Below are 57671 nucleotides of genomic sequence, written 5' to 3'. Positions count from 1 at the left end.
GCATCGCGCCCACGACCGTCGCGCCAAGGACGCTGCCGAGACTGCGCGCAAAGATGTTCGAGGCGGTGGCGCTGCCGCGCATGGACCATTCCACGCTCTCCTGAATCAACACGATGCAGGTGAAACTCGTGGTGCCCATGCCGATGCCGACCACGAACGAGCCAATTCCCGCAAGGATGGGGTGGCTGGTCGGAGAAAGAAACAGCAGGATCGCGCACCCCGCGGGAAGCATCAAGCTCACCCCGCGCAGCGCCCGGCGCAGCCCGAACACACGGTAGAGACGCATGGATTGGCTCACCGCCAGCGGCCAGCCGAGGATCAGCATGGTGAGCGCCAGCCCCGCCACCACCGGCGAATAGCCAAGCACGCCTTGGACATAGAGCGGCAGGATGGTGGTCAGTCCAATCAGCAGGATACCAACCAGCAGCGCGGTGATGTTGCAGGTTGCAATCAACCGCCGCCGCCACAGGTCGAAGGATATGATCGGCTCGGCCGCGCGCCGCTCCTGCCACAGGAACAGCAGGCCGAAGACGACGAACAGCGCGCCGAAGCCGGCGATGACGGAGAATGTGCTGTCGGTCTCGCTCAGCACGATCAACAGGGAAGCGATCGACACGCTGAACAGGCCGGCGCCGAGATAATCGATCTGCGTGGTCCGAGGCTCGACCTTTTCGTGCAGGAAAAACACGAAGCCCGCCACCGAGAGAACCCCGATGGGGATGTTCATCCAGAAGATCCAGGCCCAGGAGACATAATCCACCAGTAAACCGCCGACCAAGGGGCCCACCACCGCCGAGCCCGCCCACACGCTGGCGAGCATGCCTTGCACCCGGCCCCGCTCCTCCAGGCGATAGAGATCGCCGACCAACGTAATCGTCAGCGGCTGGATCGCTCCCGCCCCGATGCCTTGCAGCAGGCGGAACGCCACCAGCGAAAACATGGACCATGCAAAGCCGCACAGGAGCGAGCCGCCGAGAAACAACAGCGTGCCGCAGATCAGCACCGGCTTGCGGCCGAATATGTCGGCAAGCTTGCCGTAGATCACCGTGGTGACAGTCTGGGCGAGGAGGAAGGCGGAAAACACCCAGCTATAATGCCCGAAGCCGCCGAACTGGCCGACGATGCTCGGCATCGCGGTCGCGACGATGGTCGATTCCACTGCAACCATGAAGGTGCTGAGCAGAATAGAGGCCACCAGATAGACGCGATGACTTTGTGGAACTGCGACGGACATGGACGACCTGGGCTCGCGAAATCGGGGCCCTCCGAACCCGGTTCGAGAATCGGGGATGTCGCCGGCACATAAAGGCGCGGACGCGACCATCAAACGAAGGAGCTGGTGTTGCAATTCAAAGGCTTATGAATACGGCGCGCCGGCGCGACGCCAGCAGCAGGCGCAAGAAAGCCTCGGGCCCCGTTCTGTACAAGACACAATTTTGCATGGCTTGCGGGCGGGGTTCCCGCCTCGGGTTCTGCCGGGAGAGCCAGGCCGTGGCAGCCCTTGCGCCGGCACGCGGCGGGGGCGAGGGGGCGGCATTGAACGGAAGACGGGCCCGTTATCCGATCACACAGAGGTGAACGGATAACGGCTCACGGCACTATTGGGCGGTCCACCCGCCGTCGACGGCGAGCAAGGTGCCGGTGCAGAAACTGGACTCGTCGCTGGCGAGGAACAGCATCGCATTCGCGATCTCGTCCGGCCTGCCCAGGCGCTTCATGGCCTGCCGCCCTTCGAGGCCAGCGCGCAGCGCGGCCGCGTCCGGGCTGGTGCGGAACATCTCGTCGAAGAAGGGGGATTCGATGGTGCCGGGCGCCACCGCATTGATGCGCAGCCCCTGGTCCACATGGTCGAGCGCCATGGCGCGGGTCATCGCCGCCACCGCGCCCTTGGAGGTGACATAGGCCGCCCGATCGCGGATGCCCACCGTCGAAACCGCGGAGGCGGTGTTCACGATCACGCCGCCGCCTTGCCGCACCATGTGGGGAATGGCGTATTTGCAGCCGAGGAAGACGCCGCGCACATTCACGGCCATGAGCGCGTCGAAATCCTCCACCTCGGTCTCGACCACGCTGCCGGGAATGCCGTAGCCGGCATTGTTCACCAGAATATCGATGCGGCCCCGCGCGCTCACGATGCCGTCGATGGCGGCGCGCATGTCGGCCGCGTTCGAGACATCGGCCCGCACCGCATGGGCCGTGCCGCCGTCCTGTGCGATCCGGGTCGCGGTGGCGAAGGCCGCCTCTTCGTCGCGGTCCACCACCGTCACATGGGCCCCTTCTTGCGCGAACAGAAGGCAGGCCCGCGCGCCGATGCCGGAGCCGCCGCCGGTGATGACGGCAATCTTATTGTTCAACCGACCCATGGTTTCCTCGCCCTTTAAATCCTGCCGGCCGGGACACGGGGGAGCGCCCCGGCCGGCAAGGTCGCATGCGCTCACGCAGCTCTGTCAAGGGCACCTTCGCGGGTGACACCCGCCTCGGTGAGCGCCCGGCGCAGGCGATCGAGTTCGGCTTGCGGCAGCTTCATCAGCGGCGCGCGCACCACCGCGCGCTCCTGGCGGCCGAGCATGACGAGGCATTCCTTCATGCGGTTGTGCATGTCCAGGAACGGCGGCGCGTAGAAAGCCTGCGCCAGGGGATAGATGCGGTCGTTGATCTCCTGCGCGAGCGCGAGATCGTCGGCTTGCACCGCCCGCCACAGGGCCACCTGAAGGTCCGGGATCACGCTGCCGGCGCCCGAGAGCAGCCCGTTGCAGCCCATGGTCAGCGAGGCCATCAGCCAGGAGGAGTGCGTGGTCAGCACATTCACCGGCTTCGCCAGCGCCTGGAAGGTGCGGATATGGCGCTCATGGAGCATGGGATTGTTGGACCAATCCTTGATGGCCCGGATGCTCGGCACCTTTTCGAACAGCTTCAGCAAAGTGTCGAACGGGTAGTGAACCCCGGAGGCTTCCGGATAGGCAAAGCAGATGATCGGTAGGTCGGGCGCGGCATCGGCGATGGCGCTGTAATGCGCGATGGCCATTTCCGGGCGCAGGTGCCCGCCCATGGACAGGGTGTTCGGCGGGAACACCAGCAGCGCGGACGCGCCTTCCTGCGCGCCCATGCGGGCCAGGCGCGCCGCTTCCGCCGTGCCGTCCGCATAGACGCCGGAAATCAGCGGCAGGCGCGCGCCGATCTCGTCCAGCGAGACGGCGAGGATACGCTTCTGGTCCTCGAACGAGCAGGCGTGCACTTCGGAGGCATGGCCATTGACCGTGATGGCGGAAAGCCCGTCCACGGCGGCGACATCGCGCAGGTGGCGGCGCGTCTCGCCCTCATTGATGGAGAAATCCTCGTTCAACGCGAGCAGGGTGGCGGGAATGACGCCGTGGGGCACGTAATCCTTGAAACGGGGCATGTTCGGCACTCCTATGGAAATTCGAGCGGGGTTCAGTGGCGCCAGAGGCCGCCGGCGACGGTGAGGGCTTGCCCGGTCATGTAGGCGGCCGCGTCGGAGGCCAGGAACGCGGCGACGCCCGCCACATCCTCGGGCACGCCGAGCCGGCCGAGCGGGATCGCCGCGACGCGCTTGTCCGAGCCTTCGAGGCCGAGCCGGAGCGCGTCTTCCTCGCCGCGCGCCCGCATGGCGGTGTCGGTGATGATGCCGGGGCAGATGGCATTGACCGTGATGCGGCGCGGCGCCAGTTCCAGCGCCAGGCTTTCGGTGAGGCCGAGGATCGCGAACTTGGTGGCGCAATAGCCGCCGTAGAACGCCTTGCCGGACTTTCCGAGCCAGGACGACATATTGATGATGCGCCCGGTGCCCTCCTGCGCGAGCAGCGGCACCGCCGCCTGGCAGGCATGGAAGATGCCGTCCACATTGATGCGGAACATGGCCTCCCAATGGGCCTTGGGCAGATCGGCGATGGCGCCGAGGCGCATGATGCCGGCATTGTTCACCAGCACGTCGAGCCCCCCGAGGCTATCGCGCAGCGCATGGATGGCATCGCCGATGTCCTGCGCTTCGGCGACATCGGCGCGCGCGGATGCTGCCTCGCCGCCCGCGGCGACGATCAGATCCCGGGTCTGCGCCGCCGCCTGCGGATCAAGATCGATCACGCCGATGCGCGCCCCATCAGCTGCCAGACGCAGCGCGATGGCGCGCCCGATGCCCGCGCCGCCGCCGGCGATGATGGCTGCGCGCCCCGCCAGCGGCAGCGCCTGCTCGCCCTCGGCCATCACGCGGCCCGCTCTGCGCTCTGCGCGTTCTGCGTCCACTTCATGTGGTGCTTGCCGACCGCGACGGTCTCGCCGCGCTGGTTCGTGACGTCCACCTGCGCAAGCGTGCGGCGGCGCTCGGCGTCCACTTCGCTGATGGTATAGGCGACGTGGATCGTGTCGCCGAAGAACACCGGCTTGATGAAGCGGATGCCGTCATAACCGAGCGAAACCGGGGTCGAATCGATGCCCTGCTCCAGGCTCTTCTCGATCATGCGCGTGGAGGCGGTGGACATGTAGCCCACCAGCAGCGCGCCGTGGGCGATGCGCTGGCCGAACATGGAGTTCTTCATGAACTCGTCGTCCACATGGTTTCCGGAGAGATCCCCCGTGATCCCGGCGAACAGATAGACGTCGCTTTCGCCGACGGTCTTGGAGAACTTCACCTTGTCGCCGACCTTGGCGTGCATCACAGTCATGTCTTGGTCCCCAATCAGAAAAAATGCGGCGGGAGTGGTCCTCGAGGGAGCGCCCGTCAGTTGATGGCTTCCTCGCTCTCGCGATCGAAGAAATGCAGGCCACGCGGGTCGAGCCAGAGCGGGACATGGTCGTGCACGGCGATGGGGGCCTCGGGTGCGATGCGTGAGGCCATCATCAGCGTGTCGCCGGCGCGCACGCCGATCACCATTTCCGCGCCGAGCTGCTCGGTGACTTCCACGGGAGCGGAGAAGGCGGTCTCATGCCCGGCCGGGCACTGGCCGAAGCACACCTGCTCCGGCCGCACTCCGAGCGTCACCGGGCGGCAGTTGGTGCGGGCGAACATCGCGGCGCGCTGCGGCGGCAGGCGGATCGAGAAGTCCTGCGCCTCGGCGTGAAAGAAATCGCCCTTCTGGACGATATCCACCGGCAGGAAGTTCATGGCCGGCGCACCGATGAAGCTCGCGACGAAGCGGTTCTTCGGCCGGTTGTAGATGTCGAGCGGCGTGCCCACCTGCTGGATGCAGCCGTCCTTCATCACCACAACCCGGTCGCCGAGCGTCATGGCTTCCACCTGGTCGTGGGTGACATAGATGGAGGTGGTCTCCACCCGCTCGCGCAAGCGCTTCAGCTCCACACGCATCTGCGCCCGCAGCTTGGCGTCGAGGTTGGAGAGCGGCTCGTCAAACAGGAACACTTGGGGGTGGCGCACAATGCAGCGACCCAACGCCACGCGCTGCTGCTGGCCGCCGGACAATTGCTGCGGCTTGCGCGCCAGCAGCGGGCCGAGGCCGAGGATCTCGGTGGCCCGCATCACCTCCTGCTTGATCTTGTCTTCGGAAACCTTGCGGTTGCGCAGGCCGAAAGCGAGATTGTCGTAGACCGTCATGTGCTGGTAGAGCGCGTAATTCTGGAACACCATGGCGATGTCCCGGTCTTTGGGCGGCAGGTCGTTGACCACCGTGCTGCCGATCTGGATCGTACCCGTGCTGATGCCCTCCAGACCCGCCACCATGCGCAGGGTGGTGGACTTGCCACAGCCCGAGGGCCCCACCAGCACCAAAAATTCGCGATCCTGGATATGCAGGCTCACGTCCTGCACCACATGCAGCGAGCCGTAGGTCTTGCAGACATCTTTCAGAATGACTTCGGCCATTGGAAAAATCCTCCGTGATGCGCCCGTTCGGCCTACATGCGCAGGCCGCGGACGACGTATTTCTGTCCGAAGATCGTGATGAGCAGCGCCGGCAGCATGGCGAGCACGGCGGTCGCGCTCATGAGATGCCATTCGGTGCCGGTCTCGGTGACGAACTGCGCCATGGTGACGGTGATCACCGGCGTGCGCTGCGCCGTGAGGATGAGGCCGAACAGGAACTCGTTCCAGGTCCACAGCCAGGACAGGATAGCGAGCGCCGCGATGCCCGGCATGGCGGACGGCAGCGCCACCCGGCAGAACGCGCCCCAGCGGGTGCAGCCGTCGATCAGCGCCGCATGCTCCATGGAGGGGCTGATGCTGTCGAAGAAGCCCTTCATGATCCAGGAGAAGAAGCACACGTGCACCGCCACGTGAGGCAGCAGCAGTCCGAGATAAGTATCGTAGATACCGAGATTGGTCGTCACCAAATAGAGCGGCAGCACCCAGGAGATGTAGGGCACGGTGCGGAAAACATAGATGATGCCGAACCAGCTGCGTTGAATGGGCCCGGTGAAGCGCGACAGCATGTAGCCGCTGCCCACCGTGACGCCGAGCGAAGCCACCGTCGCGATGGAGGAAAGGACGAAGCTGTTCCACATGGAATGCAGCACGACTGGCTGGGCCAGCACCTCGGCGAAATTGTCGAGCGTGAATTCCCATCCTCGCCAGATGTAATACACGCCTGAAGGCGGGCGCACGGAGGTGAGCAGCAGGATCGCCACTGGCCCGATGAAAATCATCAGGATCGCGATCACCAGCAGCGCGAAGAACACCCGCCGGCCGGCGACGCCGAGAAAGCCGAAAAAGCCGCCCGCCTGGGCGCGGGGGCCGGTGGAGGAGACGGCGAGCGACAGGCTCATCGGGAAACCTCCATGGCGCGGTTGACGATGGCATAGAGGCCGAGGCCCACCGCCAGCATGATGATGGCGCCTGCGCCCGCCGCCGCCGCGCCGCGGCCGAGATCGAGATTCACGAACGCCTCCACATAGGCATAGACGGAGAACACCTCGGTGCTGCGCGCCGGCCCGCCGCCGGTGAGCACCCAGACCTGATCGAAGGTGCGAAACGCATCGATGGCGCGGATGAGCACGCACACGGCGATCACTGGCCGCAGCAGCGGCAAGGTGACGTGGGTGAAGATGCCCCATTTGCTAGCGGCATCGATCTGCGCCGCCTCATAGGGCTCCTTGGGCAGGCCCTGGAGCGCCGCCAGCAGGATGATGGTGAACCACGGGGTCCAGATCCACACGTCCGTGAGGATGATGATGATGAAGCTCGGCCAGCGCTCGGAGAGCCAGCCGACCTGAGGCACGCCAATATAGGCAAGCAGCGTGGTCAGTATGCCGAACTGATCATTGAACGACCAGCGCATCATCGTCGCGGTGATCACCGGCGCGATGGTCAGCGGCAGCAGCACCACGGTCTGGATCAGCAGCCGGCCGAAGAACTGGCGCTTCAGCAGATGCGCCAGCGCCAGCCCGAACACCAGCGAGAGGGTGACCGAAGACACCATCAGGATGAAGGTGTTCGGCAGCACAATCTTCAGGAATACAGGGTCGGTGAAGACCTCCACATAGTGGCGCAGGCCCACCCAGGTCTTCTGCGGATTAACCAGCGACCAGTCGCGGAACGAAGCATTCATGCCGATGAGGATCGGCACCACTTCGAACGAGAGCAGCACCAAAGCGGCAGGCGCGATGAGAAGGAGCATGAAGCGCTCCTTCTCCCCGAGCAGGCGCGGCCTGTGAGCCGCGCTGGCCGGCGCCATGCTCATCGCATGGCCCCTTGCTGGATCGCTGGCGCGCCTTCCGTGAGCACCTTGGGAATGTCTTCCCGCGCGCCGGTGACGGCCTTGATCAGAATATCCGAATAGGTTTTATGCACCACCGCCCAATTTCGGAAGTAATAAGCGTCATGCACATGGGCGGAGTCGAACAGGATGCCCTTGACCTGCCGCCACACCGGGTCGGCCTTGTCGAGCATGGCCCACACCTTGCTGTTGGGCGGGGGGCCGCCGGTCTGCTCCCACTGGGCGATCTGGCCCTCGTAATCGGTCATCATGGCGCCGAGCAGCGCTTTCGCGGCCTTCTGCTTCTCCGGCGTCACGCTTTTGGGGATCGACCAGCCCCAGATGTCGATCCAGGAGCGGTGCTCCTTCGACATGGGCCCCTGCGGGAAGCGCGCCATGCCCACATGGCCGGCGGCCTTCGATTTCTTCGGGTCGTTATAGGTGCCGAGCAAGGTGGAATCCGCCACCGTGAAGGCGGCATCGCCGGCCTGGAAGATGGCATTCGCCTCATCGCGCGAATAGGTCGACATGCCGGGCGGGCTGATATTGTTCTTATGCAGGGCATCCCACCAGAATTCGGCGGTCTGCACCTGGCAGGCGTCGGCGGTCATGGGCTTCCAGCCGTTCTTCGAGAGCACGGCATTGTCGCGCTCATAGGCGGGCGCATAGACGTCGCAATTGTTGTTCCAGAGCGACCACCAGAAGCTGAAGAAGGTGTTCGTGAAGGTCATGCCCCCCACGTAGCCCCATTTCACCTTGCCATCCTTCTGGAGCTTCTGGGAAACCTTCACCAGATCATCCCACGTCTTCGGCACTTCCGCCTCGGAGACGAGATCCGTTCGGTAAAAGAAGATGCCGGCGGTGGTCGCCATCGGAACGGTGGTCGGCTGTCCCTTTTCGTTGAAGAAGGGTTCCAGCTGGCCTTCGGCCACGTTCTTGATTTCGGGAATGTCGTCCGTGGAGACGAGGTATTGCGCCCAGTCCTGGCCCCAGTCGTCATTGTGCCAGATGATGTCGCACTGCCCGGTCGAATTATTCGCCAGCATTTGCGTGATCTTGGGCAGATAGATGGAATAAGACATGGGCGTCTTGGTCAGGTTGATATCCTGCTTCTTGGCCCACTTTTCCAGGATCGCCAGGTTTGCCGTCTGAACCGGATGGTTCATGTAGCAGATGGTCAGATCCGTCGCGGCCGAGGCCGCTCCGGGCGCGAGGGCTGAGAGGCCCGCCACCAGCCCGAGCCCGGCCAATAGTCGCGACGATTTGAATTTACTCATGTTTGCTCCTCCCCGAAGCCAAGTGTCTCGCCGGATTCCCGGTCGTGTGACGCCGTTGTTCTGAAAATATGCGTAAGCGCTTCAGGCGCAGACCGGCTCCGCCGCTTCGGCTTTCGCGGGCGCGCCGACGATGCCCTGGGCGAGCAAGTCCTCGATCGCGGCGGCGGCGTAGCCGATCTCTTTCAGGATATCGGCGGTCTGCGCGCCGAGAGGCTGCGGCGGAAGCTTGATCTGCGGCGCCTGCCCGTCATAGCGGACCGGATGGGTGACCAGAGTAATGGGGTCGCCCGTCGCGCCAATTATGGTCTGGAAGCTCTGGTTGTGGCGCACCTGCGGGTCGTCCACCACGGCCGGATAATCGTTCACCGGCGAATGCCAGATGCCGGCGGCATCGAAAGTGGCCACCAAATCCGCGGTGGTGCGGGCGGCAAGCGCCGCCGCGATCGCTGGCGTCGCCTGGTCGCGATGCGTATAGCATTGGGCATCAGCCACCCGCTGGTCTGCGGGAATATCCAGCGCCGCGCTGAGGGCGTCGAGCGAACCGAGCGAAATGGCGATGTGGCCATCTTGCGTGGGATAGATGCCGTAGGGTGCGCCGTAATACCAGCCGGAGATATTGCCCGGCTGGCGCACATCATCCGGGCGGACGCCATTGAGATAGCAGGTGAAGGATTCCAGCTGCAGGTCGATGGCGGCGGACAGCAGGCTGACGTCCACCTTGCACCCCTTGCCGGTCCGCATGCGGCCGAGCAAAGCCGCCATGATGCCGCTGGCGAACAGGGCTGCGCCGTGATGGTCCACCGCCGAGACGCCCACCGCCCGCGGGCCGTGCTCCCGGGTGCCGGTAATGGTGGCAAGGCCCGACATGGCCTGGATGATGAGATCCTGCCCCGGCTTGTTCACATAGGGCCCATCCGCGCCATAGCCAGAGGCCGAGGCATAGATGATATCGGACTTGATCTGCTTGGCAGCCTCGTAGCCGAGGCCCAGCTTGTCCATCACACCCGGGCGGAAATTCTCCGCCACCACGTCTGCGGTGGCGATCAGTTCGCGGGCGATGGCGAGGCCCTTCTTGTCTTTCAGGTTCAGCGCAAGACTGCGCTTGTTCCGGTTGCCGGCGAGCAGAAGCATGGTCTGGCCGCCCACGTCCTTGTTCGCGCCACCCCATTTGCGCTGGAACGCGCCCTCGGTGGATTCCACAGCGATCACGTCCGCGCCGAGGTCGGCGAGCTGCTGGATGCCCACCGGTCCCATCAGGAAATGATTGAAGCTGAGGATTCGAATGCCTTTGAGGTGGTCCAACGCCTCGCTCCCCTGTGATTTTTCAAGCCCTTGCGTCCGGGCTGTTTCTGAAAACGATTTCAGGATAGAAATGGGTTGAGGGCCTGTCAACCCTTATGGACCTCGGGGCGAAGATCCCGGCATAATCGAATGCCGAAGGGCTTTGAAAATTCGGCCGAAACTGCAGTTTTAAGGGGCGGATTCTTGATTAAACACAAAACGAAACTGGAAGACGTCGCAAAGCTCGCCGGGGTTTCGCTCGCCACGGTTTCGCGCGTGCTCAACCACCCGGGCATCGTCCGCCCCGAACTGCGCGATAAGGTTTCCCAAGCGGTGGCAAGCCTTTCCTATACGCGCGATGCCGCCGCGCGGGCCCTCAAGTCCGGCCGCACGCACACCATTGGGGCGGTTGTGCCCACGCTCGGCATCAGCATTTTCGCCGAGGGTGTCGAGGCCCTTCAAAACCGCCTGAGCGAGCACGGATATACTTTGCTTCTTGCGAATTCGCAGTATGATCTGAAGAAAGAATTGCAGGAAGTCCGCGCCCTCATAGAGCGCGGCGTGGATGCCATCGTCCTGGTCGGTGATTCATCTTCAAACGAGGTCCATGCGCTGATCAAAAAGCATGGCATTCCGGTGGTCATTACATATGTCGCGCACTCCAAGCGCGGCACCCCGGCCATCGGCATCGACAATGAGGCGGCGACGCGGGATATGACGCGCTATCTCATGGGGCTCGGGCATCGCGAGGTGGGGGTCATCGCCAACGTTCCCGCCGCCAACGACCGCTCCCGCGCCCGCCTCGCCGGCATCCTGAAAACCCTTGAGGAAGCGGGAATCGCCTTGCCGAAGAGCCGCCTCATCAAGGCCGAGCACTCCCTCGTCCAGGGGCGCATGGGCTTGCAGCAATTGATGAAATCCCATCCACAGATCACCGCCATCATCTGCACCACCGACACCCTCGCGGTGGGTGCGATGACCGAGGCGCGGGCCATGGGCATTCATGTGCCGGGAGCCCTTTCCATCACCGGCTTCGACGATATCGAACTTTCATCCCAGCTTGAGCCCCCGCTGACCACGGTGAGCATTCCTGCCGCCGAAATTGGGCGCGGCGCCGCCGATCATCTCATCAATGCCATCTCCGGCCTGCCCATTCCCTTAGTCACCGACCTGCCATTCCGGATCGTGATCCGTGGCACCACGGCCAAGGCCCGCACCACCAATCCGAGGCGCCTCGCACGGGCGTGATGAGGCTGTACCCCAGCGCTGCTCCTCTGCTATATCGATTTCAGAAAACGTTTTCATAAAATCGATTTCGGAGGTCGCCCATGACTGAGACGCTCGCCCGCCCGTCAACCCAGACCGCTCCGCTGGTGCTCGCCGAAGCGCCGCGCGACGGCGTGCTGGTCGTCACACTCAACCGTCCGCAAAAGCGCAATGCGCTAAGCCGCGCGCTGCTCATCGAACTCGCCGGCATCTGCACCGATGCGATCGACGATCCGCAGGTCCGCTGCGTGGTGCTCACAGGGGGCCCAGATTTCTTTTGCGCAGGGGCCGACATCACCGAGATGCAGACCTGGGGCTTTGCCGCGCTGGAGCATTCCGGTCGCCAGGCGGCATGGGATGCGATCGCCGGTTTCCCGAAACCCCTGATCGCGGCCGTGGAAGGCATTTGCTTCGGCGGCGGCCACGAACTGTCGATGCTGGCGGATATGATCGTCGCGTCGCAAACCGCCCGCTTCGGCCAGCCTGAAATCAATATCGGCATCCTGCCTGGAGATGGCGCGACGCAACGTGTGACGCGCGTGGTCGGCAAGTCGCTTGCCATGAAGATGATGCTGACGGGCGAGCCCATCGACGCGGCGAGGGCGCTCGCGGCCGGGCTTGTGGCTGAGGTCGTTCCCCCTGGCAAAACTCTCGAGCGCGCGTGCGAACTTGCCCGCATCATCGCCACCAAGCCGCCGATTGCGGCGCGACTGGTGAAGGAAGCCGTTCTCGCCGCCTACGATACGCCGCTCGGCGCCGGGCTGCACATCGAGCGCCGGGCGATCCGCCACGCTTTTACCACGCAGGACCAGAAGGAGGGCATGGCCGCCTTCGCGGAAAAGCGGCAGCCGCGTTTTCAGGGCAGCTGAGGGAAAGGAGGCGTGACGTGCAGGGGAACGTCACCCATAGCCGGATATGAACCGGCCTGCCGGTGACTACGCGCGCCGTTCAGCTTTTCCGAATGGTCCTTCTCATTTTTCAGCATTGTCGAATGCACCCTGGCGTACCAGCATCCGCAAAACTCAAGAATGAGATGTCGGGAGGATGCGTATGGACCACGATCAGGTCTTTATCGACGGCAAGTGGACCGCCCCTGTTTCGGGTGAAGTCGTGCCGGTCCTGGACCCGAGCACCGGGGCGACCATCGGGCATATCGCGCGCGGGGGAGAAGCCGATATCGACCTGGCTGTAAAAGCCGCCCGCAATGCCTTCCAGACAGTGTGGGGTGCTACGCCGGCGCTGGAACGCGGGCGTCTCCTCAGCCGGCTCGGCCTGCTGATCCTTGATAATCTTGAGGAATTGGCGGAGGTCGAAGCCGCCGACACCGGCAAGCCCATGAAGCTGGCGCGTAACGATATCCGCGTGACCGCCCGCTATTTCGAATATTACGGCGGCGCCGCCGACAAGATCCACGGCGAGGCCATTCCGTTCCTGGCCGGTTACCAAGTGATGGTGCTGCGCGAGCCGCGCGGTGTCACGGGCCACATCATTCCCTGGAACTATCCCGCCTCCATGTTCGGCCGCACACTGGCCGCCTCGCTTGCGGCGGGCAATACCACCATTCTCAAGCCCGCCGAGGAAGCTTCGCTCTCCTGCCTGCGCCTGACCGAATTGGCCCGCCAGATCGGCTTTCCGGCCGGCGTCATCAATGTGGTGACAGGCCTCGGTGAGGAAGCCGGCGCGGCGCTCGCATGCCATCCGGGCATCGATTTCCTGTCGTTCACCGGTTCCCCGGAGGTGGGCACGCTGGTGCAGCGGGCCGCCGCGGAAAACCATGTGCCCTGCGTGCTCGAACTCGGCGGAAAATCCCCCCAGATCGTCTTCGCCGACGCCGACCAGGACAAGGCGGTGGAAATCATCATCGGCGCCATCGTGCAGAACACCGGGCAGACCTGTTCCGCCGGGTCGCGGGTGCTGATCGAGCGCTCCATCTACGAACCCTTCATGGGCCGCCTGGCCCGTCGCATGGCAGCGGTCGAGGTGGGACATCCCAGCCAGGATCTGGATTGCGGACCGGTCATCAATGCGGTCCAGCGCGACCGCGTCACCGGCTTTCTCGAACGCGCCGCCGAGGACAATGTGGAGATCGCCGCCCAGGGCAAGATCCATCCGCAGGCGTCCAAGGACGGGTATTTCGTGCCTCCGACGCTGTTCGGCCTGGTGCCGCGCACCCACGAGCTGGCCCGCGAGGAAGTGTTTGGCCCGGTGCTCGCGGCCCTGCCGTTCGACGACGAGGACGATGCCCTGCGCCTCGCCAACGGCACCGATTACGGCCTCATCGCCGGCGTGTGGACCCGCGACGGCGGCCGCCAGATGCGCATGGCGAAGGGCATTCGCGCGGGCCAGATCTACATCAACGGCTACGGCGCCGGCGGCGGCATCGAGCTGCCGTTCGGCGGCTTCGGCAAGAGCGGACACGGACGCGAGAAGGGCTTCGAGGCGCTGCACGAATACACGGTGGCCAAGACCGTGGTGATCGACCACACCCGGTAAGGACCGACGCAAAGCGCGCCGTGACGCGGGGCGAGCATCCGCGAGCCCCTACCCTTTCCAATCCTGTGAGTTCTTGCCCATGACCGGCACTGCCCCCAACCTGGCCGAGCTGCCTGAATTCTCCCGCGCGGCGGTGGTGCGCCGCTTCGGAGAACCGGTGAAAATCGAATGCGTGCCGGTCCCTCGGGCTCCGGAGCCGGGCGCCCTGATCGTGCGCACGACCGCCTGCTCCATCTGCGGCACGGACGTGCACCTTTCGCGCGGCAATCTCTCGCTCACCGTGGACCTGCCGATTATCCTCGGCCACGAGATGGTCGGGCGCGTCGTGGCCATCGGCGCAGGGGCGGAGCGCGACAGCGTCGGCCAGAAGCTCGCCATCGGCGACCGCATCCTTTGGACCCACACCGCCTGCGGCCAGTGCTTCTTCTGCACCGTCGCCCGACAGCCCACCCTGTGCGAGAACCGCCGCGCGTACATGTATGAGAATATCGAGAAGCCGCCGTATCTGCTCGGCGGCTTCTCCGAATATGGCTATGTGCTGCCCCAGTCCGGCCGCGTCCGGGTGCCGGACAATCTGGACGATGCAGTCGCCAGCCTGTGCTCCTGCGCTTTCCGCTCGGTGATGAACGCCTTCGACAATCTCGGGCCGATCGATCCGTCCGAGCACGTGGCGATCCAGGGCGCCGGGCCGCTCGGCATATTGGCGGCGGCGGTGGCGCGCGTTGCGGGCGCCCGCACCGTGAGCGTCATCGGAGCGCCGGCCCCGCGCCTCGCCCTGGCGCAGGAGTTCGGCGCCACCCACGTCTTCACCATCGAGGGCACGACCCATGCGGACCGTGCCGCGGAATTGCGGGCGCTCACCGATGGGCGCGGGCCGGACATCGTCATGGAATTCACCGGCCACCCGGATGCGTTCGGAGAAGGGCTGGACCTGGTACGCAAGGGCGGGCGCTATCTCACCGTCGGCCAATTGGGCGGCGGCACCACGACCTTCAGCCCCTCGACCATCGTCAAGAAGAACATCCGCGTCATCGGCTCCTTCTCGGGCGATGTGAAGTCCTATTGGAAGGCGCTGCAATTCGCGTCAGCCCATATCGACACGATCCCCTTCGGCAAGATGATCACCGGCCGTTTTGCTCTGGCCGATGTCAACACCGCGCTGGAACGCATGCATCGGCTTGAGGAAATCAAGCCGCTCATCGTGATGACGTGAGGACGGCCATGACAGACACGGTGCAGTTCACGCCCGACCGGTCCGGCCCCCTCGACGGGGTGCGCGTGCTCGACATGTCCCGCCTGGTGGCCGGCAACATGGCCACCCATGTGCTCGCGGATTACGGGGCCGATGTCATCAAGATCGAGCGTCCCGGCAAGGGGGACGATCTGCGCGGCTGGAAGGTCGACGGCATTGAGGTCTTCTGGAAGGTCTATTCGCGCAACAAGCGCAGCGTCGCGCTCGACATCCATTCCGAGGACGGACGCGACCTGCTGCTGCGCCTGATCGACACCGCCCAGGTGTTGGTGGAGAACTTCGTGCCCGGCACGCTGGAGCGCTGGGGCCTCGGTCCCGACGTCCTGCACACGCGCAACCCGCGCTTGATCGTCCTGCGCGTCTCCGGCTGGGGGCAGACGGGGCCCTGGAGCCTGCGTCCCGGCTTCGGCACGCTGGTCGAGGCCATGTCCGGCTGGGCCTTCATGAACGGCCATGCGGACAAGCCACCCACCTTGCCGCCCCTGGCCTTGGCCGACATGATCTCCGGCCTCTACGGCGCTTCGGCGATCCTCGCCGCCTTGCGCGCGACGGAACTCAACGGCGCACCGGGACAGGTGATCGATCTGTCCCTATTCGAGCCCATCCACGCCATGATCGGGGCGGAAGCGGCGCAATTGCGCATCACCGGCCGGCCCACGGAGCGCGCCGGAAACCAATCCTCCCACACCGCGCCGCGCAACGTCTATCGCTGCGCCGACGGGGCCTATGTGGCGATGTCCGGCTCCATGCAATCCATGGCGGAACGGATCCTCGACACCATCGGCCGGCCGGAGCTCAAGAGCGATCCCCGCTTCGTAGATAACGACGCCCGCGTCGCCAATCGCGACGAGCTGGACGCCATCATCGCTGCCTTCGTTGCCACGCGCGACCAGGCGGAGAACCTCGCACTGTTCGACGCGGCGGGTGTCACCGTCGGCCCGGTCTGCTCCGTGGCCGACCTCGTCGCGCATCCCTATGTCTTGGGCCGTGGAGCCATCGTCGAGGTGGAGGACCGCGACCTCGGCTCGATACCGATGCCCAACATCATCCCTCGTTTCTCGGCCACGCCCGGCATCTTCCGCCGCCCTGCACCCAATGTGGGCGAGCACAATGAAGAAATTCTGCGCGAGCTCGGCATACCGGCGCGCGGATCCGCCGTGGAGATTTCGCAATGAGCACGCCCGCGCCCGCTTGGCGCTCCCTTTTGTTCATTCCCGTTCTGAATGAGCGCTTCCTTGCCCGCGCAGCGGAGCGGGATGCCGATGCGATCCAACTCGACCTGGAAGACGCAACGCCCCCGAGCCAGAAGCCAGACGCGCGTCGCGCCCTCCCGGCGGCCGCCGCGCGGCTCGCGCAGCAGCAGCTCGACGTGATTGTCCGCATCAACCGCCCCTGGCGGGACGCGATGGCGGATATGGAGGCGGCGGTGGGGCCCCACGTGTGCTGCCTCACCTTGCCGAAGGTGCCCGATGCGTCCCACGTGCGCACCATCTCGGAAATCCTCGACGAACTGGAGGCGGAGCGCGGGTTGGAGCGCGGCCACACGCGTCTCATCGTCATGATCGAGACCGCCGAGGGCCTGCTCAACATGCCGGCGATCGCGGCAAGCCATCCCCGCATCGCCGGCATGACGGTGGGCGCGGAGGATCTGGCGGTCTCGCTGGGCGCCTCGCCGACATACGACACCCTTTACGTCCACAATGCCCACGCCGTAGTCGCCGCGCGGAGCGCCGGAATCCAGCCGATCGGCTTCGTCGGCAGCGTCGCCGATTATGCCGACACCGCCGCCTTCCGGCGGACCATCACCCAGGCACGCGAGATGGGCTTTACCGGCGGCTTCTGCATCCATCCGAGCCAGGTGCCGATCATGAACGAGGTGTTCGCCCCCTCGGCGGACGAAATAGAGTGGGCCCGCGGTGCGCGCGCCGCCTTCGAAGAGGCGCTGGCGCAGGGGATTGGCGCGGTGACCTTCCGCGGCGCCATGCTGGACCTTCCGGTCGCCGACCGTGCCCGGGCCATTCTTGCGCGCCACGAGGCTTTGGAAAAAATGCGGAAGCCCCGGCCGTAACGGCCCGCCGAGCCCGAGGACACCATGGACCTTCGCGACCTCCGCATATTCGTAGCGATAGCCGAGACCGGCTCGCTGGTCGCGTCTGCCAAGATTCTGCACAGCAGCCCACCCTCCCTCAGCGCACGGCTTAAAGATCTCGAAGGCGAATTCGGCACCCAATTGTTCGACCGCCAAGCGCGCGGCCTCGCGCTGACCGAACAGGGGCGTGAATTGCTCTCGCATGCCTATGCGATCTTGAAGCTCTCGGAGGACGCCAAGGCCAGCATGCTGAGCCGCGGCAAGGAGCCGGTCGGCAACGTGCGCTTCGGCGTTCCCGGTTCGCTGGTGGGGCTGCTCACGGTGCGGCTGATCGAGACCTGCCAGGAAAAGCTGCCACAGGTCCGCCTACGGGTGGTGGAAAGCATGTCGGGCTACATCGCAAGCTGGCTGCGCGAGGGAACGCTGGATGCCGCGCTGGTCTTCGGCGGCGGTGCGGCGACGGACAAGAGCGCATCGCTCCAGCCGATCGCCGAGGAGGACCTCTACGTCAGCACCTACGATCCGCGCACGGTCGCCCCCCACCTGACCACAGCGGGGGAAATCCGCCTGCGGGATATCCAGCATCTCCGCCTCGTCATGCCCGGTCCCGAGCACGGCCTGCGGAGCCTCCTCGAGGTCACGGCGCGGCGCCATGCCATTCCGCTCAATGTGGCGATAGAGCTCGATGCCTCGCCGCAGATCTTCGAGATGGTGCGACGCGGCCATGGCGTCACCATCGGCTCGCTGGCGGCCCGCGATGCCAGCGCCAATGCCAACGCCGCGGAAGGTCTGAAGCTGCATTCCTTCCGCGTCGTCGATCCCGGCGTCACGCGCACCGTATATCTCGCCACGCCCCTCAACCGCCCTTCCTCCCGTGCCACCATGGCGGTGGCACAGACCGCCGTCGACACGCTGCTATCGCTGGCGGATTCGGAGGAATGGAAAGCTCGGCGGCTGTGTTGACGATGCCCCACGGATCAGAGCTCCAGCATCTCCCGGACATCCTGCGGCGAGGCGATCTCCCGGCCCGCGGCACGCGCGATCTGGGCCGCGTGGTGGATGACCTCCTCGTTGCGCGGACACCCCAGTTCCACATAGGGAAAGTCGCCGATGCCAGGGGCGATGTTGCCGCCGCGGCGCGCCACCGTATCGCACAAGTCCAGCAGGTTGCCGCCGACGATGTTTGCGGTCCAGTAATGGCGGGCGCGCGACGGCAGGAAGCGCAGATGCGCTTCAAGGCCGTCCACTGTGCCCGGATGTCCGGTGATGAAGGGCGCATCGGTCATATTCAGCAGGAAATAGGCGGGCTCGGCTGCGAGCCCCATGTCGATCAGCGCCTCCGCGCGGCGCATGAAGCCCACCGACCAGCAGACGAGCTTCGGCTTGATGTGCGCGGCCTTCAGACGCTCGACGTAGGAGATCACCACGTCGGTGCGGTTCTTATAGACCCGGTCCGTATGCGAAAAGGTCCGGGTCGCGGCGTCGTAGGATTCGAGATTGGCGGTGCCGGTATCGACCGGAACGATATCCGGCCGGGTTGCGGGGTCCTTCGCCAGTTCCATCATGCAGTCCATCCGACCGTGCGGGTCGTCGTCGCTGGCGATGAACCCAAGCGTGGGCAGGATGAGGATGTCGCACTTCGCCCGCACTTTGCGGATGACGTCGGCATTCTCCTCCACGGTATGGAGCGGAGCCCCGTCCGGCGCGCGCGCGTGGAAATGGAGGATCGAGGCTCCAGCCTCCCGGCAACGCGCTGCGGTTTCGGCGATTTCGTCGGCGGTCCATGGGACGTGGGGATTGCGGTCCCGCATGGCATATTCGTTGACGCGCGCCTCGATGATCATTTTTTTCATTTGGGGATCTTTCGAACGTCCGCTGATGCGGGTCGCCTCCCAGCGACCTGCCCCAAGGACGCTAAAGGGCCCTTGCGTTCATCGCAAATGACCTTTTTGGGCTTCGTTGTGAGGAAAGCTCACAACACTTATGGTCGCCCCTCCGATATGTCGGGTGAGGAGCGGCCATGAGCATTCCAAAAGCATCCCTCAATGCATTGCGTGCCTTCGAAGCCACCGCGCGGCTGCGCAGCATGACGGCGGCCGCCGCCGAGTTGTGCGTGACGCACGGTGCGATCAGCCGGCATGTGCGGGCGCTGGAAGAGACCTTCGGCCTCCCGCTGCTGCGGCGGGAGCACCAGTCCATGGAGACGACGCCGGAGGGCGCGAGGCTCGCTGAGGGCCTGACGACGGCGTTCAACCTGATCGACGCAAGCGTCGAGCAGCTCAACCCGGGGCCGCTCACCGTCTCCTGCTCGGCGACCATCATGATGCACTGGCTGATCCCGCGCATTGCCGGCTTCCATGCCGCGCACCCGCACATCGAAGTCCAGTTCAACATGAATTACGACCAGGTCGATTTCGTCCGCGACAAGGTCAGCATCGCCATTCGCAACAGTGTCATTCCGCCGCCGCGTGACGTGCTCATCCACGAATTGATGACGGAATGGGTCGGCCCCGTCTGGGCGCCCACCTATGGGGATGCGCGCAAGCTGCGGGGCCTCGACGATCTGCGCACGGCCCGGCTGCTTTCTACCAAGACCCGCCCGCACGGGTGGGAGGACTGGTCCGCGCTCGTCGGGCTCTCCCCCGCCATCAAGCCCAATTCGCAGGAATCCTATGAACATTTCTATCTGTTGATCCAAGCCGCCTTGTGCGGCCTCGGCGTGGCGGTGGTGCCAGCCATGATGGTGCTGGACGAGATCCGCTCGGGCCGGCTCGTCGCCCCCTTCGGCTTCGTCCCGGGACCGCGCAAGCTGGTGCTGTGGATCGCTCCGCACCTCGGCGCACGACCCGATACCAAGGCCATGGCCAACTGGCTGTCCACCGAGCTGAAGAAGACGGCGGATCTCTGTGCCGCCATGAACCCGCCGCGGCTTCCCAACCCCGCAGGGCGCCGAAGTCCGGTGCGCCGCGTCATACCCTCTTTGTGAGTTTTTCTCACATTACGCTTCGTAAAACTCGTTTGCCAGGCCCCATGCCCGGCCATAACGATGAAGGGACAGCAAAGAAGAAGATCATCAAGGAAACCCCAGGAGTTTGGCATGGTCTTTGGCACTCCCGCATGCGCTGGAGCCGGCCGTGGGCAGTAAAACCCCACGCGCCGAATTTTCGGCCCGCTATCTGATCGAGAGTTCCGAGCCCTTGGAACGGGCAGCGGAGGTCATTGCCGGCGAGCAGTCGAGCGGCACTTTCCTTTCACTCGCCGGAGAGACGGCGGAGCTGAAGGAGCGCTCGCGCGCCCGGGTTGCCTCCATCACGCCCCTGCCGCCCTCGCCCGCCCCAACCCTGCGGAGTGCGCACGCGGAGCGCCGGCTTCGCGAGGGACGCCCCGAAGGCGGCTATCACCGGGGTGAAATCGAGATCGCCTTCCCGGTGGCCAACGTGGGTGCCAACATCCCCACCTTGCTGGCAACGATCGCCGGAAACCTGTTCGAACTCGGGGAAATCACCGGCATACGCCTGCTGGATATTGACCTGCCGGAGGCCTACGCGCAGCAATTCCCCGGCCCGCGGTTCAGCGTTGCCGGCACGCGCGAGAAGGCGGGCGTCTACGGCCGGCCGATGATCGGCACAATCATCAAGCCCAGCATCGGGCTGACCGCGGCCGAGACGGCGGATCTGGTGGACGTGCTCTGCGCCGCCGACATCGACTTTCTGAAGGACGACGAGCTTCTGGCCGACCCGCCCTATGCCCGATTCGAGGATCGCCTCAAGGCGGTCATGCCGGTCATCGAACGCCACGCCGACCGGATGGGCCGCAAGCCCATGTATGCCATCAATATCTCCGGCTCCATCGACGATATGCTGCGCCGGCACGATGCTGTGCTCGCCGCCGGCGGCACCTGCATCATGGTCAGCGCGAACTGGACCGGCTTTGCCGCCGTCGAGCATTTGCGCCGGCACACCGAGCTTCCCATTCATGGCCACCGCAACGGGTGGGGCATCCTCACCCGTCACCCCTGGCTCGGCTTTGAATTCGCGGCCTTCCAGAAGCTCTGGCGCCTGACCGGGCTGGACCATCTGCATGTCAACGGGCTGCGCAACAAATTCTGGGAGCCGGACGACACCGTGATCGCCTCGGCCCAGTCGTGCCTCGCGCCATTCGGTGGGTTGGCGCCCATCATGCCTATCTTCTCCTCGGGCCAGTGGGCTGGCCAGGCGGCCGATACTTATGCCCGGCTCGGCAGCACCGACCTCATGCATCTGGCCGGGGGCGGCATCATCGGCCATCCGCAAGGCATCGCCGCCGGTGTCGCCAGCCTGCGCGAAGCTTGGGAAGCGGCGACCTCCGGGGTCAGCCTCGCCGAATATGCCAAGTCCCATCCCGCCCTGAGCGGCGCGCTCGCCCAATTCGGAGCTTCCGGATGACGGCGCCCACACGCTACAGGATGGCCTTCTACGGCGATGACTTCACGGGCTCCACCGATGCCCTGGAGGTGCTCGCCTTCGCCGGCTATCGCTGCGCCCTCTTCCTGACGCCGCCGACTCGGGAGACGCTGGAGCGGTTTCCGGAGCTTGATGTCGTTGGCGTCGCCGGCGACAGCCGGGCCATGTCGCCGGAAGAAATGGCCCGTCATCTCCCGCAGGTTTTCCGCGCGCTCGCCCAGCTCGGCGCGCCGCTGGTTCATTACAAGGTGTGTTCCACTTTCGACAGTTCGCCCACGATCGGCAGTATCGGCAAGGTGATCGAACTGTCGCGCGACGCCTTTCCCGGCGTGCCGGTGCCGATCGTGGCGGGGACACCCGCGCTCGGCCGCTTCTGCCTGTTCGGCAATCTTTTCGCCCGCTTCGGCACTGATGGCGACGTCTTCCGCATCGACCGCCATCCGATCATGAGCGTCCATCCCGTCACCCCCATGGCGGAAGCGGACCTCGCCGTTCACATTGCCCGGCAGGCGCCCCTGCGCATCGAGAAGATCATCTTTCCATCCTACGAAGCCTCCCGCACCGCTGCGGACGCCGCATTGAAGGGTGTGCTGGAGGCTCGGCCGGACGCCGTTCTGTTCGATGCCGGCACGCCGGAGCATCTCACCGAAGTCGGGCGCCACCTCGAACGCCAGGCGCTGGGCGCGAGACCGCTGTTCGTGGTCGGTTCGTCGGGCGTCGAATATGCCCTGACCCAATGGTGGCGCGCGCGCGACGGGACGGCGCAAAGCGTTGAGGGATATGACCGTTTCGCGCCCGTCGACCGGGTGCTCGCGGTCTCCGGCAGCGCCTCGAAGCTCACCGCGCTCCAGATCCACGCGGCCATCCAAGCCGGCTTCATCGACATGCCCGTCCACGCCAGCGCCCTCGTGGACGATGCGCAATGGCCGGCCGCGCACACCGATATCGCCGAGCGCACGATCGCGCTGCTGAACGAAGGGCGAAGCGTCATCTTGCACACCGCACGCGGCGCGGATGATCCGCGCATCGGCGCCATGATCGATGCGCTGACGGCGCGCGGCTTCTCGCATCACGCGGCGAAGCACACCGGCGGCAGAATTCTCGGCGAGCGCCTCGGCCAGATCGTCCGCAGCATCCTGGAACGCGCACCCATCAAGAGGCTGCTGCTCTCGGGCGGCGACACCTCCAGCCAGGTCACCAAGGTGCTCGGGCCGGACGCATTGGAGATCGCCGCGCGGCTGGCGCCGGGGGCGCCGCTGTGCCGGGCGCTATCGCGATCGAACGCCATCAACGGATTGGAGATCGCCCTGAAGGGCGGCCAAATGGGAGGAGAGCATTTCTTCGAAAGGGGAAAGCTCGGCAACGTATAAACACAAAGAAGGAGGAGACGCCCATGATCTCAGGAGGACAACGCCAATATTTCGCTTCGTCCCGTGCAACGAACATCGTGTTGCACGGCGCTTCGCATCTCGCGGCTTCGTGCTGCGGGCACTTGGTATGACGGCCATGCACACCGAACAGGTCGTGGCAGCGGCGCCTCCCGCACCGCAGTCCTCCGTGGCTCTGATTGCCCGTCAGACGGAGATCGTCATCGCCCGGATCCTGGAGGTTCCGGTCGCCATTCTGGTCGGCGCCGAGATCCTGATCCTGTTCTCGGGCGTGCTGGCCCGCTACGTTTTTCATCAGCCGCTGGTGTGGTCCGACGAGTTGGCATCCATGCTCTTCCTGTGGCTGGCGATGCTCGGTTCCGCGGTCGCCTTCCAGCGCGGCGAGCATATGCGCATGACCGCCTTCGTGGCTGCGCTGAAGCCCGGCGGGCGCGCTTTCATCGAGGTCGTCGCGGTTTCCACCGCCCTCGCTTTCCTGCTGCTTATCCTGCCGGCCGCGCTCGAATATGCGCATGAGGAAGCCATCGTCCGCACCCCGGCGCTGGACCTGCAGAATTCCTGGCGCGCCTCGGCAATGCCGGTGGGGCTCGGCCTGATGGCCGTTTTTGCGGTGTTGCGGCTTCTGCAATTCGCCAACCTGCGCCTCGTGTTCGCCGCGCTGGTGGCGACCGCGCTCGTGGTCGGCATCTTCTGGCTACTGGGGCCGGTTCTGAAGCCGTTCGGCAATCTGAACCTGCTGATCTTCTTCGTCGGCGTGGTCGCGGCCTGCGTCTTCGGTGGCGTGCCCATCGCCTTCGCCTTCGGGCTCGCGACATTCGGCTATCTCATGCTGACGACGCGCACCCCGCCGCTGGTCATCGTCGGCCGCATCGATGAAGGCGTCAGCCATCTGATCCTCCTGGCGGTTCCGCTGTTCGTCTTCCTCGGCCAGTTGATCGAGATGACGGGCATGGCCAAGGCCATGGTGCAGTTCCTCGCCAGCATGCTCGGCCACGTGAAGGGCGGCCTACATTACGTTCTGGTGGGCGCCATGTACCTGGTCTCGGGGATCTCCGGCTCCAAGGCCGCCGACATGGCGGCAGTGGCGCCGGTGCTGTTTCCCGAGATGAAGAAGCGCGGGGCGAAGGAAGGCGATCTCGTCGCCCTGCTCGCCGCGACGGGCGCACAGACCGAGACCATCCCGCCGAGCATTGTCCTCATCACCATCGGCTCGGTGACGGGGGTATCGATCGCCGCATTGTTTACCGGCGGCCTGCTGCCCGGCGTCATCCTGGCGATCACCCTGTGCGGACTGATCTGGTGGCGCTATCGCGGGGAAGACCTGAGCCACGTCAAGAAGTCCACGGCCCGCGAGATTGGCCGTGCCTTCATCATCGCCCTGCCCGCGCTGGCGCTGCCCTTCGTGATCCGCACCGCGGTCATCGAGGGCGTGGCCACCGCGACGGAGGTGTCCACCATCGGCATTGCCTATTCCATCGTTGCTGGGCTGTTGCTCTACCGCCAGTTCAATTGGCGGCGGCTGAAGCCCATGCTGGTGGAGACCGCCAGCCTGTCCGGGGCGATCCTGCTAATCATCGGCACCGCTACCGCCATGGCCTGGAGCCTCACCCAGTCCGGCTTCTCGCATTCCCTGGCAAAGTCCATGACCGGCCTGCCGGGGGGCGCGGGCACCTTCATGGCCGTCTCCATCGTCGCCTTCATCATTCTCGGCAGCGTGCTGGAAGGCATTCCGGCCATCGTCCTGTTCGGGCCCCTCCTGTTTCCGATCGCGCAGGCGCTGGGAATCCACCAGGTGCAGTACGCTATGGTGGTGGTGCTCGCCATGGGCATCGGCCTTTTCGCCCCGCCGTTCGGGGTCGGATATTACGCGGCCTGCGCCATCAGCCGCATCCATCCCAACGACGGCATGAGACCGATCGTGGGCTACATCGTGGCGATGCTGATCGGCCTCGTCATCGTCGCGCTTGTTCCATGGATTTCCATCGGCTTCCTCTGAAGCCGAAGATTAACCACCGTACGACCAACAACAAACAAAACATTCAGGGAGTAAAACCATGACGATACGTCTTTCACGCCGCACGTTCACGGCAGGGCTTGCCGCCGGCACCGCGGCGGCCACATTCGGGCTGCCCGTGCGCCGGGCTAAGGCCGCCGCAGACTTCACGCTGAAGTTCGCCTTCAATGTCGCGGAATCCCACCCAATTACGACCCGCGCCAGGGAGGCTGCGGCCCGCATCCTCGCTGAGACCAATGGCAAGGTGGACATGCAAGTCTATCCGAACAACCAGCTCGGCGGCGACACGGATATGCTGTCGCAGGTACGTGCCGGCGGCATCGACCTGTTCCTCAACTCGGGCATCAACGTGCTCTCGACCATCGTGCCGTCAGCTTCGATCTATGGCCTCGGCTTCCTGTTCCCCGACTATGCCGCGGTCTGGAAGACGATGGACGGAGAACTGGGCGAAGCCCTGCGCGTGCGCATCTCCAAGGCCAATCTCGTGCCCATGGACAAGATGTGGGACAACGGCTTCCGCCAGATCACCTCCAGCACCAAGCCGATCGCAACGCCCGCGGATTTGAAGAACTTCAAGATCCGCGTTCCGGTCGGTGCGCTGTGGACCTCCATGTTCCAGGCCTTCGGCGCGGCGCCGACCTCCATCAATTTCAGTGAAATCTATTCCGCCCTTCAGACCAAGGTCGTCGACGGCCAGGAAAATTCGCTCGCGAACATCTATACGGCGAACATCTTCGAGGTGCAGAAATACTGCGCGATCACCAACCATATGTGGGACGCTTTCTTCTGCGTCGCCAACAAGCGCAACTGGGAAGCCTTGCCGAAGGACGCCCAGCAAATCGTCGCCAAGAATCTCAACATGGCCGCCATGGCGGAGCGCGAGGATATGGCGAAACTCGCCGTCTCGCTCAAGGGCACGCTCACCGAGAAGGGCCTCATTTTCAACGAGCCGGACACCGCTCCGTTCCGGGCCGCGCTGAGCGACGCCGGCTTCTACAAGGAATGGCGCGCGAAGTACGGGGACGAGCTGTGGGGCATCCTCGAAAAGAGCGTCGGAAAGCTCTCCTGATCCTGTCGAATTCAGCGAACGGGGATGGGATGCCATCCCCGTGTCGCGCGGAGATTTGAGATATGCGTTTGGATGGGAAGATTGCGCTCGTGACGGGCGGCGCGCGCGGCATCGGCTTTGCGGTGGCCAAAGCCCTTGCGCGCGAAGGGGCGACGGTGATCATCGCCGATCTGAATTTGGATGGCGCGAAATCCGCCGCGCAAGCCATCGAGGCGGCCGGCGGGCGCTCGGGCGCGATGACGGTCGATGTCGCCGATCCGCCGTCGGTGACAACCATGGTGCAAGACCTGATTCAGGCGCACGGGCGGATCGACATCCTCATCAACAATGCCGGAATCGGCGGAAACACGCCGTTCCTGGAGACGTCTCTGGAGGAATGGCGCCGCATCGTCGGCATCAATCTCACCGGCGCCTTCTTCGTCGCGCAATCGGTGGCCAAGGAGATGGTGAAGAGCGGTGGCGGGAAGATCGTCAACATCGCCTCGCTCTCCGGCCAGCGCGGCGGAAACGGCCGGGCGGCCTATGGCGCCGCCAAGGCGGGGCTGGAGCTGCTGACCAAGGTGATGGCCGTGGAACTCGCCCAGCACCGCATCAACGTGAACAACATCGCGCCGGGCGCCATCGAGACGGAGATGGCGAAATATGCCCACGACGCCGCGACCCGGGCCGCCTACACTTATCTAATCCCGATGAACCGATACGGAACGCCGGAGGAAATCGCCGACGCGGCAGTGTTCCTCTCCTCCGACGAAAGCCGTTATGTGCACGGACATACGCTAAACGTGGATGGCGGTTTCCGCGAGGCCGGGCTGATGTTCGGGCCCGACAAGACGGCGCCTTCGCCGCGCAACTGAGGCACTTCAGGAAGACCAGCACAGGCGCACGCGCCTCGCTGGCCGCCACGCCGACCCGTGCCCGCACGGCATGCCCTGCAGGGCAGGTTTGCCGGTTCCGGTCTCGCCGGAACCGTCAGGCGATCTCCACCTCGGCGGGCTTGCGCGAAAGCAGGCTCGTGGCGGGCACGTCGAAGAACATCCGGCAATCGGAATGGGTCTGGAGGATGGATGCCGGGCAGAGCGGCGTGACGGGTCCCTCCAGCGTATCGCGCACCGCCGCGGCCTTGCGGGCATCGGCCGCCGCGATCACGATGACGCCGCTCTTGAGAATCTGCGGCACGCTCATGCTGATGGCCTGCTTCGGCACCGCCTCAAAGCTCTCGAACCAGCCCTCGCCGAACTGCTGGTGGCGGCAGGCGTCGTCAAGATTCACCACCTTGAACGCCTCCCTCGCCTCGAAATCGGCGGGGGGATCGTTGAAGGCGAGATGCGCATTCTCGCCTATGCCCGCGAACATGACATCGATGGGGTGGCGGGCGATCAGAGCATTGAGCCGCGCCAGTTCTGGGTCGATATCGGCAGCATCCCCGGCGATGAAGGTGAACGACCCAAGCGTCGGCAGGCGGCTCGTGAAGCGCGCCTTCAGATAGCCCCGAAAGCTCGCGGGGTGAGTCTCGGGCAGGCCGATATATTCGTCGAGATGGAAGGCATGGACCTTCGACCAATCGATCGGCTTTTCGACCAGGGCGGCGAGCATTTCGAACTGGCTCGCGCCGGTCGCCACCACGATATTGGCTATGCCGTTCCGGGCGATGGCGGCCGCGATGGCTTGTGCGCCTGCGTCCGCCGCGGCCTCACCCAGCCGGACCTTGGAATCGAAGATGCGCACGTTCATGGGCGGGTCTCCCAGGATTTGTCAGGAACGAGGATTGAGAATGTCGTTGAGGCTGTCGCCGAGCAGGTTGAAGCCGACGACCACCAGGATGATGGCGAGACCAGGAAACAGCGCCATCCAGGGCGCCTCTTCCATGAACTGGCGCGCGACATCCAGCATGCTGCCCCAGGAGGGCGCGGGGGGAAGCTGGCCGAGCCCCAGAAATGCGAGGCTCGCCTCGGCCAGCACGGCGATGGCCATGGTCAGGCTCGCCTGGACCACGATCGGCGGCAGGACGTTCGGCAGGATCTGCTGGGTGAGGATGGCGAAATCCCCGATGCCCTGGGAACGCGCCGCGGCGATGTATTCCTCCGCCGAGACCACCAGCGTCTGCGCCCGGGCCAGACGGATGAAGACCGGCATGGCGGAGATGCCGATGGCGATCATCGCGTTCTCCAGGCTGGGCCCGAGGAACGTGGCCAATGCGATGGCGAAGATGAGGAAGGGACAGGCCAGCAGCGCATCGGTGAAGCGCGAGATAAGCATGTCCGGCCAGCGGCCGAAATAGCCCGCGACGATGCCAAGCGGCAGGCCAATGGCGATCGCGACCACCACCGAGATGATGCCGGCCGAAAGCGAGGCGCGGGCGCCGAAAATGACGCGAGAAAGGATGTCCCTGCCGAGATCGTCCGTTCCGAACAGGTGCGCCGCGCTGGGCGCTTCGCGGATGGCCATCCAGTCCGCCGCATTGGGATCGAATGGCGCGATAAAGGGTGCGAAGACGGCGATCAGGATGAAGGCGAGGATGATGCTCGCGCCGATCACCGCTGACGGGTGCCAGGCCATGCGCTTCAGCAACGCGAAACGGGCGGTGGGAGATGAGCCGGCGGCGCGGGCAATCACGTGCGCATCCTCGGGTTGAGGAGGACATAGGCGACGTCTGCAAGCAGGCTCATGAGCAGGAAGATGGCGGCGGTACAGAGCACCACGGCCTGCACCACGGCATAGTCGCGGCTGAAGACACCGTCGACGATCATCTTGCCGAATCCGGGGATGCCGAAGACCTGCTCTGTGAGCACGGCGCCGGCGAGCAATTCGCCGAATTGCAGCGTGCCGAGCGTCACCACCGGGATGAGTGCATTGGGCAGCGCGTGGCGCAGGACGATGACCGAGCCCTTCACCCCCTTGGCGCGGGCGGTGCGCACATAATCCTGCTTCAGCGCCACCAACATGGCGCCGCGCGTGTGCCGCATCAAAATCGCCGCCGTATGAGCGCCGAGCACGATGCTCGGCAAGAGCAGGGATTTCAGGTTGCCCAGCAGGCTCGTCGCCGGGCTGACAAACCCACCGGCGGGAAGCCAGCCGAGATGCACGGAGAACAACAGGATCAGCATGATGCCCAGCCAGAAATTGGGCACGGAGAGGCCGAGGAGGCCGAAGAGGCTGGCGCCGAAGTCGACCAGGGAGCCGCGTCGCAGCGCCGCGACGATCCCCAGTGGGACGCCGATCACGACCGCGAAAAGCATGGAAAAGACGGCAAGCTCCAGCGTGACGGGCAGCTTCTCGGCGAGCATGTCGCCGATGGGCAAGCGCGTGCGGATGGAGCGGCCGAAATCACCTTGGGCGATATCGGCCACCCAATGGACGTATTGCAGGGCGATGGGGTCGTTGAAGCGATACTTCTCGCGCAAGTATTCAATGGCTTGCGGGCTGCGCTCCTCGCCCGCGAGGGCGATGATGGGATCGCCCGGCAGCAGCTTCTGGAGGCCGAAGACCATCATGGAAATGAGCACGAGCGTCGGTAGCGCGACGGCGAGCCTTTGCCAGATCAGGCGCAGCACGGCAGCGCTCCGGGCCATTCCGGCGCTTGGGTCTTCGGCATCCGGGGCTCCTCAGTTCTTCGGCTTCAGGCCGGTGACGCGCAGGAGGCCGTCGGGATACATGACGATGCCGTCCACGCCTTTGCGCGCGGCGAAGAACCAATTGGGATGGTAGAGCGGCAGTGTCGGCCGGGCCGCGAGGTACATCTCGGTGGCCTTGTCGTACAATTGCTTGCGCTTGGCTTCGTCCGCCTCGCCCCGCGCCTCGGTCAGAATGGCGTCGAACGCCTTGTCGCAATATTTGCCGGTGTTCTGAGAGCCGTCGCACGCAAAGAACGAGACGAGGGTGGGATCGGGGTCCGGGCGGCCGCTCCAATTGCCGATATAAGCTTGATAATTGCCGCTGAGAAAACGCTGGGTGGCGGTTGCGGATTCCAGCGGCAACAGCTTCACCTCGAAGCCCGCCTGCGAGATCATGGACTGGAGGATCTGCGCGACCCGGCCATCGGACAACGCGTTGCCGTACATGATCTCGATCGGCACCTTGGGATGGCCGGCCGCGGCCATGAGCTCCTTGGCCTTGGCGAGGTCGCGTGCCGGAATGGGCCGCTCCTTGTCATAGAAGGGACTGGAAGGCGGCATCATCTGATTGCCTGCGACGAACTCTCCGTTGAAGGCGACCTTGTTGATGACGTTGCGGTCGATGGAGAGTTCCAGCGCCTCGCGCAGGCGCGGATCCTGATTGAACAGCGCCTTGGAGCCCTCGCCATTATTGAGGTTCATCGCCAGATGCGAAACCGCAAGGCCGGGAGCCGAATAGAGGGCGAGATCGGCATTCTCACGCACCGACTTCAGATCATTGGGCGCCACGCGCTCCATGATGTCGAGGTCGCCCGCCCGCAGGCGGGCCAGCCGCACGCTGGAGTCCAGTATGTAATCATAGACGATTTCGTCATAGCCGATGGCGGGCGCATTCCAATATTTATCGAACTTCTTCACGCGGATCAGATCGCGGGACTTGCGCTCGACGAATTCATACGGACCCGCGCAGACCGGAGCCGCGCCGAAATTGTCGCCCTTCTCCTTCGCTGCCTTCGGTGAAACCATCATGCCCGCACGATCGGTGAGAACCGAAAGCAACGGAACGAAGGGATCGGAAAGCGTGAGCCGCACCTTTTCGGGCGAGATCACCTCGGCCCCGAGCACCGGCGTGATTTCCGCCTTGCGCTTGGAATCCGGCATGGTCTTCATGCGCTCGAAATTAAACTTCACCGCCGAGGCGTCGAGCGGCGTCCCATCCTGGAAGGTCACGCCCTTGCGCAGCGAAAAGGTGATGGATTTGCCGTCCGGCGCCCATTCCCAGCTTTCCGCAAGCTGCGGCACGATCTTCAAATCGGGAGAAATATCCACCAGCTTGTCGCACAGCGCAGACAGAACGAACCGCCCCGCATAGGTGCCGTTGGTGGCCGGATCGAGCGCGTCAGGATCGTCCTGGATGCCCACATGCAGCGAGGCGGCTTGCGCAGCACCGGTCAGCAGAGAGAGGGACAGGGACAGCGCCCCGACTATGGTTCGCGACCTTGATGAAAGACAGGAAAAATACAGCACCGCTGCGCACTCCTGCGACCTCTGGAGGAAGGGTTTGTTCTTCAGCCCATGCAAGCACGTGATTTTGACTTTGTAAATGTCGTTGACGAAATCGGCCTCAATGCCCCACCTTACCGGTGGGCCGCTGCCGGATGCGAAGGGATGGGGTGAGACAAATGCTGTCTGCACGGGATTTCATGATTTCCGGCCGCTCCGTGGCGGTCGGCGACAAGGGCATGGCGGCCACGTCCCACCCTGCCGTGACGCTGGCGGCGGTGGACATGCTGCGCTCCGGTGGCAATGCGGTCGACGCGGCCTTGTGCGCCGCTGCGCTGCAGGGCGTGGTGGATCCGCACATGATGGGAATCGGCGGCGACTGCTTCGCTCTGATCGCCGGCAAGACCGCCGAGCCCATCGCGTTCAACGGGTCGGGCCGAGCGCCCGGAAAGGCGGACGCCGGCCGCCTGTGGGCCGAGGGCCTGACGTCCATCCCCGACGATTCTCCCCATGCCGTCACCATTCCGGGGGCCGTGGATGCCTGGTGCCGGCTAGCAGCCGACCACGGCACGCGGGCGCTCGATGAGCTCTTCCGCCCCGCCATACGGGCGGCGGAGGACGGCTTCCTGATCCATCCGCGCGTTGCATGGGATTGGACCCGTTTCGCGCCCCGGATTGCCCGCTACGGCCTTGCTGCGCCGGTGTTCCTGCCCGGCGGGGCAGCCCCCGTCGTGGGCGACCGCCTCGCCCACCCGAACCTGGGCGCGACGCTGCGGGCAATCGCCAATGGTGGCCGTGCGGCCTTCTATGAAGGCGCCGTCGCGCAGGAGATCGTCCAGGTGCTCAAAGCGCTCGGCGGTGAGCATGAAGTTGAGGATTTCGCCCGGGCCGCCGGGAATTACGTGGAGCCCATTTCCGCCGCCTACCGCGGCTACACGCTCTATGAATGCCCGCCCAACGGGCAGGGTCTCGCCGCGCTGCTCATCCTGCGCATCCTCGAGGGTTTCGAGCTGAGCGGCCTCAGCGCGGCCGACCGCATCCATCTGCTGGCGGAGGCCACCAAGCTTGCCTATTACCAGCGCGACGCCATCGTCTGCGATCCGGACGTCGTCCCCGTGGATACCCAAGCGGTTCTCGCGGAAAGCGCCATCGCCGCCGCACGCGGCCGCATCCGCCTGGATCGCGCGCTCGATCCGGCGGAGATCGATCTGCCGAACCATCGCGACACCGCCTATATCAGCGTGGTCGACCGCGACGGCCTCGCCGTCTCGCTGATCAATTCCGTATTCTCCGCATTCGGCAGCGGCATCTATGCGCCGGGCGCGGGCGTTCTGCTGCAGAACCGCGGCGCCGGCTTCTCCCTCAAGGAGGGGCATCCCAACTGCCTCGCCCCCAACAAGCGGCCGCTGCACACCATCATTCCCGGCATGCTGATGAAGAACGGCAAGCCGGTCATGCCCTTTGGCGTGATGGGCGGACAATATCAGGCGACCGGCCATGCCCATATCGTCAGCCAGATCCTGGATCTCGGCATCGGGCTGCAACAAGCGTCCGACGCGCCGCGCAGCTTCGCACTCGCGGGCGAGCTTCAGCTGGAGCCGACGGTGCCGCGCGAGGTTGCCGCCGAGCTGGAGCGGCGCGGCCATCGCATCACCTGGCAAGCGGCCCCGCTGGGCGGGTGCCAAGCCATCTGGATCGACCAGGAACGCGGGGTGATGCTCGGCGCATCGGACCATCGCAAGGACGGGATCGCACTGGGCCTTTAAGCCCGCCGAAAGAAGGGATTCTGGCATGGCCTCGCCCACAGCGCCGGTGCTCACCATCGATCATCTGACCCTGGCCCTGCCCGCCGGGGCCGACCGGCCGTTCGCCGTGGAGGATGTCTGCTTGAGCCTGGAGGCCGGCAAGATCCTGTGCGTGGTTGGGGAATCGGGCTCGGGCAAATCCATGTGCGCCTCCGCGCTGCTGGGCCTGCTGCCGCCTTCGATCAAGCGGGTCAGCGGCGAGATCCGCTTTGAGGACAAGGATCTGCTTGCGCTGGACAAGGAGAGCTGGCGCGCCCTGCGCGGGCGCCGCATCGCCATGATCTTCCAGGAGCCCATGACCGCCCTCAACCCGGTGATCCGTATCGGCCCGCAGATCGCGGAAGCCTTCGAGGCGCACGGCCTGCTGTCGTCCTCCCAGCGCACGGCCCGCATGCTGGCGCTGATGGAGGAAGTGGGATTGCCCGATCCCCCGCGCATCGCTCGTGCTTTTCCCCATCAGCTCTCCGGGGGCCAGCGCCAGCGGGCCATGATCGCCATGGCGCTGGCGCTTGAGCCGTCAGTCCTGGTGGCCGACGAGCCCACCACGGCGCTGGACGTGACCACCCAGGCGCAGATCCTCGCCCTCATCCGTCAGTTGCAACAGCGGCGGGGAATGGCGGTTTTGTTCATCACCCACGATTTCGGCGTGGTGGCGGATATCGCCGACGAGGTGGCGGTGATGGAAAAGGGGCTGGTGGTGGAGCGCGGGCAGGCGCAGGAGGTTCTGCGCCATCCAAGCCATCCTTATACCCGGGCCTTGCTTGCCGCGGTGCCGACCTTGACGCCGCCGGAGCGTGCGCCCATCGGCGATGCGCCCGTGGCATGCGCGGTGCGGGGACTGAGCAAGACCTATTCCAGCGGCGGCGGATGGTTTTCCCCCGCGCGCACGGTGAAGGCGGTCGAAGACCTCAGCTTCGAGATCAGGCGCGGAGAGACCCTTGGCCTCGTTGGAGAATCCGGCTCAGGCAAGAGCACGGCGGGGCGCATGCTGGTGCGCCTCATTGAGCCGGACGGAGGGCGGGTCAGCCTCGGCGCGGTCGATTTCTCGGCCCTGAGGGGCGAGGGGCTGCGCGCCGCCCGTGGCCGCATCCAGATGGTGTTTCAGGATCCGTTCGCCTCGCTCAATCCGCGCCGCAAAGTGGGTCAGATCATCGCCGACGGTGCCGTCGCGCGGGGCACTCCGCGGGCGGAGGCCATGCGCAAGGCGCGCGAGATTCTGCCCCTGGTCGGGCTCGATCCAAAAGCGGCGGAGCGTTATCCGCACGAATTTTCCGGCGGCCAACGCCAGCGCATCGGCATCGCCCGCGCCGTGGCGCTCGATCCGGACGTGCTGGTAGCCGACGAGCCGGTATCCGCGCTCGACGTCTCGGTCCAGGCACAGGTCTTGGAATTGCTGGAAGACCTGAAAATCCGCCTCAAGCTCGCGATGCTGTTCATCACCCACGACCTGAACGTGGCAGCGCAGGTGTGCGACCGGATCGCGGTCATGCGCCAGGGCAGCATCGTCGAGGTAAAGCCGACGGCCGAGCTTCTGAGCCGGCCGGAGCATCCCTATACACAAGCGCTGCTGGCCGCCGTGCCCGGCCGCCGCCTGGCACCTGCTATCTGAGCAGCGGGTTGGGCGAGGCGAAGACCCCCTCGCGGAGACTGGCATAGGCCGCGAGCGCGGGAACGATATGATAGAGGACGCGGGTCGGCACGGGCATGAGGACCGCGCGGTTGTCTGGGCCGAGTTCATTCGCCCACAGGCCTGTCTGCGGGTCGAGATAATGGGTGAAAATCGCGCTGACCGCGCTATCCGCCATATGGCGTGCTTGAGATTCACCGGCGAAAGTCACCTTCGCCGCGGACGCGCGCAGCAGCTCGGTCATGGGCCAGAGGGGACGCATGTCGTCCCGCGGTTTGCCGTCGAGGTCTATGGCGTCGATCATCGGCGTGAGCGGCCCCGTCTCGGCACCGGCGCAGGCTAGACCGAAACTATAGAGCCGGTCGGCGAGCCGTGTGGCGTGGGCCGAGCCCGTGAGGGCGCCCTGGCGATAGAGCAGCCACGCCCATTCGAACTGGTGCCCGAGCTGCCGCTCCCGCCCCCGGGCGCCGGGCGCCGGGCGCCAGTCGCGCTCGTACCACTCGCCCACGCTGCCGCTGACGAGAAAGCGGCGCTCCAGCAGATCCACCATCTGCTCGGCCCGCAGCTGCCAGCCTCCTTCGGAACCGAGGCGGGACAGGATCTGGCAGGCTTCCAGCAGGTGCATGTGCGGGAACTGCCGCCGCTCGCCGGCCGCCAGTCCGTCCTCGCGGTACCCGCCGTGCGGATCGGCAAGATGCGTTTCGAGCCTGCCGGCGATTTCGTTCGCGATTGCAAGCGGCGCCGCATCGCCCGACGCGGCGGAGAAGGCGCCGAGCGCCAGCAGGACGAAGGCGAGGTCGTAAAGATCCGCCGGCGCGGCCGCGCCCTGCCCCTCTGCCGGAACGAGATGCAGGAAGCGTCCGTCCCGGGCCCGACAAGGGCCCAGCAGGAAATCGAGCCCATGCCGCGCGGCCTCAAGGCAAGCGCCATCCGGCGCAAGCAGATGCCCCAGGCTGAAGACGTAGACCAAGCGCGCGGTGACCATCACGGTGTGCACGCCGGTTCCGACCGGAAGGCCATCGGCCCCAACGCTTTCCACATACCCCGGCCGGCCAGGCTGGACCGCGCGATCGATCCACGCCGGCAGGAACCGATCGGTCAGCCATGCGCCGAGCTGCGGCACGTGCGGATGAAGCCCCGGGGTCACCGGGAAAAGCCCTCATGGAGGAAACAGGAGGCAGGCACTTGACCCTCATATCGCAGCGTGCGGATGCGGAACGGCTTCGCCGCAGTTGACCCAAAAAGCCATTTCCTGCAGCAATAGTCCATGACCCGAACAAAATCATTGCCCATTCTCGATGCCGCTGGCGGGAGAAGGCCGTCCCGCCCCGCGCGCGATGCCACGGCGCACCTGCTTCGGCAGGTGTCGGTCCAGTCGGTGATCGAGATCGTGCTGCAGCAGGGAGAGGTGTCGCGCTCCGGCATCGCGGAACTCGCCGGCATCTCGAAGCAGACGGCGTCGGCGGTGGTCAGCCATCTGGAGGACGGCGGCTGGCTGCGGGCGACCGGCATGAGCCGTAAGGCGTACGGCCGCTCCGCGGTGACCTATGAGATCTGCCAGGACGCCGCCTTCGTGTTCGCCGTGGATCTCGGATGCACGAAGATCCGGGCGGCGATCGCGGGGCTCGGCGGGCGCATCCTGTGCGAGCAAACGGTGCCGACCGACCAGCGGGGCGGCGCGCGCGTCACCGCACAGATCGGCGGCCTCCTCGCGCAGATGCGCGCCGAAGCGGCCATTCCCGCTGAGAAGATCCATAATGCCGTCATCGGCACGCCCGGCGTTCTCGATCCTGAAACCGGACAGATCGGCTGTGCGCCGAATCTTGCCGGGTTCGACGGCTTCGATACCGCCCAGGCGCTCAAGGCGGCGGTGGGCATGCCGCTGATCGTGGAGAACGACGTCAACCTTGCCATGCTCGGGGAGCATTGGGCGGGCCGGGGCGCCGATGATATGACTCTGATATCGCTGGGCACCGGCGTCGGCATGGGAGTGATGGTGAACGGCGCGCTGGTGCGTGGCGCCCGCGGCTTCGCTGGCGAGATCGCCTATCTTCCCTTCGGCGCTCCGCTGACAGAACCGCAGAGCCTGCAATCCGGTGCTTTCGAGCGGGGCGTTTCCGCCGCCGCCATCCGCGGCCGCTACGAGGCCCATGGCGGCGTGCCCAACCGAACAGTGCGCCAGATTTTCGATCAGCTCCGGCTCGACGAGCCGGCGGCGGCCGCAGCCGTGGAGGAAACCGCGCAGCTGGTGGCGCGCGGTATCGCGACGGTGGTGGCGGTGCTTGATCCCCACTGCGTGATCCTGGGCGGCAGCATCGGCTCGCGCGAGGAATTGCTCAGCGCGGTGCGCCGCGCCCTGCCGAACATCATGATGCGCGACGTGGAGCTGATACCGAGCAGCCTCGGCGACAGGGCGACCGTTACCGGCGCGGTCGCCGTGGCCTTGCGGCGCCTGCATACCGAGCTTTTCGGCATTCAGGACATGCTTGCGGCGCCATTGTCCCTCCCGCGCTCGCCGGCCCTGACCGCATCGCATGAAGAAGTCTGGCCGGACGATCCGGTCCTCAGCGAGTAAAATGGGTCGCTTGAGCATCGGGCCATGCGGCGATCGCATCAGTCCCAGGCAGCCGTCATGCCCTGCGACTGCAGAGCCTCGAGCCTGACCGCCGCGACCGGTGAATGTTCGGCCAGGAATTTCTCGGCCTCGAGCGCCGCCATGCAACCCATCCCAGAGGCCGTGACCGCCTGCCGGAATTTCGGATCCGCGACATCGCCGGCGGCAAACACCCCGTCGACGGACGTGCGCGTCGACCATGAGCCGATGTGGATATAACCGGCGGCATCCAGCTCCAGCTGATCGCGCACCAATGTAGAGGCCGGATCGTGGCCGATCGCCACAAATACCCCATCCACCGGCTCGATGAACGAGGCGTCCGCCTTGAGATCCCGTAGGCGCAGCCCGGTGACCCTGCGCACTGGGTCCACCGGTCCGAGAATTTCCTCGGGCACGCAGTTCCACAGGATGCGCACCTTGGGGTTCGCTATCAGCCGGTCCTGAAGAATCTTCTCCGCCTTCAGCCGGTCGCGGCGATGAACGAGCGTCACCTGGGAGGCATGGTTGGTGAGGTAGAGCGCCTCCTCGACCGCCGAATTGCCCCCGCCGATGACGGCCACAGCCTTGTTGCGGAAGAAGAAGCCGTCGCAGGTGGCGCAAGCCGAGACCCCATAGCCCGCGAAGTCCCGTTCGCTCTCAAGGCCCAGCCAGCGCGCCCGCGCGCCGGTCGCGATGACCAGCGTGTCGGCGAGGAAGACGGTGCCGGAATCGCACGTCGCGCGAAATGGCCGCGACGACAGGTCCAATGTGATCACATTGTCCTCGATGATCCGTGCGCCCACGTGCCGGGCCTGCTCGCTCATCTGCTCCATCAGCCACGGACCCTGAATGGCGGTGGCGAAGCCTGGAAAATTTTCCACCTCGGTGGTGATGGTGAGCTGCCCGCCGGGCTGCATTCCGGTCACCAACACCGGAGAAAGGCTGGCGCGCGCGGCATAGATGGCGGCGGTGTAGCCCGCCGGGCCCGCACCGACGATCAGGACGCGGGTGGGAACCGGTTCGGCCACGTTCGCAGTGCCCGCTTGCATCATGATGGTCCTCGCTGGAGATGCGGCGGCCGGGCCGCTAGCCCGCCGGTGTGCCGCGGTTCTGGGCCTCGCGTTCGCGCGCATAGCGAACGAGCGCCACGTAACGGTAGATGCCGTGCACGAACTTGCCGTACGGCATGGTGAGGAAGAAGCCGAGCACCGCGCCGAGGTGAAGCGCGAGCAGCGTCCCCATGGCAGCGGTCTCCCGGAACACCAGCAGCAGCAGCCCTGTCACGCCCAGCCCCACCAGCGTCAGGCAGAATGCCGTGCCCAAGCCGGCCTGCCCGGCATCCTTCACGGCCGCGTCGCGCCCGCGATCCTGCGCCATCAGCCCGATCGGCCCGACGATGATGCCAATGCCGCCGAGCGTGCCGAGGACGACCGGAAGGTCCCACCATGGGTAAGGCGCCTCCCACCCGAACAGATAATGGTAAAGGGTCGCCACCGAGGTCGCCGCCAGGCAGAGCATGAAGCCGTAGAAGGTGAGGTGATGGTAGAGCCGGCGCCGATCCCGCGGGTTGCCTTCCGCATTCTCGCAGCCCGCGCCGCCGCCATCGAGATAGCGCAGCTCACCTGCGTCACGTGTTGCCTGCCACAGGCCGCTGCCGGCGGCCGGCGTCACGGCGGGGGTCGCAATGTCACGCCAGAAGGCGCGCACACCGAGGGCGATCACGCCGATGGCGAACAGAAGCGCGATGCCGAACAGAAGCGCCATCGCATTATGCGGCATCAGCCGATAGAAGGCGCCCGGCCCCACGTGGACACCGAACAGCACGTCAGGCCCCTGCCAGAACGCGAACCCCGCCACCATCGCCGCCGCCGCGAGCGCGGAGGCGGCGGCAACCAGCGTCCCGGACCGCTTGAACACACCCGACAGAATCGCGGGCCGCGCATACCGCCCGTAAGACTCGGCGCGCACCTGCGCCAGCACCTGCGGAACATTGACATCGAATTCATGCGGCGGAGAAAACTGGCAGTCGTAATAACAGGCGCCGCAGCCGTGGCAGAGATTGGCGAGATAGTTCAGATCGCCATCGGGAAAAGCACGGCGCATTTCCATGGCCGGGAAGACCGCGCACAACCCTTCGCAATATCGGCAGGAATTGCATACGGTCATCAGCCGGTCGGCTTCGACCAGCGCGTCAGTTGCGTGCATTGCGGCTCGCCTCCCGTCCCGCGATCCGGCCGAACACGCTGCCGATCGTCATGCCGATGCCCGCCGCATAGCCTTTGCCCAGCACGTTGCCGGACATGATCTCGCCCGCCGCGAACATGTTGGCGGAAGGACGCCCGTCGCTCATCAGCATGCGCGCGTCGTGGTTCACCCGCGTGCCGAGATAGGTGAAGGTGATGCCGGGCCGGACCGGATAGGCATAGAAGGGCGCGGCCTCGATGCGGCGCGCCCAGTGGCTCTTGGGTGGATCGAGGCCCTCGGTGCGGCAATCGTCGAGGATCTTGTCGTCGAACGTTCCCGGCCGCACCGCCGCGTTGAAGCCGTCCACGGTCGCCTGCAGCGCCGCCGGATCAAGCGAGAGCTTCACCGCCAATTCGCCGATGCTCGGCGCGCTGATCGGCGGAAACAGGGAGGGCATGAACAAGCGCAGCGAGGAGGCGTCGAACAGGATATAGGCGATCTGTCCAGGCTGGGCCGCGACGAGCCGGCCCCAGATGGCATAACGCTTCGGCCAGATATCCTCGCCTTCGTCGTAAAAGCGCTGTGCGTGCGCATTCACGACGATGCCGAACACCACGCAGTCCAGACGGGTGATGATGCCACCGTCATATTTCGGCGCGCGCGCGTCGATGGCGACCGCATGGCATTGGGTGGGGTCGCCCACCTGCTGCACGCCCTTATCCAGCAGCATTTTCAGGATGGTGCCGCGATTGTTCGAGGTGCCGCGGATGAGGAAATTGTCCGCAGCCTCGCCCCAGTAGCGCTTCAGCCATTCAATATTGGATTCGAACCCACCAGCGGCCGCCACCAGCGTCCGGGCGGTGATGCGCATTGGCGTTTCGATCCCGACGGTGGCCGAAACGAACGTTCCATCGCGGATGTCGAGATCCGTCACCTCGGACTCGTACCGCACCTCCACACCGAGGCGCGCGGCCGTGCGATAGAGGGCGTTGAGCATGGCGCGGCCGCCGCCGAGGAAAAAGGAATTGGTGCGCCCGAGGCTCAGCGTTCCCCCCAGCGAAGGCTGCCAGCGCACGCCCTGCTGTTCGATCCAGCCGAGCATGGATTTTGATTCCGAGATCATGAAGCGCGCGAGATCCTGGTCAGTTTCCCCGCCGGTCACGCGCATCAGATCGTCGAAGAATTCCGCTTCGGTATAAGGCCCGGTGAGGATGTCCGTCGCGCTGTCGTGGGCACAGCGCATGTTGCGGGTATGGCGCGTATTGCCGCCCCGCCAGAAGGCATCCGCCGATTCCAGGACCAGGACCGAGGCCCCGTCTCGCCGGGCGCTGATGGCGGCGCACAGGGCCGCATTGCCGCCGCCGATCACCAGCACGTCGTAATCGTTGCCCTTCGCCTCGCTCAATACGCCCTCCCCTACGCCGTCTGTCGTTTCGGCCGGCTGGCGCCGGCGCTCTTCCCCGCGAGCGGCGGGCGGGCGGGCGTGGAGCCGCCGAGGGAAAGGGTCAGCTGTTCGCACGCCTTCAGCAGCAACTTGCGCATATGCGCGATGGCGCTGTCGGTGAACCGTTCCCCCGGCCCCGACAGCGAGATCGCGCCCGCAATCTCCCCCGTGGGGCCGAAAACGGGCGCGGCAAGGCCGCAACAGGCCGGATCCCGCTCGCCCCGCGACAGCGCATGGCCCTCCTGCCGCAAGGCTTCGTGCGCAGGATCGGGATCGCCCGAATAGGCAAGCAACACCCGCCCGGCCGCGCCGCGCTCCAGCGGCATGACGTTGCCCGCCTCGACCCGGTCGAGGGTGGAATGGGAAGAGTTCACGCGGAACAAGCACAGGCGCGTCCCCGGCCCGTGCAGCACGTGGAAGGAGGAACTCTCGGTTCCATGCTCCACCAGATCCCTGAGCACAGGAAGCACATGCTGGCGCAACGGGTTCTGCCGCTCATACGCCAAGCCCAGGCGAAACGCGGACGCGCCGAGCCCATAACGCCCGTCGCGCATGCGCACGGCATAGCCGCCGACCTCCAGGGAGGTCATCAGGCGAAGGATCGTGCTCTTATAGAGCCCGGTCGCCTGCGCGATCTCGGCAAGGGTCGAGGGCTCATCCACGGCGGCCAGCGCCGCGAGGATGCTGAAAGCACGGTTGACCGCTGCGACGCCGTCCTGCGTTTCGATGGGTGCCAAGGTGGACCTCACACGGTTGTGCGGCCGGAGGCACTGGTATTCGGATCGATAATCCGGCTGACCACCGGCCAATACAGCCGGCTGTAGCCACTTTCTGCCGCCTGGCGCAAGAGGTCGTCCGCCGTTTCAGCACCCCGCATCGTGATACCGAGCGCCTGGGCCAGAGAAAGCGCATATGACAAGTCTTTGCGGGCATAGTCCGTGGAGAAAGCGCGCTCGGGAAAATGCCCCGGCAGAATCGCCTTCATCCCGTGATTGCGGAGGGCGAAACTGTCCGCTGAGCCTTTCATCAGGGTCTCGAACAGCACCCGGTCGTCGAGCCCGGAACTGCGCGCGACTGCCACCGCCTCCGACAGCGCGACCACGGTCTCCACCAGCACCATATTGTTGAGGATCTTCACGATCTGCCCCGCGCCGACGTCCCCGCAGAGGGTGATGTCGGTGGCGAAGGTGGCAAGCAGGGGCCGCAGATCCGCGAAGGTCGCCTCGTCCGCACCCACCATGATGCTGAGCGTGCCGTCCTCCGCTGCCTGCCGCGTGCGGGCGATGGGAGCGTCGGCATAACGGGCACCGGCGGCCACGAAACGCGCCGCCAGCGCGCGCGTCAGATCCACCGGCGAGGTGCCGAGATCGACCACCAGCGTTCCCGGACGAATGCCGGCAAGCAGGCCGTCCGGGCCGGCGCACACCGCTTCCACGTGCTTGCCGCTGGGCAGCGCCATGAAGATCACGTCACAGGCCTGCGTCAGCGCGAAGAGGCTCGCGGCGGGAACGACGCCCACAGCGGCCAGCCGTTCCAGCGGCTCGGACGCGAAGTCGAAGCCGAGCACGGTGGAGCCGCTTTTGTGCGCGAGATTGCGGCACATGGGTTCGCCCATGACGCCGAGTCCGATGAAGCCGATGGTGCTCATGTGCGGTTTCCCTCTGCGGCCTCGTCCATGGCGAAATAGACGCTCTTCGCCTGCTGGTAGAGCCGCATGCCGGCCGTGCCCTTCTCGCGCCCGAGGCCGCTGTCCTTGAACCCGCCGAACGGCGTTGAAATGCTCAATTGCTTGTAGGTGTTGATCCACACCGTGCCGGCTTCGATGGCGCGCGCCACGCGCCAGGCCCGCTTGTAATCGGCGGTCCAGATTCCGCAGGCGAGGCCATAGGCGGTGTCATTGGCTTGCGCGATCAGGTCGCTTTCGCTGTCGAAGGGCAGGATGCACAGCACCGGGCCGAAAATTTCCTCCCGGCATACGCGCGCCTCGTTGGGCAGGCCGCTGATGAGCGTCGGCAGGTAGAACGCACCGCGTTCGAGGGCCGGATCTTCGGGCCGCGCGCCGCCGATAAGAATGTCTCCGCCTTCCGCACGCGCGCTCGCCACGAAGTTCTCGACCCGGTCGCGGTGCGGAAAAGAGGCCAGCGGACCCATGGTGACGCCGGGCTCATCGGGAAGCCCGACCCGCAAACGGCTTGTGCGCTCGCGCAGCCGCACCACCACCTCGTCGAAAACCGGGCGTTCCACGAACATGCGCGAGCCCGCCACGCAAGACTGCCCGCTGCCCTCGAATATGCCGCCCATGACGCCTTTGACGGCAGCGTCGATGTCCGCGTCGGCGAACACGATGTTCGGGGACTTTCCGCCCAGCTCGAGCACCACCGGAATAAGCCGGCCCGCCGCGATCCGCGCGATGGCGCGCCCGGTGGCAGTTCCGCCGGTAAATGAAATCATCCGCACGCCGGGGTGATTGACCAGGGCCATGCCGGTCTGCGCTCCCGTGCCGGTGAGGACATTGAGGATGCCGGGTGGAAGACCGGCGGCAAGCGCGATCTCGGCCACCTCCAGCGCGGCGGTCGGCGTGACCTCAGACGGCTTCACAATGACCGCATTGCCGCCCGCCAGCGCCGGCGCGATTTTTTGCGCCTCCATGGTCAGCGGCGAATTCCAGGGGGTGATCGCTGCCACGACGCCGACCGGCTCGTAGACGGTCATGGAGAGATAATCCCCCCGCGCAGGCGTCACTTCCGAGCCCAAGGTTTCGCAGACGCCGGCGTAATAGCGGAAGGTCGCGGCGGCGCCCGCCACCTGTGCGCGGCACTCCGCGATCACCTTGCCATTCTCACGCATCTGGGTCTCCGCGAGCACTGCCGCGCGGGCCGTCATGCCATCGGCGATGGCATGGAGAATCCTTGCCCGCTCGTGGGGCCGCAGGTCGCGCCATCCCGTGGCGCGGACCGCCTTTTGAGCCACGGAAACGCAGATGTCCACATCGCCTTCGGAGGCGGCGCACACCTCGTAATTCACCGCGCCGGTGGCAGGATTCACCGATGTGAATGTGTTGCCCCCCCGGACGCGCTCCCCACCGATCAGGAACGGGATGGGCGCGCCGCCGGCCAAGACCGGTTCCCGGCGTTGCATCGAAGTTTGCGCCAAGGCGTCCTCCTGTCGTCGTTCTCTTCTACAGAACGATCGTTCTATTGTTATGTGTAGCGCCCCGCGATAGTCTTGGCAAGACGGCGTGCGGGAAATCCGAAGCGCGCCGCGGTCTGCCGGTTCGCTTCGGAGGCCGAATCGCGCCGGCGAACGGCCGGCAAATGCATGAGGAAACGCCATGAGTGCTCTGGGACCTTACGAGATCCACGCCATCCGATACGCCCACAATTCCACTGCGACGCGGCGCGGAAATTTTCTCGATGGCGATACCCATGACGGCCCGATGCCGCTGGACTATTTCGTATGGGCAATCCGCGGCAACGACCGCACCATCATCGTCGATACCGGCTTCGACGAAGTGATGGCGCGCAAACGCAACCGCACGCATCTGCGCTCACCCGGGGCGGGGCTGAAATGCATCGGCATCGATGCCGACACGGTGGAGGACGTCATCGTCAGCCACATGCATTACGACCATAGCGGAAATCACGATCTTTTCCCGCGGGCGCGCTATCATCTTCAGGACGTGGAGATGGCTTATTGCACCGGGCGATGCATGTGCCATTCCATGCTTCGCGCACCGTTCGAGGAACAGGACGTGACGGCCATGGTCGGCAAGGTCTTTGCCGGGCGCGTCACGTTCCACGACGGCGACCGCGAGATCGCACCGGGCATCACAGTGCACCGCGTCGGCGGCCACTCGAAGGGGCTGCAGGTGGTGCGGGTGTGGACCCGTGGTGGTTGGAGCGTTATCGCCTCGGACGCGAGCCATTTCTACGCGAACATGGAACAGGGCCGGCCGTACCACATCCTGCACAATGTCGAAGACACGCTGGAGGGGTATCGCACCCTTTACGGCCTCGCCAGTGCGCCCACGAACGTGTTTCCCGGCCACGATCCGCTGGTGCTGGAGCGCTATCCCGCCTCCGCGCCCGGTCTCGAAGGCATCGCCGTGAGGCTGGACGCCGATCCGCGATAAGCGGCGGGATCAGGCCAGCAATGCGATGAAGGCGCGCATATCGGCGACCGTATCCAGGCCGAAGCAGAGGGCGGCGACTTCTTTCGCCCTCGCTTGCGAAACGATCGTTTCCGCCTGGTCCATGAACTTGGCGGCCACATCCTCATCTCCAAGCGGATCGTCCGGGCCGCCACGCGCATGCGGAACATGCGCCTGCACCTCCCGCCCATCGGCGAGCGTCACGGCGATATAGGCCTCGTCCCGGGCAAGGCCGGCGTCGGGCATGGCGGTGACCAAATCGCGCAGCGCGATCACCCTCGGATCACGAACGGCGGAGTCGGAGACTTCCCTGATCCCTGCGCGCCCCGTGAGGAGCGCCACAGCCACCCAATGATAGATGCTCACAAGAGCCTCGATCGTATCTTGGGGTGCGACACGGCCCGTCAGCCCCACGCCGAGCGGGTGGACAACCAGCTTGACGGCGCGGATGTCCTGCGGCGAGATCGCATTCTCCGCGCGCACCTTAAGGCAGGCATCAATTGCCGGATGGATAAAGATGCCTGCGGGATACGGCTTGCACAGGTTCTGCTCGACCTCGTAGGAGACGCCGAGATTGCGCGTCAACGCCTCGGGGTCCGGGCGCTGGGCGAATACGTCGAAAAAGCCGTTCTTGCCTTCGAAGATCTGATCGGAGCAGGTGAAGCCGCGCCGCGCCATATGCGCCGCAAGCACGCCCGCGCGCGCCGCATGGCCGGGGACGAAGCCGAGGCACATGCTTCCATGCGCCTGACGGAAGCCCGCGCCCTGCAGGGCGCCGAGCGCGATCGCGCGGGTCATCGCCTCCTCGTCCAATTGCATGACCTTGCCGAGCGCCGCGGCGGCGCCCGCCGCGCCCGTCACGCCGGTGAGATACCATCCGACGCTGCATTCGGCCGGCGGCTTCGACAGCGCATTGCTGAGCCGGCATTCCACCTCGATGCCCAAGACCAAAGCCGAAAGAAAATCAGCGCCGGACACCGCATGATGCTCCCCATAGGCCAGAAGGGCGGCCGCGACCGGGCCCGTGGGATGCGTGACCGTGTGGACGTGGGTGTCGTCGAACGCGAGGATGCTGCTCGTGGTGGCGTTGATCAGCGCCGCATGCTGCATGTCGGCCTGCCTGCCCCGGCCGATCACCGTCGTATTTCGCAACGTCCCCATGTCGTCCAGGGACCCGAGCAGAGCATCGACCGCGGGATGGGTGGCGGCGCCGAACGAACAGCCGATCCAGTTGAGAAATGCCCGGCGCCCATGGGCGCATGCGCCGGCGGGTATCGAGCGAGTGTCGGAGCGGCAGAGAAAGTTCGCAAGCACCCTGGCTGAACTCGGCATGGGCATGTCCCGTAATCGGTGAATTTCGAGCATCGCAAACGCAACGGGCTGCCGCGAGGCGATCGCGGCAGCCCGGGTTCTCAGGGGTTCGGGGGCACTCGATTGAGGCCCGCCGTCGGCGAGAGCGCCAGGTCTGCGCTCAGGTCCGGCCCGGACGGCGCCGGTTCCAAGGGTTCCGCCGCGATATCCTTTCGGAAGGTTTCCGGACTGAGCGCCACCGCGATCATGGTGATGCTCGCGAGGATGATGATGTAGATGGCGACGCCCCACGGCTGTCCGTCCATCCAGGCCACCAGCGCGACGGAAATGAGGGGCACCGGTGCACCGCCGATCAACGTGCCGACCTCACGGGCGAAGGCGAAGCCGCTGAACCGTGCGGACGTGCCGAACAATTCAACGAAGAACGCCGGCTGAGCCCCGAGCATGCCGGCATAGCCGATGCCGCTCGCCATCACGAACGCGGCGCAGATGAAGGCCACCTCTTTCGTTCCGACCATCCAGAAGAAGGGAAACGCCATGAGGCCCGTGATGAGCGCCGCACCGATATAAACCGGGCGCCGCCCATATTTGTCGGACAGCAAGCCGACCGAGACGATGGTAAAGAGCTGCACCACCGTGGCGATCAGCAAGGCCATGAGGCCAACGCTTTTCGGCATGCCCAATGTGGCCGTGATGTAGTTCAAGCCGAAGACATTGAACATATAGGCCAGGCCATTCTGCCCAATCTGCGCGAAGATCACGATCAGGAAGCTCTTCTTGTAGGAAGAGACTGCCCTCACGATGGGAAAGCGCACCAGCTTCTGCTTGGTGGCCGCCACGGAAAAGGCCGGCGTCTCGCGCACCCGCATGCGGATGTAGAGACCCACCACGACGAGCACCGCGCTGAGCAGGAACGGAATGCGCCACGCCCATTCCACCAACTCGTCTTTCCATACGAAGGTGATGATTGCGAACACGCCGGCCGAGAGCACGTTGCCGCCCGCCACGCCCAGTGCGGGAATGCTGGTGATGAGCCCGCGCCGCCCCGGTGGGGCATATTCGGCGGCCATGATGATCGCGCCGCTATATTCGGCGCCGGTTGCAAACCCCTGCAACAGGCGCAGCACCAGCAGCAGGATCGGCGCCAATATGCCGATCTGCGAATAGGTCGGCAGAAGACCGATGAGCGTCGTGCCGACACCCACGATGATCAGCGTCATGACCAGAACCGGCTTGCGGCCGATCCGGTCGCCGAGATGGCCGAAGAAGAGACCACCCACGGGCCGGGCGAAGAAGCCCAGGCCAAGCGTCGCGAACGAGGCGAGCGTGCCCGCCAGCGGCGACAGTTCCGGAAAGAACAGCTTGTTGAACACGAGGGCCGAGGCCGTCGCGTAGGCATAGAAATCGTACCATTCGAGCGCGGTGCCGATCGCGCCTGCGGCCAGCACGCGTCGTAGCATGCCCTCGGTGAGGGCTTGCCCAGCAGAAGTATTGGACATGACTTTCCTCCTGAAGAGGGGGGAGCTTCAAGAAGAGCTGTGATCCACCATGTTGATGTCGAAGCCCGAAATATGCGGAGCTCGCGAATGGAACAGATCGGTCAGGAAGATCCTGAGATCGTCCACGGTCACCGTGCACGTGGCGCAGTGCTGGTTGGGCGCCACGTCATAGCGGATGAAGGCCGTGCCGTTCTCCACCTTCTCCAAGGTCAAATGCCCGTCAGGCGAGACGATGCTCTGGGCCTGATCGAGTGCAAATTGCGCAAGCGCGTCTTTCTTCAAGGTTTCCTCCTCCGATTTATTTTATGAAACCACGAATAAGTTGGCGCCTATTCGTCGATGACCTTGCTTTGGGATTCTCCCGTGCCATAGAGAAAGGCACCGCGGCCAGCGCCACCGCCCACCACGACAATCTCGTAGCATTCCGGGTCTTCCACCACTGGCAGCATGGTCTGCGGGCTTTCCCACAGCCATTGCAGCTCGGGATGGCTTTCTTTGAACGCCTCCGGCTCCTTCTGGAGCATCAGCGTTTCAAACGGCATCCGCGCCTTGCGGAACATCGCCTTCTGAAGATCGGACTTGCTCCATCCCTTCGCCCGGAACCGCTCGGCATGCTCGGGGCAGATGAGCATGACGTGATGCTCCTTTTCGTTCGTGCCCGAGCGGGGATCGGAGCGGCGGCCGAGCAGCCAGCCACCGGTGGAGACGTTCGCCACGTTCATCGCTGCAGACGCATAGACGTCGGTGAGACGCTCCGGATCGTGATTGACGAAATCCTGAAGCTCGCAGATTCCGCAGCCGAACAGCAGCGAGACCACGCTTTCGTCCTCGCGGAAACCGGCGTCCACATGGAACGGCTGCCAGGGGCTCTTCTCCTGGTTCTCCGCGACCACCATGCTGTATTTCGTCGGCGAGCCGATGGTGTCCATGTCGCTGATGCCGGGATAGGTGTGCCCCACGTTCATCATCAGCAGGCGAACCGCGCGGCCGATGGCGGTGTTCGCAAAGGAAATCGCGCCGGGCCCCAGGGCGCAGGTGCCGCTGTTGAGGCCGATGCGCTCGCGGATGGGGCCGTTGATCCAGAGCACCGGTGCATGCGGGCAGGTGGATTGCGATTTGTTGCGCAGGTTGATCTTCGGCTCCGCCATGCATTCCACCGCCGCGATCAGCACCGGAAGGAATTCGGGGCGGCAGCCCGCCATCACGGCGTTGGCGGCGATTTTGCGCACGGTGGCCATGCCGAAGCCTGGCTCCATCACCGCCACCACCTCCTCGGGGTCGCGGCGGGTGCCCTTCAGCATCCGCTCGACACGGTCCTCGGTCGGCGGAATCAGCGGGAAGCCATCGCCCCAGCCATAGCTCAAGAACCGCTCGTTCATCTGATCCATGGCGGCGAGCGCATCCGTGCCGTCGAAGTCGAGCCACGCATCGTCGAGCAAGGTCAGCTTGGTTTCGTAGTGGGTGCTGGCCAGGGGCTTGGTCAAGGCGCTGATCACGCCGTCGATATTCTTGTCGACGTTTTCGCGGATCTCGTCCGGCGTCTGATTGGTGAAAGGCAGCGGCACCACGGCCAGCGCCAGGTCCTTGATGCCGAAGCTGCCGGCGCTGTGCCGGGCATCGCTGATGAATTGGGAAGCGACGAAGCCGACGGACGGCACGCCGGCCTTCTCGAATTCGATGAGATCGCGCATCAGCCAGGAGGTGCAGGACCCGCAATCCGCCGTGGTGCCGATGACGACATCGCACTCCCGTGCCACCTGCGCGACGTCCGCCGGCGTAACGTGACGCATCATCCAGCCCACGGAGCCGCGATAATAGGCGAAGGTGGCCTGCGGATAGCGCTGCTTCAGAAGTTCCTCGGCGCGCGCGAGGGCCACGTCGCCACCCGCCTTCATGTTCCAGTAGAGCCCGATGCGCTTGCCATCCAGGTCGTCCACGCGGCGCGCCGGCGGATGGCTGACCTGGAGGATCTCCGCAACGGGGTTGTAGACGCGAAGACGGGTCCGAAAAGTGGTCATAAGTCACTCCAGTGGATGCGAGGCCCGCTGGGCCCGGCAATTACCGAAGGCTCTCGATAAGCTTTCGGTGACGGCCTGATGCTCGGCAAGCGATCTCTCGTTTCTCTCCCGACGGCGCCCATTCTTGAAGGTGGGTCATTCACGTCGTTCTGTCTAACAGAACATATGTTCTATTTATATCATCGGCTTGACCCTGCCGCAAGGCGGGATTTCTCGGCGGACGCAACAGGCCCGACGCGCGGCGCGGACGCACCCGCCCGTCGGCCGTTCAATTTATCGGTAGAGGCTTGCAGACGGGATTCGTCATTGCAGCTACGCCGGCGATGACAATGCGGCAGGATGCTTCGGCCGTCGGCGAAGTGTTCGCGACTGACAGCCGTGCTGCGGGCCACTATGCTCCGGCGATGGCCAATATCGCCTCGGGAAACACCATCGCGGAAGTCGCGTCACTGATCGGCGACGTCGCCCGCGCGAATATTCTGTCGGCCCTGATGAGCGGCCGCGCGCTCACGGCCGGCGAACTGGCGCGTCACGCAGGCGTGACGGCCCAGACCACCAGCGGTCATCTCGCCAAGCTGACCGGGGCTGAACTGATCGTCTTGGAGAAGCAGGGACGGCATCGTTATTATCGCCTCGCATCCCAAGAGGTGGCCGAGGCGATGCAGGCCCTGATGGCTCTTGCGGCAGCCGGGCCCGCGCGCCACCGTCCGATCGGCCCGCGCGACGAAGCGCTGCGGAGGGCGCGCACCTGCTACGATCATATTGCCGGGCGGTTGGCGCTGGCGATTGCGGATGCCTTGAGCGAACAAGGCTATCTCGCGCTGGGCGATGGCGCCGCCCTCGTCACGGACGAGGGCAAGCGCTTCTTCGCCGATCTCGGGATCGACCTCATGGCAGGGCATTCCAAGCGGCCGCTGTGCCGGACGTGCCTCGACTGGAGCGAACGCCGCCCGCATGTCGCGGGACAGCTCGGCGCCGCCCTCTTGAACCGGTTGCTCGAACGCGAATGGATCGTTCGCCAGCCGGACAGCCGCGCCCTCAAGATCACCGCGGAAGGCCGGCAGGGCCTGACGACCACCTTCCAGCTTCAGCCCGATTGGTGGAAGGGTTCATGACCCAGCTGAGGCAGACGAGGTGGCAGCGCGAACCGCCATCTGGCACCGGTGCGCTGCGCAGCTGATTATGCCCCGGCGAGCGCGCGCTGCGCCGCCACCGCCGCAACGTTCAGGGGAACGCGGTCGCCACGGCGCTGCACCGCCGGATCACCCGGCCGCCGGGCAAACACCTCGCGCACCATCGGCGCGAAGAAATCGAGAGGCAGGTTGTCGTATTCGGGATCGAAGCTCGACTGGTCCCAACGCTCGCAGAATTCGACGCAATCATCGAAATAAACGCTGTCGCGATAGGTTTCGCGCTTGAACTGCGGCGCCCCGATATGGTGCCCATAATAGACCAGCTGAAAATCAGCATGGTGCTCTACGGTCCAGGTGCATTGTTCGCGCACGAAGGGGCGCAATATGGCCGCGGCATATTCATCGTGGTTGTAGGGCGCGTAGACGTCGCCGATATCATGCAACAGGGTGGCTACCACCCAGTCGATGTCGGCACCGTCGCGCCAGGCGCGCGTCGCGGACTGGAGGGAATGCGCGAGCCTGTCGATCTTGTATCCCGCCAGCGAGTCGGCAAGACCACGCAATCCCTCGACAAGTCGGTCGGCGGTACCCGCGGCGAATTCGGTCTCAAGCTCATGCAGCAGCTTGTAGTCGTCGCGCTTGCCGTCCTTCATGTTGCTGAAACTTACAACGCGCATGCCTGTCTCCTGAAATTCCAAATCCTGTCGATGGCGCAGGGGTCGGTTCGGCTGAACCGCAGACCACTTCAGCGCATGACGAGGGGAAAGCTCTGGCAATCATCCCAGGTGATGCTGTCGCCTTCCTTGTAGATCGTCGGGAAATGGCCGGGGATGATTACGTCGCTCATGCGCATGATCGTGTCGATGCTTTGGGCAGCGACCTCCGGCGTATCGAAGGAATGGTCGACCCGTCGCCGCAATGCCTCCTTGGGAAACTTGATCGCGTCGCCCGCGAGCGTGGTCGTCTTTCCGTCGGCGCCGGAAAGCAGAAGGGCCTGGCAGCCGGGCGTATGGCCGGGGGCGGGTATGTAGCGAATGCCTTCGCACAGCTCCCCGCCGCCTTCGAGCAGGGTCAGATCGTAGGTCTTCATCTGCTCCTTGATCATCCAAGGCACCCAATCGTCCTCGGGGTGCGGATTGTCCACATAGTCCCATTCCGCGCGGCTCACGAAAACCTTGGTCGACTTGGGAAACATGTCGATGTTCAGCGAATGGTCGTGGTGCAGATGGGACATGAACACACGCGTGATATCGGAAGGCGCAAGCCCACGCTGCTTCAGGCCGGCGCGGATCATCTCGCGGGCGACCGTACCGCCCACGTCGAACAGCATGGGGCCGTCCGGCGTATGGACGAGGGTGCAGTTGGAGATCGCGATATAGCCGAGGGTGAGCTTGGCACTGCTGCCGGTGACGATGACGTCGTAGGAAATGTCGGAAGTGGTCATGCTGCGTCCGTCTGTGGCTCGCTGGCCGAGATGAGGTCGTGTTGGATGAGTTTGAATACCTCGCCCATACGGTCGAGGAAGGCACGGCTGGCGCGATCGCGCGGGCGCGGAAGGTCGACCTCAAGGATCGTGCGGATGCGGCCGGGCCGCGGCGACATCACGACGATGCGGTCGGCCAGGAACACCGCTTCCTCGACGCTGTGCGTCACGAACAGCGTGGCGCGGTCGCGCCTCTCCGTGGTGGCGGCGAACATCTCCTGCATTGCCCGGCGGGTGTATTCATCGAGCGCCGCGAACGGCTCGTCCGCGAGGATCACGCGTGGTTCGTTGATCAGAACGCGGGCGATGGCGACCCGCTGCTGCATGCCGCCGGAAAGGTGATTGGGCTTGAAGCCGGTGAAGTTTGCGAGCCCGACGATGCGCAGCAATTCCAGCGCCTTGGTCCGCGTCTCCGCGTTCAGCTTGCCGCACATGCGCGGACCGTAGAGGACGTTGTCGAGCACCGAGAGCCACGGAAACAGGGTGGGCGCCTGGAAGATGGTGCCGCGCTGGGGACTGGGCTCCGTCACTTCCACCCCGTCGAGGGTCACGCTGCCCGAGCTCGGCCGATCGAAGCCCCCGAGCATCTTGAGCAACGTGGTCTTGCCGCAGCCCGACGGGCCCAGCAGGACCACGAACTCGCCCGCTCCGATCTCAAGCGAGACCCGCTCCAACGCGAGCACGGGCGTGGTGTCATTGCGGCCGGCGAAGCGGCGCGTCACATCCTTGAAGACGACGGTCACGGCAGCCTCATACGTTCGCTTGAGCAATATCTTCCGCCCATGACAGACGACTGCGCATGAGCATGACGATGACGCGATCGGTGAGAAAGCCGCACACGCCGATGGTGAGCATGGCGGCAACCACGACATCCATGCGCATGAACTCGTAGCCGTGCCAGAGCACGTAGCCGAAGCCCTCTCGCACCGCGAGCATCTCCGCGAGAATGAGGATGAGCCATGCGTAGGAGGCGCCGATGCGGATGCCGCCGCAGATACCCGGCAAGGCCGCCGGAAGCACCACCGTGGTCAGCACCTGCCGGCGGCTGGAGCCCAGCATCCGCCCCGCGTTTCGCAGATCCGCGGGCACCAGCTTGATGCTCATCACCACCTGCACGTAGACGATGAGGAAGACGCCATAGGTCGTGATGAACAGCGCCGGGCCGTTGCCCAGGCCGAACAGGAGCACGGCGAACGGAAGGAACGCCGTCTTCGGGATCGGGCGGAGCATCTGGACGATGGGATCGGTCAAGCGTTCCAGCAGCGGCACCCACAGCACGGCGAGGCCGAGCGTGATCGCCATCACCGAGCCCAGCACAAGACCACCCAGGACGCGCGAGATGCTGGCCACAAGATCGACCATGAAAGTGCCGGAGAAGAAGTTCTTGCCGTCACTCGTGTTGAAGATCCAGTCGATCCAGCAGGAGACCACGCTCCCGAGGGTCGGGAACATGGAGAACTCGCTCGAGCGGGTCATGTCCGCGAGCCACCAGGCGAGGATCAGAGCCGCCGGCACGCCGACTGCGAACGGGTCGATCTTGATCGATCGCAAGATAAAGCCCGGCTTGCGTTCAGCTCTCCGCTCGGTGATGGAGGACGTGACGCTCATTGGATCTGCGCCTTCTTTCCCGCCTTGAAGTCGTCATAGGAGACGTAGCCGAGGGATTCCTTCGAGCGACCCGTCAGTTCGGACACGAAGGTGTAGTTCACCGCCCCGTCCATTTCCCGAGTGACATCGTTGCGGATCATGCCGAGGCTGCGCATCTCGTCGGACATCCGGTAGAACATCGTGGTGTCCATCTCCGGCCGGGGTGCGCAATTGTCGATGGCCGCCGCCAGCACCGACTCAGGCTGGCCGGCGCGCTTGGCGACGATCTGCATGTAGCGGGCGCGGTCGGTTTTAACCGCCTCCACCGCCTTGATGTTCGCGGCAACCAGGTCGCGCACCACGTCGGGCTGCTCGTCGATGAGCTTCTGCGTCACGAACAGGGAGGAGTGGGTCCGCCACGTCAGTTCGAAGAAGCGATCGAGCTGGAGCTTCTGAATGTTGGGCCGGGCGGCGGCAATCGAGGCGAAGGGCTCCCAGATCTGGCCGCCGTCGGCATCGCCATTTTCCAGCATCAAGGTGAAGCCGGCCGGCTGGCCGCAATCGAGGATGGTGCAATCCTTCTTCGGATCGATGCCGACGGCGCGCAACGCGATCTGCATCATCACGTGCGAGCTGGTCATCGACCGGGTGGCGAGCTTGCGGCCCGCGAGATCCTCGAAGGTCTTGATGCCCTTGTCGGTGCGGGCGCAGATGGCCTGTCCCTTGCCGGCCACGCCGCAGACCGCGACCAGCGACGCCCCTTCCGACCGCGCCGTCACCAGATAGCTGTTGGCGTTGCTCATGGCATCGCAGCGGCCATTCATCATCGCCGCGAGAATACTGGTTCCGGAGGCACCGAAATTGTATTGCTCCGCCTTATACTTTCCTTCCGGCAGAAAGTCGGGAATGGCATAGACTGACATCTCGTGCACGGCCGAAGTATCGGCAATACGCAGAGGGCGCGCGGCCTGTTGCGCCTTGGCGCGACCGCCGATCGCAAAAGTGGAAACCAACCCGGCTGCGCCGAGGATAAGGTCACGCCGGCGAATTGGCAGAATGGTGTTGCTGTTCTGAGCCATATTTATTTCTCGGATATTCGTGACGCAATACCCGGTGGCTCGCGTGCCACCTCTGGACCGCCAGTCTTCGCCCTCGTGGGATGGGGCTTTTTTCTTCGTGGCGTATCTCAAGCATGAAAGCAGGGCATTTCACCGTCAAGCACGAATTTTCATCAAGGAAAATTTGAGCGCATAGGTGAAAGATGGTACCTAGATGGCTGCTTCTGCCTGCAGAGGCGGCACGGAGGATTGGACGTGTATACTTTAGGGGCACGGCTGCGGCAGTTGCGCGCCGAGCGGTCGATGACGCTGAACGAGGTCAGCAAGCTTTGCGACGTGGCTGTTTCGACCCTGTCGAAGATCGAGAACGATCAGGTCTCGCCCGTCTACGGCACCTTGAGGAAGATCGCGGTCGGTCTGGGCGTGGCTTTCGAGAGCCTGGTCTCGGACAAGGAGCGCGAGACGAGCGGCGCACGCCGCGCGGTGACGCGGCGGGGCGATGCCGCCGAGGTGACCAACGACCGCTATGTCTACAGCATGCATGCCTCGGATCTGATCTCTAAGGCAATGTTGCCGGTGGTCATGACAATCCAATCCCGCACGCAGCCGCATGCGAACGACTGGAGCAGCCACGAAGGCGAAGAGTTCATCCTCGTGCTCGAAGGCGCAGTAGACGTCTATCTCGAACACTACCAGCCGGTCCGGCTCGAGGTTGGCGAGAGCCTCTATATCGACAGTCGCATGGGCCACGGCTTTGTCAGCGTCGGACCGGGCGACGCGCGGCTTATCTGCGTCAGTTACGATCCCAAACAGCTGAACGGCGCGGAGCGCGCCGCGGCCCAGCTCTCTCGCCGGCCGATCGGGGAATCCCCGCGCGTCCAGGCGAAGCACGCCCCGGCGCGCAATGGTGTGGGGCATGCGCGTCTCACCGGAAGCTCCGACTCCTGAGCCGACGGGTTCGCCCGCAGCGCAGCGGGCGATCTTTGGTTATCGTTTCGGCTCCGCGGCGTTGGGAAACGGCGGCAGCGCCCAGGCCGCGCGGGCGTTGCGGCGCGGGTCGGCACCGCAAGGCCGCGCGGCCCGCCTACCAACTATTGCAGAGCCGCATCCAGTGCCGGTGCTCGCGCGGAATGCGGCCCGCCTCACAGTCGCGCCGTGCATCCCCGTCAAGCGCCATCAAACACGATTGGCCTTCGCGCAGGTGCTGGCACCAGCCGCGATCGACCGAGGAGTTGAAGGCCATGAAGCAGGATTGTCCTTCGACATAGGCTTGGCAAAAGCTGCGGTCCCGCCCGTCGAAGGTCATGAAGCAGGATTTTTTCTTGGAGCAGATTTCGGGGAGGGGCTGAGCCTGGGCGGAAAAGCTGCCGAGCGCCGTGAGGAGCACCAGCAGTCCGAGAAGTGATTTCATGACGTCCTCCGTTTTTCTTGCGTATCGGCGACGATTGTCGCGATTGCCAAAAGGGCACCGGGCATCACGCCTTGTGGCGGATCTTGCCGTTCATCATGGTCAGCTCGACCTTTGCTTTGTGGATGTCATGCGGGTCGCCTTCGAGGATGTTGCGATCGAGAACGATCAGGTCCGCCAGCTTGCCCACTTCCAGCGATCCCACCTTATCCTCCATGCGGATCTGATAAGCGGCACCGAGCGTGTTGGCGTGAATCGCCTCGGCCACTGTCAGCCGTTCGTCGGCCGGCGCCAGCACTGGGGCATCGGCTTTCCCGATCAGCTGGCGGGTGACGCCCACCTCGATGGAATCGAGCGGCTTGTAGGTGGAGAAATAGCCTGCTGCCGGCCAGTCGGTGCCGAACGACACCCGCCCACCCTGCTTGAGGATCGTCTTGGTGCGGTACATCTGGCTGGCGCGCGGCTGCCCGTAGCGCGCCGTCATGTTCAGCAGCGTGTCCGGATCAGCCGATGACCAATTGGCGGAGAACTGGGCGGTGACGCCGAGCTTGGCGAAGCGCGGATTGTCGCTGTCGTCCACATAGACCAGATGGGCGATGGCGTTGCGACGGTCGCGCTTGGGGTTCACCGCCATTGCCTTCTCGATCGCGTCGAGGGCCACGCGCGCAGTGCGCTCGCCGCAGGCATGAACATGCACGTCAAAACCGGCGGCATCGACCGCGCCGATGAGTTGATGCCATTGCTCCTCTGAGAAGGGCGAGGCGCCGGTCGAGCTGGGCAGGTCGGCATAAGGCTCGATCAGCCACGCGGTATAGCCGCCCTGCGAGCCGTCGCCGACGATCTTGACGATATCCACGTTCACCAGTTCGCTCGACACCCGGCTGCGGACATCCTTGAGCTTCTCCACCACGTCGTCGATCGGCAGGCTTTTCACCGAATAGGATGCCGATACCCGGAACGGGAGGGCATCGCGCTTCTCGGCGTCCACATAGAGATTGATCACTGCACCTTGGTCAGAGCCGATG

Annotated in this window: 52 protein-coding genes (2 of these 52 only partly in view); 19 read left to right on the top strand and 33 right to left on the bottom strand. The window is 65.1% G+C overall.

Features of this window, described 5'->3' with window-relative positions:
• The 10 genes from V5F68_RS01820 to V5F68_RS01775 form a co-directional block, all read right to left on the bottom strand.
• Nucleotides 1-1234: the 5' portion of an MFS transporter gene (locus V5F68_RS01820; protein ID WP_394014735.1), read on the bottom strand. It extends 266 nt beyond the left edge of the window; the window shows 1234 of its 1500 coding nt (coding positions 1-1234); it begins with the start codon at nt 1232-1234; the stop codon falls past the left edge of the window.
• A gap of 364 nt (nt 1235-1598) precedes the next feature.
• On the bottom strand, nt 1599-2363 hold the full coding sequence (locus V5F68_RS01815) for an SDR family oxidoreductase (protein WP_394014736.1): 765 nt from the start codon (nt 2361-2363) through the stop codon (nt 1599-1601).
• Between the two features lie 71 nt (nt 2364-2434).
• The gene (locus tag V5F68_RS01810; RefSeq protein ID WP_394014737.1) at nt 2435-3400 is read right to left on the bottom strand and encodes a dihydrodipicolinate synthase family protein; all 966 of its coding nucleotides are present in this window, start codon (nt 3398-3400) and stop codon (nt 2435-2437) included.
• A 32-nt stretch (nt 3401-3432) separates the two neighbouring features.
• Nucleotides 3433-4221 (bottom strand): SDR family NAD(P)-dependent oxidoreductase, encoded by a 789-nt coding sequence (locus V5F68_RS01805; protein WP_394014812.1) that lies wholly within the window; start codon nt 4219-4221, stop codon nt 3433-3435.
• Nucleotides 4221-4679 (bottom strand): MaoC family dehydratase, encoded by a 459-nt coding sequence (locus V5F68_RS01800; protein WP_348846738.1) that lies wholly within the window; start codon nt 4677-4679, stop codon nt 4221-4223. Before V5F68_RS01800 ends, V5F68_RS01805 begins: the two co-directional genes overlap by 1 nt.
• 56 nt (nt 4680-4735) lie before the next feature.
• Nucleotides 4736-5833, bottom strand: coding sequence for an ABC transporter ATP-binding protein (locus tag V5F68_RS01795; RefSeq protein WP_394014738.1), 1098 nt, complete (start codon nt 5831-5833; stop codon nt 4736-4738).
• Between the two features lie 32 nt (nt 5834-5865).
• Entirely contained in the window at nt 5866-6732 is an 867-nt protein-coding gene (locus V5F68_RS01790; RefSeq protein WP_394014739.1) for a carbohydrate ABC transporter permease, read from the bottom strand.
• Nucleotides 6729-7583, bottom strand: a complete 855-nt coding sequence (locus V5F68_RS01785; protein WP_394014740.1) for a carbohydrate ABC transporter permease — start codon at nt 7581-7583, stop codon at nt 6729-6731. Before V5F68_RS01785 ends, V5F68_RS01790 begins: the two co-directional genes overlap by 4 nt.
• Before the next feature lie 59 nt (nt 7584-7642).
• Nucleotides 7643-8938, bottom strand: a complete 1296-nt coding sequence (locus V5F68_RS01780; RefSeq protein ID WP_394014741.1) for an ABC transporter substrate-binding protein — start codon at nt 8936-8938, stop codon at nt 7643-7645.
• 81 nt (nt 8939-9019) lie between these two features.
• Entirely contained in the window at nt 9020-10240 is a 1221-nt protein-coding gene (locus V5F68_RS01775; protein ID WP_394014742.1) for a CaiB/BaiF CoA transferase family protein, read from the bottom strand.
• 183 nt (nt 10241-10423) lie between these two features.
• On the opposite strand from V5F68_RS01775, the gene V5F68_RS01770 reads away from it, so the two are divergent.
• The 7 genes from V5F68_RS01770 (at nt 10424) to V5F68_RS01740 (ending at nt 18282) form a co-directional block, all read left to right on the top strand.
• On the top strand, nt 10424-11467 hold the full coding sequence (locus V5F68_RS01770; protein ID WP_394014743.1) for a LacI family DNA-binding transcriptional regulator: 1044 nt from the start codon (nt 10424-10426) through the stop codon (nt 11465-11467).
• 80 nt (nt 11468-11547) lie between these two features.
• Complete coding sequence (locus V5F68_RS01765) at nt 11548-12354, top strand: enoyl-CoA hydratase-related protein (RefSeq protein WP_394014744.1); 807 nt, start codon at nt 11548-11550, stop codon at nt 12352-12354.
• A gap of 181 nt (nt 12355-12535) precedes the next feature.
• Nucleotides 12536-13978: an aldehyde dehydrogenase family protein gene (locus tag V5F68_RS01760; protein ID WP_394014745.1), complete on the top strand. Its 1443-nt coding sequence runs from the start codon at nt 12536-12538 to the stop codon at nt 13976-13978.
• A gap of 79 nt (nt 13979-14057) precedes the next feature.
• On the top strand, nt 14058-15191 hold the full coding sequence (locus V5F68_RS01755; protein WP_394014746.1) for a zinc-binding dehydrogenase: 1134 nt from the start codon (nt 14058-14060) through the stop codon (nt 15189-15191).
• A gap of 8 nt (nt 15192-15199) precedes the next feature.
• The gene (locus V5F68_RS01750) at nt 15200-16405 is read left to right on the top strand and encodes a CaiB/BaiF CoA transferase family protein (protein ID WP_394014747.1); all 1206 of its coding nucleotides are present in this window, start codon (nt 15200-15202) and stop codon (nt 16403-16405) included.
• A complete protein-coding gene (locus V5F68_RS01745; protein WP_394014748.1) occupies nt 16402-17298 on the top strand; it encodes an HpcH/HpaI aldolase/citrate lyase family protein in 897 nt (298 codons plus the stop codon). Before V5F68_RS01750 ends, V5F68_RS01745 begins: the two co-directional genes overlap by 4 nt.
• Nucleotides 17299-17322: 24 nt before the next feature.
• Entirely contained in the window at nt 17323-18282 is a 960-nt protein-coding gene (locus V5F68_RS01740; RefSeq protein WP_394014749.1) for a LysR family transcriptional regulator, read from the top strand.
• Between the two features lie 14 nt (nt 18283-18296).
• Here V5F68_RS01740 and V5F68_RS01735 read toward each other — a convergent pair whose 3' ends face one another.
• Nucleotides 18297-19172, bottom strand: coding sequence for a beta-keto acid cleavage family enzyme (locus V5F68_RS01735; protein ID WP_394014750.1), 876 nt, complete (start codon nt 19170-19172; stop codon nt 18297-18299).
• 167 nt (nt 19173-19339) lie between these two features.
• Here V5F68_RS01735 and V5F68_RS01730 point away from each other — a divergent pair, with 167 nt between their 5' ends.
• From V5F68_RS01730 to V5F68_RS01705, 6 genes are all read left to right on the top strand, one after another.
• Nucleotides 19340-20305: a LysR substrate-binding domain-containing protein gene (locus tag V5F68_RS01730; protein ID WP_394014751.1), complete on the top strand. Its 966-nt coding sequence runs from the start codon at nt 19340-19342 to the stop codon at nt 20303-20305.
• 148 nt (nt 20306-20453) lie between these two features.
• On the top strand, nt 20454-21743 hold the full coding sequence (locus V5F68_RS01725; RefSeq protein WP_394014752.1) for a ribulose-bisphosphate carboxylase large subunit family protein: 1290 nt from the start codon (nt 20454-20456) through the stop codon (nt 21741-21743).
• Nucleotides 21740-23131, top strand: coding sequence for a four-carbon acid sugar kinase family protein (locus tag V5F68_RS01720; RefSeq protein ID WP_394014753.1), 1392 nt, complete (start codon nt 21740-21742; stop codon nt 23129-23131). The genes V5F68_RS01725 and V5F68_RS01720 overlap by 4 nt, the downstream gene beginning before the upstream one ends.
• 136 nt (nt 23132-23267) lie before the next feature.
• The gene (locus tag V5F68_RS01715; protein WP_394014754.1) at nt 23268-25145 is read left to right on the top strand and encodes a TRAP transporter large permease; all 1878 of its coding nucleotides are present in this window, start codon (nt 23268-23270) and stop codon (nt 25143-25145) included.
• Nucleotides 25146-25209: 64 nt separating this feature from the next.
• The gene (locus V5F68_RS01710; protein WP_394014813.1) at nt 25210-26232 is read left to right on the top strand and encodes a TRAP transporter substrate-binding protein; all 1023 of its coding nucleotides are present in this window, start codon (nt 25210-25212) and stop codon (nt 26230-26232) included.
• Nucleotides 26233-26294: 62 nt separating this feature from the next.
• Entirely contained in the window at nt 26295-27086 is a 792-nt protein-coding gene (locus V5F68_RS01705) for an SDR family NAD(P)-dependent oxidoreductase (protein WP_394014755.1), read from the top strand.
• Between the two features lie 115 nt (nt 27087-27201).
• Here V5F68_RS01705 and V5F68_RS01700 read toward each other — a convergent pair whose 3' ends face one another.
• Genes V5F68_RS01700 through V5F68_RS01685 form a run of 4 tightly spaced genes read right to left on the bottom strand, consistent with a single transcriptional unit; the run spans nt 27202 to nt 31370 of the window.
• A complete protein-coding gene (locus tag V5F68_RS01700; RefSeq protein ID WP_394014756.1) occupies nt 27202-27963 on the bottom strand; it encodes a 6-phosphogluconolactonase in 762 nt (253 codons plus the stop codon).
• A 21-nt stretch (nt 27964-27984) separates the two neighbouring features.
• Nucleotides 27985-28788: an ABC transporter permease gene (locus tag V5F68_RS01695; protein WP_394014814.1), complete on the bottom strand. Its 804-nt coding sequence runs from the start codon at nt 28786-28788 to the stop codon at nt 27985-27987.
• 53 nt (nt 28789-28841) lie between these two features.
• Nucleotides 28842-29801: an ABC transporter permease gene (locus tag V5F68_RS01690; RefSeq protein WP_394014757.1), complete on the bottom strand. Its 960-nt coding sequence runs from the start codon at nt 29799-29801 to the stop codon at nt 28842-28844.
• A 33-nt stretch (nt 29802-29834) separates the two neighbouring features.
• On the bottom strand, nt 29835-31370 hold the full coding sequence (locus V5F68_RS01685) for an ABC transporter substrate-binding protein (protein ID WP_394014758.1): 1536 nt from the start codon (nt 31368-31370) through the stop codon (nt 29835-29837).
• Nucleotides 31371-31525: 155 nt separating this feature from the next.
• On the opposite strand from V5F68_RS01685, the gene ggt reads away from it, so the two are divergent.
• Entirely contained in the window at nt 31526-33112 is a 1587-nt protein-coding gene (gene ggt, locus V5F68_RS01680) for a gamma-glutamyltransferase (protein WP_394014759.1), read from the top strand.
• A gap of 25 nt (nt 33113-33137) precedes the next feature.
• A complete protein-coding gene (locus V5F68_RS01675; RefSeq protein ID WP_394014760.1) occupies nt 33138-34760 on the top strand; it encodes an ABC transporter ATP-binding protein in 1623 nt (540 codons plus the stop codon).
• On the opposite strand, the gene V5F68_RS01670 is transcribed toward V5F68_RS01675, so the two are convergent.
• Nucleotides 34753-35901 (bottom strand): AGE family epimerase/isomerase, encoded by a 1149-nt coding sequence (locus V5F68_RS01670; RefSeq protein WP_394014761.1) that lies wholly within the window; start codon nt 35899-35901, stop codon nt 34753-34755. The genes V5F68_RS01675 and V5F68_RS01670 overlap by 8 nt on opposite strands.
• A 144-nt stretch (nt 35902-36045) precedes the next feature.
• Between V5F68_RS01670 and V5F68_RS01665 the strand changes: the two genes are divergently transcribed.
• Nucleotides 36046-37353 carry an ROK family protein gene (locus tag V5F68_RS01665; protein ID WP_394014762.1) on the top strand — a complete coding sequence of 436 codons (1308 nt, stop codon included), beginning with the start codon at nt 36046-36048 and terminating at the stop codon, nt 37351-37353.
• 38 nt (nt 37354-37391) lie between these two features.
• On the opposite strand, the gene trxB is transcribed toward V5F68_RS01665, so the two are convergent.
• Genes trxB through V5F68_RS01635 form a run of 6 tightly spaced genes read right to left on the bottom strand, consistent with a single transcriptional unit; the run spans nt 37392 to nt 44332 of the window.
• The gene (gene trxB / locus V5F68_RS01660; RefSeq protein ID WP_394014763.1) at nt 37392-38423 is read right to left on the bottom strand and encodes a thioredoxin-disulfide reductase; all 1032 of its coding nucleotides are present in this window, start codon (nt 38421-38423) and stop codon (nt 37392-37394) included.
• Between the two features lie 34 nt (nt 38424-38457).
• Nucleotides 38458-39576: a tricarballylate utilization 4Fe-4S protein TcuB gene (gene tcuB / locus V5F68_RS01655; protein WP_394014764.1), complete on the bottom strand. Its 1119-nt coding sequence runs from the start codon at nt 39574-39576 to the stop codon at nt 38458-38460.
• A complete protein-coding gene (tcuA, locus tag V5F68_RS01650; RefSeq protein WP_394014765.1) occupies nt 39563-40960 on the bottom strand; it encodes an FAD-dependent tricarballylate dehydrogenase TcuA in 1398 nt (465 codons plus the stop codon). Before tcuA ends, tcuB begins: the two co-directional genes overlap by 14 nt.
• A gap of 11 nt (nt 40961-40971) precedes the next feature.
• Nucleotides 40972-41736, bottom strand: coding sequence for an IclR family transcriptional regulator (locus V5F68_RS01645; RefSeq protein WP_394014766.1), 765 nt, complete (start codon nt 41734-41736; stop codon nt 40972-40974).
• An 8-nt stretch (nt 41737-41744) separates the two neighbouring features.
• Nucleotides 41745-42647 carry an NAD(P)-dependent oxidoreductase gene (locus V5F68_RS01640; protein ID WP_394014767.1) on the bottom strand — a complete coding sequence of 301 codons (903 nt, stop codon included), beginning with the start codon at nt 42645-42647 and terminating at the stop codon, nt 41745-41747.
• Nucleotides 42644-44332, bottom strand: coding sequence for an aldehyde dehydrogenase family protein (locus V5F68_RS01635; protein ID WP_509274653.1), 1689 nt, complete (start codon nt 44330-44332; stop codon nt 42644-42646). The genes V5F68_RS01640 and V5F68_RS01635 overlap by 4 nt, the downstream gene beginning before the upstream one ends.
• On the opposite strand from V5F68_RS01635, the gene V5F68_RS01630 reads away from it, so the two are divergent.
• Nucleotides 44331-45131: an N-acyl homoserine lactonase family protein gene (locus V5F68_RS01630; protein WP_394014768.1), complete on the top strand. Its 801-nt coding sequence runs from the start codon at nt 44331-44333 to the stop codon at nt 45129-45131. The two genes, V5F68_RS01635 and V5F68_RS01630, sit on opposite strands and share 2 nt — an antisense overlap.
• A 9-nt stretch (nt 45132-45140) precedes the next feature.
• Here V5F68_RS01630 and V5F68_RS01625 read toward each other — a convergent pair whose 3' ends face one another.
• The 4 genes from V5F68_RS01625 to V5F68_RS01610 form a co-directional block, all read right to left on the bottom strand.
• Nucleotides 45141-46481, bottom strand: a complete 1341-nt coding sequence (locus V5F68_RS01625) for an MmgE/PrpD family protein (protein ID WP_394014769.1) — start codon at nt 46479-46481, stop codon at nt 45141-45143.
• Nucleotides 46482-46561: 80 nt separating this feature from the next.
• Nucleotides 46562-47959 (bottom strand): MFS transporter, encoded by a 1398-nt coding sequence (locus V5F68_RS01620; protein ID WP_394014770.1) that lies wholly within the window; start codon nt 47957-47959, stop codon nt 46562-46564.
• Between the two features lie 27 nt (nt 47960-47986).
• Nucleotides 47987-48241 carry a hypothetical protein gene (locus tag V5F68_RS01615; protein WP_394014771.1) on the bottom strand — a complete coding sequence of 85 codons (255 nt, stop codon included), beginning with the start codon at nt 48239-48241 and terminating at the stop codon, nt 47987-47989.
• Between the two features lie 47 nt (nt 48242-48288).
• The gene (locus V5F68_RS01610) at nt 48289-49977 is read right to left on the bottom strand and encodes a UGSC family (seleno)protein (RefSeq protein ID WP_394014772.1); all 1689 of its coding nucleotides are present in this window, start codon (nt 49975-49977) and stop codon (nt 48289-48291) included.
• Nucleotides 49978-50381: 404 nt separating this feature from the next.
• Here V5F68_RS01610 and V5F68_RS01605 point away from each other — a divergent pair, with 404 nt between their 5' ends.
• Entirely contained in the window at nt 50382-51092 is a 711-nt protein-coding gene (locus V5F68_RS01605) for an ArsR/SmtB family transcription factor (RefSeq protein ID WP_394014816.1), read from the top strand.
• 65 nt (nt 51093-51157) lie between these two features.
• Here the strand turns inward: V5F68_RS01605 and V5F68_RS01600 are convergent, their stop codons facing one another.
• The 5 genes from V5F68_RS01600 to V5F68_RS01580 form a co-directional block, all read right to left on the bottom strand.
• Nucleotides 51158-51787, bottom strand: coding sequence for an HD domain-containing protein (locus V5F68_RS01600; protein WP_394014817.1), 630 nt, complete (start codon nt 51785-51787; stop codon nt 51158-51160).
• Between the two features lie 68 nt (nt 51788-51855).
• Complete coding sequence (locus tag V5F68_RS01595; RefSeq protein WP_394014773.1) at nt 51856-52554, bottom strand: MBL fold metallo-hydrolase; 699 nt, start codon at nt 52552-52554, stop codon at nt 51856-51858.
• Nucleotides 52551-53336 carry an ABC transporter ATP-binding protein gene (locus tag V5F68_RS01590; RefSeq protein ID WP_394014774.1) on the bottom strand — a complete coding sequence of 262 codons (786 nt, stop codon included), beginning with the start codon at nt 53334-53336 and terminating at the stop codon, nt 52551-52553. The genes V5F68_RS01595 and V5F68_RS01590 overlap by 4 nt, the downstream gene beginning before the upstream one ends.
• 7 nt (nt 53337-53343) lie before the next feature.
• Entirely contained in the window at nt 53344-54201 is an 858-nt protein-coding gene (locus V5F68_RS01585) for an ABC transporter permease (RefSeq protein WP_394014775.1), read from the bottom strand.
• The gene (locus V5F68_RS01580; protein WP_348846769.1) at nt 54198-55259 is read right to left on the bottom strand and encodes an ABC transporter substrate-binding protein; all 1062 of its coding nucleotides are present in this window, start codon (nt 55257-55259) and stop codon (nt 54198-54200) included. Before V5F68_RS01580 ends, V5F68_RS01585 begins: the two co-directional genes overlap by 4 nt.
• A 282-nt stretch (nt 55260-55541) precedes the next feature.
• Between V5F68_RS01580 and V5F68_RS01575 the strand changes: the two genes are divergently transcribed.
• Complete coding sequence (locus V5F68_RS01575) at nt 55542-56186, top strand: cupin domain-containing protein (protein ID WP_509274652.1); 645 nt, start codon at nt 55542-55544, stop codon at nt 56184-56186.
• A gap of 136 nt (nt 56187-56322) precedes the next feature.
• Here V5F68_RS01575 and V5F68_RS01570 read toward each other — a convergent pair whose 3' ends face one another.
• Nucleotides 56323-56649 carry a hypothetical protein gene (locus V5F68_RS01570; RefSeq protein ID WP_394014776.1) on the bottom strand — a complete coding sequence of 109 codons (327 nt, stop codon included), beginning with the start codon at nt 56647-56649 and terminating at the stop codon, nt 56323-56325.
• Between the two features lie 64 nt (nt 56650-56713).
• Nucleotides 56714-57671, bottom strand: partial view of an amidohydrolase gene (locus V5F68_RS01565; RefSeq protein ID WP_394014777.1) — the 3' portion only. Its footprint extends 860 nt past the window's final position; the window shows 958 of its 1818 coding nt (coding positions 861-1818); its start codon lies beyond the right edge, outside the window; it ends in the stop codon at nt 56714-56716.

Source organism: Roseixanthobacter pseudopolyaromaticivorans (genome assembly GCF_043195145.2).
Taxonomy (GTDB): domain Bacteria; phylum Pseudomonadota; class Alphaproteobacteria; order Rhizobiales; family Xanthobacteraceae; genus NCEH01.
Note: the sequence above shows the minus strand (reverse complement) of the source record. Positions and strands in the feature narration are given on the sequence as shown.

Coding starts and splice junctions, on each gene's coding strand:
- V5F68_RS01805 (WP_394014812.1), bottom strand. CDS start 4,221: ATGGCCGAGGGCGAGCAGGCGCTGCCGCTGGCGGGGCGCGCAGCCATC.
- trxB (WP_394014763.1), bottom strand. CDS start 38,423: ATGATGCAAGCGGGCACTGCGAACGTGGCCGAACCGGTTCCCACCCGC.
- ggt (WP_394014759.1), top strand. CDS start 31,526: ATGCTGTCTGCACGGGATTTCATGATTTCCGGCCGCTCCGTGGCGGTC.
- V5F68_RS01600 (WP_394014817.1), bottom strand. CDS start 51,787: ATGCGCGTTGTAAGTTTCAGCAACATGAAGGACGGCAAGCGCGACGAC.
- V5F68_RS01715 (WP_394014754.1), top strand. CDS start 23,268: ATGCACACCGAACAGGTCGTGGCAGCGGCGCCTCCCGCACCGCAGTCC.
- V5F68_RS01745 (WP_394014748.1), top strand. CDS start 16,402: ATGAGCACGCCCGCGCCCGCTTGGCGCTCCCTTTTGTTCATTCCCGTT.
- V5F68_RS01760 (WP_394014745.1), top strand. CDS start 12,536: ATGGACCACGATCAGGTCTTTATCGACGGCAAGTGGACCGCCCCTGTT.
- V5F68_RS01620 (WP_394014770.1), bottom strand. CDS start 47,959: ATGTCCAATACTTCTGCTGGGCAAGCCCTCACCGAGGGCATGCTACGA.
- V5F68_RS01595 (WP_394014773.1), bottom strand. CDS start 52,554: ATGACCACTTCCGACATTTCCTACGACGTCATCGTCACCGGCAGCAGT.
- V5F68_RS01780 (WP_394014741.1), bottom strand. CDS start 8,938: ATGAGTAAATTCAAATCGTCGCGACTATTGGCCGGGCTCGGGCTGGTG.
- V5F68_RS01605 (WP_394014816.1), top strand. CDS start 50,382: ATGGCCAATATCGCCTCGGGAAACACCATCGCGGAAGTCGCGTCACTG.
- V5F68_RS01635 (WP_509274653.1), bottom strand. CDS start 44,332: ATGGCGTTTCCTCATGCATTTGCCGGCCGTTCGCCGGCGCGATTCGGC.
- V5F68_RS01810 (WP_394014737.1), bottom strand. CDS start 3,400: ATGCCCCGTTTCAAGGATTACGTGCCCCACGGCGTCATTCCCGCCACC.
- V5F68_RS01720 (WP_394014753.1), top strand. CDS start 21,740: ATGACGGCGCCCACACGCTACAGGATGGCCTTCTACGGCGATGACTTC.
- V5F68_RS01640 (WP_394014767.1), bottom strand. CDS start 42,647: ATGAGCACCATCGGCTTCATCGGACTCGGCGTCATGGGCGAACCCATG.
- V5F68_RS01575 (WP_509274652.1), top strand. CDS start 55,542: ATGACGCTGAACGAGGTCAGCAAGCTTTGCGACGTGGCTGTTTCGACC.
- V5F68_RS01790 (WP_394014739.1), bottom strand. CDS start 6,732: ATGAGCCTGTCGCTCGCCGTCTCCTCCACCGGCCCCCGCGCCCAGGCG.
- V5F68_RS01675 (WP_394014760.1), top strand. CDS start 33,138: ATGGCCTCGCCCACAGCGCCGGTGCTCACCATCGATCATCTGACCCTG.
- V5F68_RS01695 (WP_394014814.1), bottom strand. CDS start 28,788: ATGGCCTGGCACCCGTCAGCGGTGATCGGCGCGAGCATCATCCTCGCC.
- V5F68_RS01625 (WP_394014769.1), bottom strand. CDS start 46,481: ATGCCGAGTTCAGCCAGGGTGCTTGCGAACTTTCTCTGCCGCTCCGAC.
- V5F68_RS01785 (WP_394014740.1), bottom strand. CDS start 7,583: ATGCTCCTTCTCATCGCGCCTGCCGCTTTGGTGCTGCTCTCGTTCGAA.
- V5F68_RS01665 (WP_394014762.1), top strand. CDS start 36,046: ATGACCCGAACAAAATCATTGCCCATTCTCGATGCCGCTGGCGGGAGA.
- V5F68_RS01765 (WP_394014744.1), top strand. CDS start 11,548: ATGACTGAGACGCTCGCCCGCCCGTCAACCCAGACCGCTCCGCTGGTG.
- tcuB (WP_394014764.1), bottom strand. CDS start 39,576: ATGCACGCAACTGACGCGCTGGTCGAAGCCGACCGGCTGATGACCGTA.
- V5F68_RS01815 (WP_394014736.1), bottom strand. CDS start 2,363: ATGGGTCGGTTGAACAATAAGATTGCCGTCATCACCGGCGGCGGCTCC.
- V5F68_RS01750 (WP_394014747.1), top strand. CDS start 15,200: ATGACAGACACGGTGCAGTTCACGCCCGACCGGTCCGGCCCCCTCGAC.
- V5F68_RS01700 (WP_394014756.1), bottom strand. CDS start 27,963: ATGAACGTGCGCATCTTCGATTCCAAGGTCCGGCTGGGTGAGGCCGCG.
- V5F68_RS01740 (WP_394014749.1), top strand. CDS start 17,323: ATGGACCTTCGCGACCTCCGCATATTCGTAGCGATAGCCGAGACCGGC.
- V5F68_RS01570 (WP_394014776.1), bottom strand. CDS start 56,649: ATGAAATCACTTCTCGGACTGCTGGTGCTCCTCACGGCGCTCGGCAGC.
- V5F68_RS01580 (WP_348846769.1), bottom strand. CDS start 55,259: ATGGCTCAGAACAGCAACACCATTCTGCCAATTCGCCGGCGTGACCTT.
- V5F68_RS01630 (WP_394014768.1), top strand. CDS start 44,331: ATGAGTGCTCTGGGACCTTACGAGATCCACGCCATCCGATACGCCCAC.
- V5F68_RS01800 (WP_348846738.1), bottom strand. CDS start 4,679: ATGACTGTGATGCACGCCAAGGTCGGCGACAAGGTGAAGTTCTCCAAG.
- V5F68_RS01730 (WP_394014751.1), top strand. CDS start 19,340: ATGAGCATTCCAAAAGCATCCCTCAATGCATTGCGTGCCTTCGAAGCC.
- V5F68_RS01735 (WP_394014750.1), bottom strand. CDS start 19,172: ATGAAAAAAATGATCATCGAGGCGCGCGTCAACGAATATGCCATGCGG.
- V5F68_RS01705 (WP_394014755.1), top strand. CDS start 26,295: ATGCGTTTGGATGGGAAGATTGCGCTCGTGACGGGCGGCGCGCGCGGC.
- V5F68_RS01795 (WP_394014738.1), bottom strand. CDS start 5,833: ATGGCCGAAGTCATTCTGAAAGATGTCTGCAAGACCTACGGCTCGCTG.
- V5F68_RS01690 (WP_394014757.1), bottom strand. CDS start 29,801: ATGGCCCGGAGCGCTGCCGTGCTGCGCCTGATCTGGCAAAGGCTCGCC.
- V5F68_RS01585 (WP_394014775.1), bottom strand. CDS start 54,201: ATGAGCGTCACGTCCTCCATCACCGAGCGGAGAGCTGAACGCAAGCCG.
- V5F68_RS01610 (WP_394014772.1), bottom strand. CDS start 49,977: ATGACCACTTTTCGGACCCGTCTTCGCGTCTACAACCCCGTTGCGGAG.
- V5F68_RS01755 (WP_394014746.1), top strand. CDS start 14,058: ATGACCGGCACTGCCCCCAACCTGGCCGAGCTGCCTGAATTCTCCCGC.